At 50.9% G+C, this 57,671-nt stretch carries 54 protein-coding genes and 1 riboswitch (1 of these 55 only partly in view); of the genes, 45 read left to right on the top strand and 9 right to left on the bottom strand.

Going from position 1 to position 57,671, the window contains the following annotated elements:
* Positions 1-46 precede the first annotated feature (46 nt).
* Both fabF and ACLIN2_RS22340 read left to right on the top strand, forming a co-directional pair.
* On the top strand, positions 47-1,288 hold the full coding sequence (fabF, locus tag ACLIN2_RS22345) for a beta-ketoacyl-ACP synthase II (protein ID WP_411502164.1): 1,242 nt from the start codon (positions 47-49) through the stop codon (positions 1,286-1,288).
* A 134-nt stretch (positions 1,289-1,422) separates the two neighbouring features.
* Positions 1,423-2,919 (top strand): DHA2 family efflux MFS transporter permease subunit, encoded by a 1,497-nt coding sequence (locus ACLIN2_RS22340; protein ID WP_411502163.1) that lies wholly within the window; start codon positions 1,423-1,425, stop codon positions 2,917-2,919.
* 111 nt (positions 2,920-3,030) lie between these two features.
* Here ACLIN2_RS22340 and ACLIN2_RS22335 read toward each other — a convergent pair whose 3' ends face one another.
* Positions 3,031-3,261, bottom strand: coding sequence for a DUF1128 domain-containing protein (locus ACLIN2_RS22335; protein WP_092268467.1), 231 nt, complete (start codon positions 3,259-3,261; stop codon positions 3,031-3,033).
* 29 nt (positions 3,262-3,290) lie between these two features.
* Positions 3,291-5,783, bottom strand: coding sequence for a DUF3656 domain-containing U32 family peptidase (locus tag ACLIN2_RS22330; RefSeq protein ID WP_327932767.1), 2,493 nt, complete (start codon positions 5,781-5,783; stop codon positions 3,291-3,293).
* Between the two features lie 182 nt (positions 5,784-5,965).
* Here ACLIN2_RS22330 and ACLIN2_RS22325 point away from each other — a divergent pair, with 182 nt between their 5' ends.
* From ACLIN2_RS22325 to ACLIN2_RS22315, 3 genes are read left to right on the top strand one after another with little or no spacing between them, the layout of a single operon-like run.
* Positions 5,966-7,234, top strand: a complete 1,269-nt coding sequence (locus ACLIN2_RS22325; RefSeq protein ID WP_411502162.1) for an ATP-binding protein — start codon at positions 5,966-5,968, stop codon at positions 7,232-7,234.
* Between the two features lie 18 nt (positions 7,235-7,252).
* Positions 7,253-7,426, top strand: a complete 174-nt coding sequence (locus tag ACLIN2_RS22320) for a hypothetical protein (RefSeq protein ID WP_170184387.1) — start codon at positions 7,253-7,255, stop codon at positions 7,424-7,426.
* Between the two features lie 2 nt (positions 7,427-7,428).
* Positions 7,429-9,120 (top strand): peptide ABC transporter substrate-binding protein, encoded by a 1,692-nt coding sequence (locus ACLIN2_RS22315; RefSeq protein ID WP_411502161.1) that lies wholly within the window; start codon positions 7,429-7,431, stop codon positions 9,118-9,120.
* Between the two features lie 32 nt (positions 9,121-9,152).
* Here the strand turns inward: ACLIN2_RS22315 and ACLIN2_RS22310 are convergent, their stop codons facing one another.
* Entirely contained in the window at positions 9,153-9,752 is a 600-nt protein-coding gene (locus tag ACLIN2_RS22310) for a TetR/AcrR family transcriptional regulator (protein ID WP_092268469.1), read from the bottom strand.
* A 199-nt stretch (positions 9,753-9,951) separates the two neighbouring features.
* Here ACLIN2_RS22310 and ACLIN2_RS22305 point away from each other — a divergent pair, with 199 nt between their 5' ends.
* From ACLIN2_RS22305 to ACLIN2_RS22270, 8 genes are all read left to right on the top strand, one after another.
* Entirely contained in the window at positions 9,952-10,422 is a 471-nt protein-coding gene (locus ACLIN2_RS22305; protein WP_122960578.1) for an N-acetyltransferase, read from the top strand.
* A gap of 111 nt (positions 10,423-10,533) precedes the next feature.
* The gene (locus ACLIN2_RS22300) at positions 10,534-12,612 is read left to right on the top strand and encodes a methyl-accepting chemotaxis protein (protein WP_411502160.1); all 2,079 of its coding nucleotides are present in this window, start codon (positions 10,534-10,536) and stop codon (positions 12,610-12,612) included.
* Between the two features lie 124 nt (positions 12,613-12,736).
* Positions 12,737-13,468, top strand: a complete 732-nt coding sequence (locus tag ACLIN2_RS22295) for a GTP pyrophosphokinase (protein WP_092268472.1) — start codon at positions 12,737-12,739, stop codon at positions 13,466-13,468.
* Positions 13,455-14,891 (top strand): dipeptidase PepV, encoded by a 1,437-nt coding sequence (gene pepV / locus ACLIN2_RS22290; protein ID WP_411502159.1) that lies wholly within the window; start codon positions 13,455-13,457, stop codon positions 14,889-14,891. The genes ACLIN2_RS22295 and pepV overlap by 14 nt, the downstream gene beginning before the upstream one ends.
* Positions 14,892-15,271: 380 nt before the next feature.
* Positions 15,272-16,765 carry a DEAD/DEAH box helicase gene (locus ACLIN2_RS22285; protein ID WP_400585663.1) on the top strand — a complete coding sequence of 498 codons (1,494 nt, stop codon included), beginning with the start codon at positions 15,272-15,274 and terminating at the stop codon, positions 16,763-16,765.
* 224 nt (positions 16,766-16,989) lie between these two features.
* Positions 16,990-17,424 (top strand): Lrp/AsnC family transcriptional regulator, encoded by a 435-nt coding sequence (locus tag ACLIN2_RS22280; protein WP_092268475.1) that lies wholly within the window; start codon positions 16,990-16,992, stop codon positions 17,422-17,424.
* Position 17,425: 1 nt separating this feature from the next.
* On the top strand, positions 17,426-18,094 hold the full coding sequence (locus ACLIN2_RS22275; RefSeq protein ID WP_411502158.1) for a LysE family transporter: 669 nt from the start codon (positions 17,426-17,428) through the stop codon (positions 18,092-18,094).
* Between the two features lie 107 nt (positions 18,095-18,201).
* Positions 18,202-18,441 carry a hypothetical protein gene (locus ACLIN2_RS22270; RefSeq protein WP_092268477.1) on the top strand — a complete coding sequence of 80 codons (240 nt, stop codon included), beginning with the start codon at positions 18,202-18,204 and terminating at the stop codon, positions 18,439-18,441.
* 93 nt (positions 18,442-18,534) lie between these two features.
* Here the strand turns inward: ACLIN2_RS22270 and ACLIN2_RS22265 are convergent, their stop codons facing one another.
* Positions 18,535-19,947, bottom strand: a complete 1,413-nt coding sequence (locus ACLIN2_RS22265; protein WP_411502157.1) for an RsmF rRNA methyltransferase first C-terminal domain-containing protein — start codon at positions 19,945-19,947, stop codon at positions 18,535-18,537.
* An 84-nt stretch (positions 19,948-20,031) separates the two neighbouring features.
* On the opposite strand from ACLIN2_RS22265, the gene ACLIN2_RS22260 reads away from it, so the two are divergent.
* The 5 genes from ACLIN2_RS22260 (at position 20,032) to ACLIN2_RS22240 (ending at position 26,066) form a co-directional block, all read left to right on the top strand.
* Positions 20,032-20,784: a hypothetical protein gene (locus ACLIN2_RS22260; RefSeq protein WP_092268479.1), complete on the top strand. Its 753-nt coding sequence runs from the start codon at positions 20,032-20,034 to the stop codon at positions 20,782-20,784.
* 30 nt (positions 20,785-20,814) lie between these two features.
* Positions 20,815-21,753, top strand: a complete 939-nt coding sequence (locus tag ACLIN2_RS22255) for a methyl-accepting chemotaxis protein (protein WP_411502156.1) — start codon at positions 20,815-20,817, stop codon at positions 21,751-21,753.
* 117 nt (positions 21,754-21,870) lie between these two features.
* Positions 21,871-21,954, top strand: a riboswitch (cyclic di-GMP riboswitch).
* 84 nt (positions 21,955-22,038) lie between these two features.
* The gene (locus tag ACLIN2_RS22250; protein ID WP_400585427.1) at positions 22,039-23,496 is read left to right on the top strand and encodes an aldehyde dehydrogenase family protein; all 1,458 of its coding nucleotides are present in this window, start codon (positions 22,039-22,041) and stop codon (positions 23,494-23,496) included.
* 144 nt (positions 23,497-23,640) lie between these two features.
* Entirely contained in the window at positions 23,641-24,447 is an 807-nt protein-coding gene (locus tag ACLIN2_RS22245) for a methyl-accepting chemotaxis protein (RefSeq protein ID WP_246070925.1), read from the top strand.
* 188 nt (positions 24,448-24,635) lie between these two features.
* Positions 24,636-26,066, top strand: a complete 1,431-nt coding sequence (locus tag ACLIN2_RS22240; RefSeq protein WP_411502155.1) for a hypothetical protein — start codon at positions 24,636-24,638, stop codon at positions 26,064-26,066.
* A gap of 63 nt (positions 26,067-26,129) precedes the next feature.
* Here the strand turns inward: ACLIN2_RS22240 and ACLIN2_RS22235 are convergent, their stop codons facing one another.
* Both ACLIN2_RS22235 and yjcZ read right to left on the bottom strand, forming a co-directional pair.
* A complete protein-coding gene (locus tag ACLIN2_RS22235) occupies positions 26,130-26,819 on the bottom strand; it encodes a class I SAM-dependent methyltransferase (RefSeq protein WP_122960585.1) in 690 nt (229 codons plus the stop codon).
* A gap of 204 nt (positions 26,820-27,023) precedes the next feature.
* Positions 27,024-27,110, bottom strand: coding sequence for a sporulation protein YjcZ (yjcZ, locus tag ACLIN2_RS22230; RefSeq protein ID WP_092268485.1), 87 nt, complete (start codon positions 27,108-27,110; stop codon positions 27,024-27,026).
* A gap of 300 nt (positions 27,111-27,410) precedes the next feature.
* Here yjcZ and hppD point away from each other — a divergent pair, with 300 nt between their 5' ends.
* From hppD to ACLIN2_RS22215, 3 genes are all read left to right on the top strand, one after another.
* Positions 27,411-28,502: a 4-hydroxyphenylpyruvate dioxygenase gene (hppD, locus tag ACLIN2_RS22225; RefSeq protein ID WP_411502154.1), complete on the top strand. Its 1,092-nt coding sequence runs from the start codon at positions 27,411-27,413 to the stop codon at positions 28,500-28,502.
* A gap of 219 nt (positions 28,503-28,721) precedes the next feature.
* Complete coding sequence (locus ACLIN2_RS22220) at positions 28,722-30,449, top strand: ECF transporter S component (RefSeq protein WP_411502153.1); 1,728 nt, start codon at positions 28,722-28,724, stop codon at positions 30,447-30,449.
* Entirely contained in the window at positions 30,418-31,206 is a 789-nt protein-coding gene (locus ACLIN2_RS22215; protein ID WP_258957701.1) for a LytR/AlgR family response regulator transcription factor, read from the top strand. Before ACLIN2_RS22220 ends, ACLIN2_RS22215 begins: the two co-directional genes overlap by 32 nt.
* Positions 31,207-31,300: 94 nt before the next feature.
* Here ACLIN2_RS22215 and ACLIN2_RS22210 read toward each other — a convergent pair whose 3' ends face one another.
* Entirely contained in the window at positions 31,301-31,561 is a 261-nt protein-coding gene (locus ACLIN2_RS22210) for a DUF2573 family protein (RefSeq protein ID WP_310228472.1), read from the bottom strand.
* 158 nt (positions 31,562-31,719) lie between these two features.
* On the opposite strand from ACLIN2_RS22210, the gene ACLIN2_RS22205 reads away from it, so the two are divergent.
* The 13 genes from ACLIN2_RS22205 (at position 31,720) to ACLIN2_RS22145 (ending at position 42,611) form a co-directional block, all read left to right on the top strand.
* Positions 31,720-32,655 carry a hypothetical protein gene (locus ACLIN2_RS22205; RefSeq protein ID WP_411502152.1) on the top strand — a complete coding sequence of 312 codons (936 nt, stop codon included), beginning with the start codon at positions 31,720-31,722 and terminating at the stop codon, positions 32,653-32,655.
* Positions 32,656-32,994: 339 nt separating this feature from the next.
* Positions 32,995-33,294: a DUF2642 domain-containing protein gene (locus ACLIN2_RS22200; RefSeq protein ID WP_122960590.1), complete on the top strand. Its 300-nt coding sequence runs from the start codon at positions 32,995-32,997 to the stop codon at positions 33,292-33,294.
* A 13-nt stretch (positions 33,295-33,307) separates the two neighbouring features.
* Positions 33,308-33,505, top strand: a complete 198-nt coding sequence (locus ACLIN2_RS22195; RefSeq protein WP_092268492.1) for a hypothetical protein — start codon at positions 33,308-33,310, stop codon at positions 33,503-33,505.
* Positions 33,506-33,508: 3 nt separating this feature from the next.
* Positions 33,509-35,080 carry a glycosyltransferase family 2 protein gene (locus tag ACLIN2_RS22190; RefSeq protein WP_411502151.1) on the top strand — a complete coding sequence of 524 codons (1,572 nt, stop codon included), beginning with the start codon at positions 33,509-33,511 and terminating at the stop codon, positions 35,078-35,080.
* Entirely contained in the window at positions 35,050-35,760 is a 711-nt protein-coding gene (locus tag ACLIN2_RS22185) for a glycosyltransferase family 2 protein (RefSeq protein WP_411502150.1), read from the top strand. The genes ACLIN2_RS22190 and ACLIN2_RS22185 overlap by 31 nt, the downstream gene beginning before the upstream one ends.
* Entirely contained in the window at positions 35,757-36,881 is a 1,125-nt protein-coding gene (locus tag ACLIN2_RS22180; protein WP_411502149.1) for a glycosyltransferase, read from the top strand. Before ACLIN2_RS22185 ends, ACLIN2_RS22180 begins: the two co-directional genes overlap by 4 nt.
* Positions 36,882-36,889: 8 nt before the next feature.
* A complete protein-coding gene (locus ACLIN2_RS22175; RefSeq protein ID WP_411502148.1) occupies positions 36,890-37,954 on the top strand; it encodes a polysaccharide pyruvyl transferase family protein in 1,065 nt (354 codons plus the stop codon).
* Between the two features lie 94 nt (positions 37,955-38,048).
* Complete coding sequence (locus tag ACLIN2_RS22170; protein ID WP_092268494.1) at positions 38,049-38,264, top strand: alpha/beta-type small acid-soluble spore protein; 216 nt, start codon at positions 38,049-38,051, stop codon at positions 38,262-38,264.
* 607 nt (positions 38,265-38,871) lie between these two features.
* The gene (gene ltrA, locus ACLIN2_RS22165) at positions 38,872-40,134 is read left to right on the top strand and encodes a group II intron reverse transcriptase/maturase (protein ID WP_411501590.1); all 1,263 of its coding nucleotides are present in this window, start codon (positions 38,872-38,874) and stop codon (positions 40,132-40,134) included.
* A 141-nt stretch (positions 40,135-40,275) separates the two neighbouring features.
* On the top strand, positions 40,276-41,781 hold the full coding sequence (locus ACLIN2_RS22160) for a DUF6138 family protein (RefSeq protein ID WP_411502147.1): 1,506 nt from the start codon (positions 40,276-40,278) through the stop codon (positions 41,779-41,781).
* Positions 41,735-41,893 carry an SMI1/KNR4 family protein gene (locus tag ACLIN2_RS22155; protein ID WP_411502146.1) on the top strand — a complete coding sequence of 53 codons (159 nt, stop codon included), beginning with the start codon at positions 41,735-41,737 and terminating at the stop codon, positions 41,891-41,893. Before ACLIN2_RS22160 ends, ACLIN2_RS22155 begins: the two co-directional genes overlap by 47 nt.
* A 2-nt stretch (positions 41,894-41,895) precedes the next feature.
* A complete protein-coding gene (locus ACLIN2_RS22150) occupies positions 41,896-42,102 on the top strand; it encodes an SMI1/KNR4 family protein (protein WP_400585406.1) in 207 nt (68 codons plus the stop codon).
* 5 nt (positions 42,103-42,107) lie between these two features.
* Positions 42,108-42,611 carry a hypothetical protein gene (locus ACLIN2_RS22145; protein WP_411502145.1) on the top strand — a complete coding sequence of 168 codons (504 nt, stop codon included), beginning with the start codon at positions 42,108-42,110 and terminating at the stop codon, positions 42,609-42,611.
* A 133-nt stretch (positions 42,612-42,744) separates the two neighbouring features.
* On the opposite strand, the gene ACLIN2_RS22140 is transcribed toward ACLIN2_RS22145, so the two are convergent.
* The gene (locus ACLIN2_RS22140; RefSeq protein ID WP_411502144.1) at positions 42,745-43,182 is read right to left on the bottom strand and encodes a hypothetical protein; all 438 of its coding nucleotides are present in this window, start codon (positions 43,180-43,182) and stop codon (positions 42,745-42,747) included.
* A 347-nt stretch (positions 43,183-43,529) separates the two neighbouring features.
* On the opposite strand from ACLIN2_RS22140, the gene ACLIN2_RS22135 reads away from it, so the two are divergent.
* The 11 genes from ACLIN2_RS22135 (at position 43,530) to ACLIN2_RS22085 (ending at position 56,791) form a co-directional block, all read left to right on the top strand.
* Complete coding sequence (locus tag ACLIN2_RS22135; RefSeq protein WP_411502143.1) at positions 43,530-43,946, top strand: response regulator; 417 nt, start codon at positions 43,530-43,532, stop codon at positions 43,944-43,946.
* 15 nt (positions 43,947-43,961) lie between these two features.
* Positions 43,962-46,172, top strand: a complete 2,211-nt coding sequence (locus ACLIN2_RS22130; protein WP_411502142.1) for an NAD-dependent epimerase/dehydratase family protein — start codon at positions 43,962-43,964, stop codon at positions 46,170-46,172.
* Positions 46,165-47,148, top strand: a complete 984-nt coding sequence (locus ACLIN2_RS22125) for a hypothetical protein (protein ID WP_400585395.1) — start codon at positions 46,165-46,167, stop codon at positions 47,146-47,148. The genes ACLIN2_RS22130 and ACLIN2_RS22125 overlap by 8 nt, the downstream gene beginning before the upstream one ends.
* Positions 47,145-48,989, top strand: coding sequence for a DUF2194 domain-containing protein (locus ACLIN2_RS22120; RefSeq protein WP_411502141.1), 1,845 nt, complete (start codon positions 47,145-47,147; stop codon positions 48,987-48,989). The genes ACLIN2_RS22125 and ACLIN2_RS22120 overlap by 4 nt, the downstream gene beginning before the upstream one ends.
* Before the next feature lie 3 nt (positions 48,990-48,992).
* The gene (gene pelF / locus ACLIN2_RS22115) at positions 48,993-50,432 is read left to right on the top strand and encodes a GT4 family glycosyltransferase PelF (protein WP_411502140.1); all 1,440 of its coding nucleotides are present in this window, start codon (positions 48,993-48,995) and stop codon (positions 50,430-50,432) included.
* Positions 50,408-51,802 (top strand): exopolysaccharide Pel transporter PelG, encoded by a 1,395-nt coding sequence (gene pelG, locus ACLIN2_RS22110; RefSeq protein ID WP_411502139.1) that lies wholly within the window; start codon positions 50,408-50,410, stop codon positions 51,800-51,802. Before pelF ends, pelG begins: the two co-directional genes overlap by 25 nt.
* Positions 51,803-51,804: 2 nt before the next feature.
* Positions 51,805-53,523, top strand: coding sequence for a CotH kinase family protein (locus ACLIN2_RS22105; RefSeq protein ID WP_411502138.1), 1,719 nt, complete (start codon positions 51,805-51,807; stop codon positions 53,521-53,523).
* Positions 53,524-53,535: 12 nt separating this feature from the next.
* Positions 53,536-54,246 carry a polyphosphate polymerase domain-containing protein gene (locus ACLIN2_RS22100; protein ID WP_411502137.1) on the top strand — a complete coding sequence of 237 codons (711 nt, stop codon included), beginning with the start codon at positions 53,536-53,538 and terminating at the stop codon, positions 54,244-54,246.
* A gap of 20 nt (positions 54,247-54,266) precedes the next feature.
* Entirely contained in the window at positions 54,267-54,947 is a 681-nt protein-coding gene (locus ACLIN2_RS22095) for a DUF4956 domain-containing protein (RefSeq protein ID WP_400585380.1), read from the top strand.
* Positions 54,948-55,025: 78 nt separating this feature from the next.
* Positions 55,026-55,316, top strand: coding sequence for an ArsR/SmtB family transcription factor (locus tag ACLIN2_RS22090; RefSeq protein WP_400585378.1), 291 nt, complete (start codon positions 55,026-55,028; stop codon positions 55,314-55,316).
* A gap of 155 nt (positions 55,317-55,471) precedes the next feature.
* On the top strand, positions 55,472-56,791 hold the full coding sequence (locus ACLIN2_RS22085) for an MFS transporter (RefSeq protein ID WP_411502136.1): 1,320 nt from the start codon (positions 55,472-55,474) through the stop codon (positions 56,789-56,791).
* 45 nt (positions 56,792-56,836) lie between these two features.
* On the opposite strand, the gene ACLIN2_RS22080 is transcribed toward ACLIN2_RS22085, so the two are convergent.
* Positions 56,837-57,671: the 3' portion of a DUF4832 domain-containing protein gene (locus ACLIN2_RS22080; RefSeq protein ID WP_411502135.1), read on the bottom strand. Its footprint extends 545 nt past the window's final position; the window shows 835 of its 1,380 coding nt (coding positions 546-1,380); its start codon lies off the right edge, out of view; it ends in the stop codon at positions 56,837-56,839.

Below are 57,671 nucleotides of genomic sequence, written 5' to 3'. Positions count from 1 at the left end.
ATCGCTGTGCAAAGATGGGATTATCAGGAGAACAAGGAGGATCACCATGGAAAAAGTTGTTATTACAGGACTAGGTGTTATTTCGCCACTGGGCAATTCGGTCGATCCGTTTTGGGATGGTTTGACCAAAGGCAAATCAGGTATTAGGTTGATTGATACATTTGATACAGCGAAACAGAAAGCAAAAATTGCGGGACTGATCCGCGATTTTGATGGGGAAGGGCGTTTTGGACGCAAGGAAGTGAGGCGAATGGATCGCTTTGTTCAGTTTGCCATAGCAGCCGCTGATCAGGCATGGGAGGATGCTGGACTGCAAAATGCGCAGGTGGATCGTGAACGTCTCGGGGTCTATGTCGGCTCCGGTATCGGGGGCGTGCAGACGCTGCTGGAGCAACATGCCGTCCTGGAGCAAAGAGGTCCAGACCGCGTCAGCCCTTTGCTGGCACCGATGATGATTCCCAATATGGCGGCAGCGATGATCAGTATCAAATACGGCGCGCATGGACCGACGATGGCGCCTGTGACCGCGTGCTCCATCGGAAATACGTCGATTGGTGAAGCCTTTCGTCTGATTAAAATGGGCGGAGCAGATGTCATGATCGCGGGCGGAGCAGAGGCTGCGATCACCGAGGTGTCCCTCGCAGGCTTTGGCAATTCCACGGCGCTGTCCACAAGAAATGAGGAGCCGCAAAGGGCGAGTCGTCCTTTTGATGCGAATCGGGATGGCTTTGTCATGGCGGAAGGGGCCGGAGTCGTGATTCTCGAATCGCTCTCCCATGCATTGCGTCGGGGGGCACGTATTTATGCCGAGGTCATCGGGTATGGGGCGAGCTCAGATGCCTATCATATGGTAGCTACGCATCCAGAAGGGTATGGGCCGTATCTCGCGATGAAGTGGGCACTGCAGGAAGCAGGGATTCAGCCTGAACAGGTCGATGTCATCAGTGCACATGCGACGAGTACAGAGATTGGCGATCGTTCTGAGACCATTGCCATCAAGCGTTTGTTTGGTGAAGCGGCCACTCGGATTCCTGTTACCGCAAACAAGTCGATGATGGGTCATTTGCTGGGTGCTTCTGGTGGGGTGGAAGCGGTAGCCCTCGTAAAAAGCTTGCAGGAAGGGCTCATCCCCCCTACGATCAACCAGGAGGAGTCTGATCCGGAGTGCGATCTGGACTATGTGCCAAATGTCGCACGGAAAAAAGCACTGCAGATTGGGATCTCTAATTCCTTCGGCTTTGGTGGACACAATGCCGTCATTGCCGTAAAAAAATATGAACAGGCATAAGGAATGCCTGTTGGAAAACCTTCCGGATGACGGAAGGTTTTTTTCTCCTCGAATGGTAAGAACCGCTGGGTCACATACTAACGAGGCATGACTCGATTCATCCCTATACCGAGTTAGTGAAGGAGTCTAGGCCAATGGTTAACGAAAAACAACCGGAGAAAACAGAGGTGCGTCGAGGAACCATTCTCGGGGTCATTATTGCTGGGGCAATCGCAGCTTTACTGAATCAGACGCTTTTGAATGTGGCGTTGCCCAAACTGATGAACGATTTTCATATAAATACAACGACTGCGCAATGGCTCATCACCATTTACATGCTGGTGAACGGTGTGCTGATTCCAACGACTGCCTTTCTGATGGAGAAATTTACGACTAGGCAGCTGTTTATTGCGTCGATGAGCTTGTTTTCCGTAGGTACGCTTGTCTGTGGGCTGGCACCTGCTTTTTCCGTCATGCTGATCGGACGGGTGATTCAGGCGGCGGGAGCCGGTATCGTCATGCCGCTCATGACAAACGTGATCTTCAACATGTTTCCTAGGGAAAAACGAGGGTCAGCCATGGGCATCGTAGGAATCGCGATGGTGTTTGCACCAGCAATTGGTCCTACGCTGTCAGGCTGGGTCGTCGAGCACTACTCGTGGCGTGTGCTGTTTTTCATCGTGCTGCCGATCGCTCTTATCGTACTGATCGCGTCGACGTTTTTACTGAGAAATGTCACGGAAACAGGGAACCCCAAGCTCGATGTCTGGGGCGTCATCTTTTCGACAGTGGGCTTCGGTGGACTGCTCTACGGCTTTAGTACTGCTGGAGCAAAAGGGTGGGGCAGTCTGGAGGTCATCCTCATGCTGCTGATCGGCTGTATCAGCTTGATTGTGTTTGTCCGAAGGCAGCTGAGCATTGATCATGCGATGCTGGAGTTTCGTATTTTCAGGACACCTGCCTATACGCTGGCGATTCTGATCAGCCTGATGGTCAATATGACACTCTATTCGGGGATGATTTTGCTCCCTGTCTACGTGCAGAACATCCTGCATTTTACCCCTGTCCAATCCGGGCTGCTGATGCTCCCCGGCAGTATTCTTATGGGAATTATGTCGCCGATTACGGGCAGGCTCTTTGATAAGTTTGGAGCGCGCTATCTCGCCATTACAGGGCTTGCTATCACGATTGTCACGACGTTTGGTTTCACCAAACTGAGCCTGTACACGAGCTACGGCTATCTGATCACGCTCTATACGGTGCGAATGCTAGGCTTGTCCATGCTCATGATGCCGGTCATGACATCGGGTCTTAACGCCCTGCCGCTGCGTCTGAATCCGCATGGAACGGCGATGTCCAATACGGTGAACGCCATCGGGGGAGCACTGGGAACGTCGCTTTTTGTGACAATCATGACGACCAAAAGTGCTGCCCATACGGCTGATATTATTCGCGGGAGTCAGATCGATCCAGCAGACCAGGCTCAGGTAGGACTGGCCACGATGCAAGGCATGGCGATGGGAACCAACGACGCCTTCATGATTGCGACTCTTTTTGCCATCACAGCATTGATTCTTGCCCTGTTCCTGCGCAACCCGCGTCAGCGAGAGGATGAAGTACGGGAGAAAAAAGGAGCAGCCCAGCCTTCGTAGGAGGGCCGCTCATCCGTGATCGATAGTGCGAAATCAAAGCAAAAAGCGCCGTCCCCTGGAGGAACGACGCTTTTTTTGCACCTTACTTTGCGGGCGGCTGGCAAAAGAGCGTTAGCCTTGCTTGCGCATAGCCCCCAGCTCTTCGACGATCGCCGTCATTTCATTGATGCCGAATGCGGTTTTCTTTTGCACCATGTTGTACAGATACAGCAGATCTTCGTAATGCGCGAGGTCAAAATCTTCCGGGCGCATGACAGCCGTATTGGCCATATTCAGTTTGGATTTGATGCCTTCAATCAGAACAGCAAGATTCTCGACAGTCGGTTGGTTCAAATCAGCCATTGCTTGGATCTCCCCTCGTCAGTTGTTCTTTATTTGGTCAGTTGACCGCGCGTGACGCCCAACTGGTTGGTAGCTTTCAACGTGCGCCAAACTTGGGTGCCGCTTACTTCACCACGCAAGGCCTTGCGATACAGGCTGATGACTTCCTTGACACGCTCAGGCTCTTCTTCGAGGAATTCGATGCGATAACTGCCTACGTTCAGGGAGCGGAATTCCTTCAAATACTCGGCACCGGACTGGTCGATTGCATTGTAGACCGTGTTTCTGCAGCCCGTATCGACGCGGACCGGATGGGAGAAGCCTACGCGGTCCTTCAAAGAGACACGAGACGTTTCGCATGGAGTACCGCAGTTCGTATGGTCGGTCCCTTCGCTGAGGAAAGTGCAGTACACGCAGTGCTCGGTATGGAACATCGGCATGTGCTGATGGATGACCAGCTCCATGTCGGATGCTTGGGAGCGGCTGAGCAAGTCAACCATCTGCTGGATGTTCAAATCATAGGACGGGGTCACTCGGGACAGCCCGGCATCGAGGAACAGCTCTACTGCTTTATGGTTGGCTACGTTGAGAGAGAAGTCCCCGATCAACGGAATCTTGATTTCATCACGGCGCGACAGGAAATAGTACAGAGCGCCGGTATTGCGGATCAGGATGGCATCTGGATTGCTTTTGGCGATCAACGCGAGCACGCCATTTTCATCCGGCATATGGATGCGCATGGTGGCGATCCCGATCTTTTTGCCGTACTTGTGTGCCAGCTTGACGCCTTCTGGGTATTGCTTGACGAATTCGAAGTCCGCGTACAGGAAGTCCACATCTGTTTGCGCGGCTGCCTCCAGCTGCGCAAGCGAACGGCACAGAGCCGTCAGCATTGGCTTTTCTACCGCTTGCTTGGCAGGTACATCCGCATAAACGTTGACGTCCTGATGGCGGTACACCGGCGGCTTGGAGCGCAGGAACACGAGCTGCTCCACGGCATCGCGGCGCATTCTGTTCAATTCACTGACGGGTACAATCAGCTCGCCGTCCAAATCGACAGTCAAATCGGCTGCTTCCAGACGGAAAATGCTGCCGCCCAGTCTGCTCAGCTGATCGTGCAGCAGCTCCGCAGTCAGGGGGCGTTTCATTGCCTGCTCCAGATTCATCTCCGAGGTGATATGAACGGCATGGGAGGCAAGCTTGTCGACCCACGTCACACTCAGCTTCTCACCGAGCTTGCCGCTCACATGAACAGCCAGAGGGAAGGTATGGTACGGCTTTTCCGTCTCAAAGGTTTTGCGCAGACGTCTGTCCAGCTCAGGATCGCTGGTCTTCCATACGCGGTCACCCACGTGCAGACGCTTGAGGTTGACGTCGTTTCGGCCCATCACGATTTCGTAGAGGCCTTTCGATACTTCACCCTCGACCTTTTTGCTGCGGGAGAGGATGTCGTAGATGCGTCCGCCTTCTTCTTTTTGCGTCGGGTCCCCAGCGTCGAATACGATGCCGTCTCCGCGCTTGACAGGTGCTGTAATCTCTACGAGCACGGCGCTAGGCAGCAATTTTTTTACTGTGCCGAGATACACGCCGCGGCTTTTCGGGAAGGAGCCGTCTACCAGCTGCTTGTTGTTCGTACCTTCCAAAAAGCCATGCGTGAAGCCACGCGAGAAGCTCTGCTGAAGCTCGCGAATCTCCGTCTCGGATGGCGATATGTCTCGACCGTCAAAGTAGCGGTCGATCGCTGCGCGGTATTTGCTGACGACGTTTGCTACGTACTCCGGCGATTTCAGACGACCTTCGATTTTAAAGGAAGTAACGCCTGCCTCGATCAGCTCAGGTACCAGCTCGAGCGCCGCCAAATCTTTCGGGGACAGGACGTAGGCGATGTTGCCCATATCCTTTTGAACGCCATCCACCATCAAGTCGTAAGGAAGGCGGCAAGCCTGTGCACATTCTCCGCGGTTTGCTGAGCGTCCGCCCCACATTTCCGAGGTCAGGCATTGGCCCGAATAAGAAACGCAAAGAGCACCGTGGACGAATACCTCCATCGGCAGCTTGGCTTTTTCTCCGATTTTTTTGATCTCCTTCAAAGAGTTTTCCCGGCCGAGCACGACGCGTTCAATATCAAACGGCTTGGTGAACTCAACGGCTTCCGGCGAGGTAATCGTCATTTGGGTAGATCCGTGGATCGGGAAGTCGGGGGAGATTTCCCGAATCAGCTTCACGAGTCCGAGGTCCTGAACGATCACAGCGTCGACCCCGGCGTGGATACAGGCGTCAATCAGCTCACGCGCATCCTCCAGCTCGTTTTCAAATACCAGAATGTTAAAGGTCAAAAACCCTTTTACTCCATACATGTGCAAATACGACATAATCTCTGGCAAATCTGCCATATGGAAGTTCTCCGCTCGAGCACGGGCGTTGAACTTTTCGACTCCAAAAAAGATGGCATTGGCTCCATTGGCAACAGCGGCTTTCAAGCAATCCCAGTTGCCGGCAGGAGCCAACAGCTCAATATCTTCACGTTTGATACCATTTCGCATGGGTTTCTCATTACCTCCAAGGTCTTCAAACAAGCTATCTACATCATAGGGAAATGTAGAGGCCATCGCAAGGAAAACATCAGTACTGGCAGATGTTGAAAAAGCGCCTTCCATTCAGAATAAAGGAAATGGTATTCTGTAAGAAAAGTCCAAATATTCTATCCCAAAACCGAGGAACTGACATGCTCATCATCAAAGACATTTTGCTTCAACTGTTATTTATTATCGTCCCTGTCTTGTTGTACAAAAATGTCTGGTTGGATCAGAAGAAAGCAAAAAAAGTCGGCATCAAGTCATCGCTGGTCATGCTCCTGAGTTCACTGAGCGTTATTTTTTGCATGAGTTTTCCTATTCATATGGATAGCGGAATGCGGTTTGACTTGCGTTCCATCCCACTCATCATCACGATTCTTTACGGTGGAGCGATCCCTGGTATTTTCGCGGCAGCTGTGATGCTCGGGTACCGCCTCTATCTGGGGGGAGACGGCTTCGTAGTAGCCGCGATCTCCTTTTGCTTGTACGGGATCCTCCCCTTTCTTCTGATAAAGCGCTGGTACGGCTTTTCTTTTCCGAAGAAGCTGCTATTGACCCTCGTTATGGGCTTCATCAAAGAGTTTGTAGCGGTCAACATTGCAACCATCCTGTTTTTGATGCAGGGGTTGTCTCTCGAGACGATTTACATCCACTTGATGCCGATTGTGACGGTTTCCTTCCTCTACCTTTTGACGCTCTTGGGGACAGTCTACTTGGTGGAGTTTATCAGGGAGTCATATATGATTCGGCTCCAAATCGAACGATCGGAAAAGCTGAATCTCATCAGCGAGCTGGCCGCGAGTGTGGCGCATGAGGTGCGCAATCCGCTCACGGTAGTCCGTGGCTTTATCCAGCTGCTGCGCGAGGAGACCAATCCGAAAAACAGAGAGTACATCAAGCTGGTTCTAAACGAGCTGGATCGAGCGGAATTCATCATCTCGGATTATTTGAATCTGGCCAAGCCTCAGGCAGATGTCATGGAGCGGATCGAGCTGTCGCAAATCGTCGTAGAGGTGACGGCATTGATGTCTTCCTACGCCCTGATGAGCGGGGTAGAGGTAGTAATGCAATCCAAAGGACAAGCCCATGTTATTAGCAATTCCAGCAAGCTCAAGCAGGCGCTGATGAACGTCATGAAAAACGGCGTTGAAGCCATGCCGCGAGGGGGCAGTCTGTACGTTTCAGTCGGGATGGATGGAAACTTGGCAGTAGTGAGGGTCCATGATCAAGGCGAGGGAATGCTTCCCGAGCAGATCGAGCAGATCGGTCTGCCCTTTTACTCAACAAAAGAGAAAGGGACCGGACTGGGACTGATGGTGACTTGCCGAATTATTGAAGCACTGAATGGCAGGATTTTGTTTGAAAGTGAAAGGGGCAAGGGAACGCAGGTCATTATCCATTTACCTGCAGAGCCTTGATGCCGAAAGGAGGCGAGCATGGAAAAGGATCAGGAAATGTGGGAAAAGCTCTTTCACGAACTGGCTTGCATCAAAAGTGAGATGAAGGCATTCAAGCTGGAAACGCGAGCAGAGCTCTATCAAATCAAGGCTGAGCTGAAAGAATGGCAGCGACAGAACCAGCAGCAAGAGCTCCCTTCGAAAGGGGAATAAGAATGATACATATGCAGAAGAAGTGGTGGAATCGCGCGTGGAAGACCGTCTTGGCAGCAGGCTTGTCCGTTTCGCTGGCAGCATGTGCCCAAAACCAGGAGGCTGCGAAACCGAGTGAATCGACCCAGCCTGCACCGGCAGCCCAACCCGCTCCCTCTAAACCGCAGCCGGAGCAAGCAGAGCAGGTGCTGCGCCTGAACAACTTTACGGAGCCGCTGTCTCTGCACCCTGGACTGATCACAGATGTGTGGTCGTCGAACGTCATTTTCCAAACGTTTGAAGGGCTGACCCGCATCGATAAAGACGGTGTGCCGCAGCCGGCCATCGCCGAGACCATTCAAGCTTCCGACGATCTGTTGACCTATACCTTCAAGCTTCGGGACAATGCCAAATGGTCCAATGGCGATCTGGTAACGGCACAGGATTTTGAGTACGCCTGGAAATGGGCGCTGGATGCAAAAAATGGTTCCGAGTACGCGTATCAGTTGTTCTATGTAAAAAATGCAGAAGCAGCGTTCAATGGCAAAGCGAAGCCCGAAGAGATCGGCGTAAAGGCACAGGACGACAAAACGCTGGTCGTCCAGCTGGAAAACCCGACACCCTTCTTTCTCGAGCTGACGGCCTTCTACACCTACTTCCCTTTGAATGCCAAAGTCGTGAAGGAGCATCCGGACTGGGCGAAGGAAGCAGGGCAAGACTACATCTCCAACGGTCCATTCAAGCTGACAGCTTGGGAGCACAAGACCAAGCTCGTGCTGGAAAAGAATGAAAACTACTGGGATGCACAGTCTGTAAAGCTGGCGAAAATCGAGATGAACATGATCAACGACGCCAATACAGAACTGTCGATGCTGGAAAACGGCGACCTTGATTGGGCGGGAGCACCGACAGGCAACCTGCCGCTCGACGCGATGGAGTCACTCAAAGAAAAGGGCCTACTGGAGATCGCACCAAAAGCAGGGACCTACTGGTACGAATTCAACACGCTGCAAAAGCCGTTCAACAATAAAAAGATTCGCCAGGCCTTCGCCTATGCGATCAACCGCAAAGATTTGATCGACAACGTGACGCAGGGAGGCGAGCTGGTCGCGACTGCGATCGTACCTCCTACGATGTTTGCGGAGAACGAAAAAGGACTGTTTACCGACAATGATGTGGAAGTGGCCAAACAGCTTCTAGCGGAAGGAATGAAGGAGGAGGGCTACGCAAGCGTAGATAAGCTGCCGCCAATCATCCTTTCCTACAATACAGAGGAGGCGCAGGCGAAAATCGCACAGGCCGTGCAGGACATGTGGCAAAAGAATCTCGGTGTACACGTGAAGCTGGAAAATCAAGAGTGGAATGTGTACTACGAAAATGTGAAGAATGGCAAGTATCAGGTCGCACGGATGGGGTGGACGGGTGATTTCAACGACCCGATCAACTTCCTCGAGATTTTCCGGACCAAGGAAGGAAACAACCATACCAATTGGGAGAAAAAAGAATTCGCCGATCTTTTGGCTGCCTCTTCAAAGGAAAAGGACGCACAGAAGCGCAAAGCGATCCTGCAGGACGCGGAAAAGATCCTGGTTGATGAGATGCCGGTCATTCCGTTCTACTTCAAATCCACGGTCTATGCGAAAAATCCAAATTTGAAGGATGTCGTCATCTCCGGTCTGGGGAATGTGCAGTACAAGTGGGCACATTTTGAATAAGCATTTTTGAAACAAAAAAGATGGGCGAATCGTTAGGAGGTTTCCTCGATCAGCCCATCAAATACAATGGATACCTTTTCTTCCATGATTTCTTCCAAGGCCCAGGCACCTTCACTGCGTACCCAGTCATACAGCGCATTGTAATAGATGTTTTCCAGCATGTTGGCAGCCACGAGCGGATTGAATTTGCTCTTGAGCTGCTTTTTTTCTTGTGCTTCCTCGATCAGGTCTGCAAACAGCTGCCGCAGCTCGAAGTACACGTTTTTTTCATTTTCGAGCACTTTGCGATGCTTCATGGAGGATTCCACAACGACCTTTATAAAATCAAAGTTGGTGATCGTCACTTCGTTCATGATTTTGTAAATCCTCAGCACCTTCGCCTTGCAGTTGTCATCGTAGTCCCATTCCTCACGACGCTCCTCGATTTGCTGCAGCCGTTCGTAGCCCCAGTTGGCGAGGATGGCCTCTTTGGAGGTGAAGTGCAGAAAGATCGTTCCGCGAGCGACATCCGCCTCTTCGGAAATCATGTCAATAGTAGTGCCTTCAAAGCCGTGCGTTTTGAACAGCTTGATCGCGGCATTAAAGATTTTCTCGCGGGTTTCCCGCTTTTTTCGTTCGCGTCGAGTCGTCAAAAAGGCGACACCTCCTCATCTGATAAGCTTGATTATAGCATAATCATTACCTGCACAAGAATTTTATCCTTTCGAACAGGTGGAAAGGCATCGAAAAAAGGGATAGACTTCTGATAAAGTCGATTGTATATTTATATATCATAATGAATAATTATTATATCGTACCAAGCCGAAAGAGCATGGGGTGGAGGAGTGTAAAATGAGTGTAGCAAAAGCGTTGACCGTGCGTCAGGCCACTACGAAAGACGTCGATGCCATGTTGGAAATCGTTAATGAATATGCACAACAAGGTCTGATGCTGCCGAGGACAAAGCTATCGTTTCTGGAGCATTTGCAGTCCTTTATCGTCGCGCATGACGGAGATACCGTCGTAGGTGTGGCTGGCCTGCATATTCTCTGGGAGGATTTGGCGGAGATTCGTTCGCTGGCCATTTCGGAAAAGGCAAAAGGCATGGGCGTAGGCAAGCACCTGGTGCTCCATCTGGTCGATGAATGCCGCAATCTCGGAATCAAACGTGTGCTTGCTTTGACCTACCAACAAGAATTCTTTGAAAAATGCGGTTTCTGGATCGTCGCAAAAGAGACGTTGCCACAAAAAACGTGGAAAGACTGTATCAACTGCTCCAAATTGCCTATGTGCGACGAAATTGCGATGATTTTTGAAACGTAATCATACTTTGGTATAGCCTTCCTTTTTTCTTTTCTGGTACTATATTCATATGAATAATAGAAATATAGTGAATGTTCTACCAGAGACAGAATGAGATTTGGGGGGCTTGCCATGAAGCTAGGAGCGCGAGTGTTGATTGTGCTGCTGTTGGCGGGAATCGTGCCATTGACGGCAGCGGGCGTGTTTGCTTACAGCGAATCCAAACAGGAGCTGCTGAGCAGTAGTAAGGCTACCTTGGAGGCATTGCGCAACAGCAACAAGGAGCAGGTGGAAAATTACTTTCGCGAACGGTCCCGCAATCTGGATACGTTAGCAGCATCGAGCACGATCATTTCAGCATTATCCGAGTTTCGTGGGGTGTGGGAGCAAGGCAGAGAATCTCCGGCGTATCAGGAGGTCGAGTTTACCCGGACCAAGGAATTGAAAATGGAAGTGGCGCGTTACGGCTTTGCCAACGCTTACCTGGTCAATGACAAGGGTGAGATCGTCTACGAGACCAAACCGCAAAAGGACTTGGGGACCAGCCTTTTGATGGGGCAATACGCGGATTCCGTATTGGGGCAGACCGTTCAGCTGGCACTGAAAGGGCAGACGACGGAAATGTCCGATCTGAGCTACTACGAGCCGTCTGGCAGCAATCCTGGCGTATTTATGGCTACACCGATATTTGAAAATGGCTTTATCATTGGAGAGCTGGCAGTGGAAGTCTCTCTCGACTATGTGTCACGTCAGCTCAATCGACGGGAGGGGCTCGGAGAAACGGGGAAGGTCTATCTGGTTGGAGCGGACAAATTGATGCGCTCCCAGCTGGGGGATGCAGAAGAGACGCGGCTCAAGCAGCAGGTAAACACGCCGATTGTCGATCAGATCCTTCTGACGCAGCAATTTCAAGGAACGACTGTCGGACAAGATTACCGGGGGCAAGAGGTACTCGTCTCCTACGATCAAGTAAAAGTAGGCAAAAGAACGTGGGCAATTCTGGCTGAGATGGATATGACGGAAATCTTGAGCGGGGCCAATCGAATCATGAATGCGATGATCGTTTTCAACGGTGTCGTTCTCTTGATCATAGTGGGGATTTCGTTGTATACAGCGAACTGGCTTCGTCGCTCGTTTCGCGGATTGCTCAAGGCGGCTTCGCAAATTGGTCAAGGCGATTTTTCCAGCCAAATTCCTGCGTGGCTCCTAAGGCGCAAAGACGAGCTGGGAGAGCTGGCGCGGTCGCTTGATTCTATGCGCGTACAACTGCTCAGCATCCTGCAGCAGGTAAGAGACGCCTCTTCCTCTGTTTCCGAGGCGGTTAAAGAGATTCATAGCAATACGAGCGAGATCGCCGCTTCCAGCGGTCAAATCGCGCAGGTCGTAGATGCGGTAGCCGCTTCCGCCGATAATCAAATGGACAAGATGGGACATACCTTGAAGCTCGCGGTAGACTTGACCAATGATGTGGCTGGAGTGACGGAAAATGTGGAGCAGGTTTCACTCTCTTCCCAGGAGATGAAGCGGCACACCGAAGCGGGCAGAAAAGCCGTGACGGCAGTCGTAGACAGTATGGAGGAAATCAACCGCTCTGTCGTTTCTGCTAGAGAAGTCATTTACGCTCTGGAGAAAAAATCGCAGGATATTTCGCGGATTAGTTCCGTTATCTCTGAAATTGCCCGTCAGACGAATTTGCTGGCGCTCAATGCCGCGATCGAGGCAGCACGCGCGGGTGAGCAGGGAAAAGGCTTTGCTGTCGTCGCAGGTGAGGTTCGCAAGCTCTCGGAGGGGACGAATGAAGCTGCTCTGCAAATCGCACAAATGATCGGCGATGTGCAAAAGGATACAGCAGCCGCGGTTGCCCGTATGGCGGAAGGCTCGGAAACAACTGCACATGGACTGGTGACGGCACGGCAATCCGGCGAAATGTTCCAGCTGATCGAGCAAAACATCCTGCGGGTCACACAGGAAATGGAAAGCGTCAGGGAAGCGTTCAATCGGATGGCGCCCGATGCACGACAGGTTGTAGCGGTTGCCGAGGAAGTGTCCGATGCCTCCTCCCAGGCAGCAGCAGGAGTGCAGAGCATCTCGGCCGCCGTCGAAGAAGAGAGCGCTGCTATGGAGCTGATTGTTCAATCGGCTGATCAGCTGGCAAAGCTCGCAGAAGACTTGCGTAGGTCACTCGCACGGTTTGTATTAACTGAAAATTGAGACGAGAAGAGACTGGCAGAAAAGCTGGTCTCTCCTTGTCTCTTTTTCCATTTTGGGAGGATAACTCTCATAGAATGTTGAATGATAAGTACGATGGAGAGTTTTTGGCCGGAGGGACGTAAGCGTGCACAAACTAGATTGGGAACTATATCTGCTGCCGTTCGAGCAAGCTGTGGAAGAAATTAAAGTTAAAATTAAAAACATCCGAAATGAGCTGCGCAAGCGCAAAGAGCATTCTCCTATTGAGTTTGCCATGGGCAGGGTCAAATCGATTCCAAGCATTTACAACAAGGCCAACCGCCTTCAATTTCCGATTGATGAAAACATCTGCTGGGAGATTCGGGACATCGCGGGAGTGCGTGTCATCTGCCAGTTTATCGAAGACATTCCCGCTGTCGTGGAGATGATCCGCAAGCGTGGCGATATGCGAGTCTATCTGGAAAAGGATTATGTATCGACACCGAAAGAGAGTGGGTATCGCGGCTACCATTTGGCGGTCGAATATCCGATCATGATGGCGGGCGGACAAGTAACGATTCCCGTTGAAATCCAGATTCGTACGCTGGGGATGAACTTTTGGGCGACGATTGAGCATTCCCTGAATTACAAATACGAAGGGATCATTCCGTCCAATATACGTCAGCGCTTGTTCGAAGCGGCGAAGGCATCGTATAAGCTGGACAGCGAAATGAACAACATCCGGGATGAGATCAAAGAGGCGCAGGCAGAATTCACGAAAAAGGAAGTGCCGATGGATTCCTTGCTTTCGCTGGTTGAGCTGGACCTGGACATCGATGCCGGGTTGGAAAACATGAGCGCAAACGAAGGAGAAGAGCAAAACGATGACAACCATTAATTGGCTGGAAGAAACACGCAAGCGTCAAGAAGCACTGATTGCGACCACGCAGTCCTTCTTGCAGATCAAGAGTGTGCTCGATCCGGCAACCGCAAAAGAAGGAGCACCATTTGGAGAGGGGATTCGCAAGGCGCTGGATTTTGCCCTCGAAGTGTGTTCCGAGGCTGGCATGACTATCAAGGATGTGCGTGGATACGCGGCGCATGCTGAGTTCGGACAGGGAGAAGAGCTGATCGGGATTCTTAGCCACGTAGACGTCGTTCCAGAGGGCGATGGCTGGAGCACGCCACCGTATGCAGCTGAGATCGTGGACGGCAAGATCGTGGCGCGTGGGGCGATCGATGACAAAGGCCCAACGATGGCTGCCATTTTTGCCGCCAAGATCGTGATGGAGCTGGGGCTACCACTGTCCAAGCGGGTGCGCTTTATTTTTGGAACCGACGAAGAATCCAGCTGGAAATGTGTGAATACATACTTTGAAACCGAAGAAATGCCAACGATGGGATTCACGCCGGATGCAGATTTTCCTCTGATTTATGCCGAGAAGGGTCTCACGGACCTGACCCTGTGTCAGACGAAGGAAGCTTTCGAAGCAAAGGCAGAGAAAGGCGCTGTCGATGTACAGGCCCAGCTCGTATCGCTGCAATCTGGCCTGCGAATGAACATGGTGCCGGATAAAGCTGAAGCTGTGCTATCTCCGAAGGCTTTGGATGCCCAGTCGCTCATTGCGAAGTACCGCCAGCATCTGGAAGCAAATGATTTGAAGGGCTCCGTAGAAGAAAAGGGTGGCACCGTCGTACTGCACATGGAAGGCGTATCTGTACACGGCATGGATCCAGGAAAAGGTGTGAATGCAGGTACTGAGCTGACGCACTTTTTGAGCGGCCTTACGCTGGATGCGCGTGCGGCGGGCTACGTGCGCTTTGCAGATCGTTACTTGCATAAACAGCATCATGGCGAATCGCTGGGGATTGCGCACAACGACGAAGAGATGGGGCCGTTGAGCCTAAATACAGGCGTGCTGGAGTACGAGGCACAGGGAGACGCGATTTTCCGTTTGAATATCCGCTACCCGCATTCGGTCTCTTTTGATCAATGGTCAGCTGTATTGGCGAAGCATGGGGCTGAGGAAGCTTTTGAGCTGGAAGTGGTCGAGCATTTGACTCCACACCGCGTAGATCCCAGCCATCCGCTGGTCACGACACTGCAGCGAGTCTATACGGAGCAAACAGGCGAGGAGGCGGGAATCATCGCCATCGGCGGAGCCACCTACGGCCGTTCCCTGAATGTAGGCGTCGCTTTTGGCCCCTTGTTCCCTGGCCGCCCAGACAGTGCCCATCAGCGGGATGAGCACATTTTGATCGACGACTTGGTAAAAGCGACAGCCATCTATGCCCAAGCCATCTATGAGCTGGCGAAGTAATAAAAAGCAAGCGGGATTGTACCGAATGGGTACGCCCGCTTTTTTGATGTTTGAATGAGTACATTGCGGAAGGGCAAGCTGAGAGAAAAAGGATTGCGGTGTTGATTTTGATCGACTTTGAACGACTCTTTCAAAGCTAGGATGCCCCCATGCAAGTGGCCCTACTAACGGAGCGTCTTCCCCTTTTTCCTCCCCCGATGCAATGGCCCGTGGTTGTAATTTCAGTTCGACTCATTTAGTATAGGTAGGATAGGAATTCAGGCGTCGTGGAACAAACGCCTCTAGGAATATGAGTGAAGCTAGCCGGTTTTATTGCACCCCACTGTCCATGCAGTCTTTGGTGTGGCGAATCGGGTCGCTTGTGAAAGGAAGTGGAAATGATGGCAAAATCGTTTGCGTCTTTTGGCTTTCGACCGGAGCTGATGCAAGGGATTCAAGACCTGTACTATAAAGAACCAACCGCTATTCAGGAAGAAGCGATTCCGCTGATTCTGGAGGGCAAGGATGTGATCGGACAAGCGCAGACGGGAACGGGGAAAACAGCGGCGTTCATGCTGCCCATTCTCAACGGCTTGGAGGAAGGGAAACGGGATATCCAAGCCTTGATCCTGACGCCGACCCGCGAGCTGTCCATCCAGATCGCAAAGGAAGTCGAAAAGCTGGGTAAGCATCTGAATATCAATGTTTTGTCGCTCCACGGTGGTACGGATATCGACAAACAGCTCAACAAACTCAAAGATACCGTTCATATCGTCGTAGGTACGCCAGGACGTGTATTGGATCATATGAAACGCGGATCGCTGCACTTCGGCCGCATCTCTACGCTCGTATTGGACGAAGCCGATAAAATGATGGAGATGGGCTTTTTGGAGGATGTCGAGCAAGTCATCGTCCATACTCCGAATCAACGTCAGGTACTGCTGTTCTCGGCGACGATGCCGGACACAGTGAAAAAGCTGGCGCATCGCTTTATGAAGCAGCCGCCGCACATCAAGATCGAAGGAAAACAAAAAACAGTAGAACGCATCGAGCAATATTACTACGTCGTGAACCAAAGCGACAAGACAGACGCGCTCGTCGACCTGCTGGAGCAGGAGCAGCCTTTCCTGACTATCGTTTTCGCCAACACGCAGGTACGCGTGCAGCAGCTGACGGCTCGCCTGCAGGAAAATGGTCTGTCGGCACAGGCACTGTACGGTGATTTGTCACAAAACAAACGGGAGCAGCTGATGAAGCAGTTCCGTGATATCCGCTTCCAATACTTGATCGCCACCGATATTGCGGCGCGCGGCTTGGACGTGGAAGGCGTTACGCACGTGATCAACTACGATCTGCCGAACGACGTAGAGAGCTATATTCACCGCGTCGGCCGTACAGGTCGGGCAGGGCAAAAAGGAAAAGCGATCTCGCTGATCTCTCCGCGTCAGAAAAACCTGATGGGACGCTTTGCCAAAACGACAAAAGCAACAATCGAGGAAAGAATTTTGCAAGCAGGACGCCATCTGGATGCTGGCCGTCGTGAACGTGCCGAAGAGCGGGAAGCCCACTTCGTTGAACTGCGCGAGCAGCAGCAGAAGGAACAGAAGAAGGAAAAAGATAAAGAGTTTGCTCCGATTCGCGAGGCGATCAAGAAGAAGACAAAGGTCAAGCCTGGCTACAAGAAAAAACTGGCGCGTGAGCTGGACGAACTCCAAACGAAGTACGAGCAGAATCGGAAACGTGCGGAAGCAATCGCCGCGCGAAAAGCAGGCAAGACCGCTAAACCAGCTAGTGCTGGAAAGCCAGCGAAGGGTGGAGCAAGCAGATCTGGAGACAAGAGCCAGGGAGGAAGGCCGTTCCGTCCATCCGCAGGAAAAGGCAAATCAAGAGGGTAAAAGAAAGATGACAAGCTGTCCGGATCTGGTAAGGGTCCGGGCAGTTTTTTTGTATGGCCATGCTGGATGCAGCCTTACTTTTTCAGGAGAAGGGGCTCCGATGGGGAGAAACACGAAAATAATGAAGGTAAAAGGAGCGATATCCAGAAAAATTCCTGTTATTTTCGTGAATGCTCCTAATAATTGAAAGTCTTGGTATAATCGAAAAAAAGGAGGCGGTACGGATGGATCACATAGATCAGGAAATTTTGCAGCTGCTTAAAAACAATGGCAGGATGACGAGCTCGGAGATCAGCAGGCAGGTGCATTTGTCCGTACCTGCCGTATCGGAGCGCATCCGCAAGCTAGAGGAGTCAGCCGTCATTGATCGCTTTACGGTAAAGCTCAATCGCGAGCAGCTCGGCCAGCAGCTCCTTGCCTTCATCATGGTGCAGTTGGAAAAGCCCGAGCATGTGGAGGAATTTCGCAAGGTCATTTTGCAGGCGGACAGTGTATTGGAATGCCACCATATGGCGGGTGCCTACGATTATATGCTCAAGGTAGCGCTTTCAGGCACGAAAGAGTTGGAGCGGCTTATTTCAGACACGATTAAGCAGGTGCCGGGTGTCGTCAAGACGAACACGATGATTGTGCTCTCTTCCATGAAGGAGGAGATGTGAGATGACGGCTGTGTGGAACGGCTTGCTTTTTGGCATGCTGCTGCAGCTGTCGGTGGGGCCGGTTTGTCTGGCTGTTTTGCAACGATCCATCTCCCTCGGCTTTCGGCAAGCGTGGTGGATGATTGTTGGGGTAGCGCTAGTAGATGCCGCATACATGGCAGGAGCGATTGGCGGGCTTGCGCTGCTTTTGCAAATAAACATGGTCAAGCAGTTGGTTGTTATCGGCGGTGCAGTCACCCTTATTTGGTTTGGGATGGGAAGTATGCGGGCAAAAGTCACGGATACTGGTGTCGTGCAGGCAGCTGCTTCGGGTACTGCTGACAATGCCCCGTTGTCCATGCCTGCGGCGGAGCGAAAAGAGAGGGAAATCGGCAAGGGGAGAAGCTTTCTCTACGGAGTTGGCTTGACGCTGACGAATCCGCTGACCATTCTTTTTTGGGCGGGCGTATTTGGCTCGCTGATGTCGTCTCAAACGACGTTGGCTGGTGGCCAGCTGTTTGGCTTCGCAGTGGGGTGTGTTCTCTCTACGCTGCTGTTTCTTACAGGGATCGCCAGGCTCGGTACCTATGCGGCAAAAATGCTGCGCCCTGTATGGCTGAAACGATTTAACCTCCTGGTAGGTCTATTCCTCATTGGCTTTGCTATTGTTCTTTTCTTTCAAAATCATTGATCCTTTTGAAATAGTGTTTTCCACCTAACGCAATGGGGTAGAATATAGGTAGATAGGACCCTTTGTGCAGACCGCAACAAAGTACGGGGTGTGAGGAGAGGCACGCGATGAAGGATTTTTGCATGAAATGTGGTAGCGAGATGAGCCCAGGGGAATACACCTGCAAGGTATGTGGGCAGAACGACATGGATGAATATCGGCTGATTCGAAATTACGTCAGGAGCTTCCCGAATTCGAATGCCATTCAGATTGCCAATGCAACCGGCATCTCGGTATCAAAAATCTTGCGCTATATCAGGGATGGCTCACTTACCGTCGTGGACAGTCATACCCGTCGAGGAAGATAAATCGAAAGAAAAACAAGCCCACCGCAAAAGCAAGCGTGCTTTTTAGGCAGTGGGCTTATTTGGCGTTTCTGCATTTTGGGATAATAGGAAGAGCTAGAGCCAACGCAATCCTTTGGGATAATGGTTTTTCAGCTGACCGTCCACATGTTTTCCCCATCCTAGTGAAAATCCGTTTACGGTAATCAGTGTCCAGCCGTTGCTGCCTTCCCGGCTGAGCGCTTCTCCCTTCAAATAGCGAAGCAGATCGGGATCTTCCGCGGTGAAATCAGCAACGCGTGCAGCCTCCTGCGCAGAGAGGGCAAGTGCCAGCGCATGGCTAGGTTCGAGTCGATTCTTTTTCACCGTTCCGAGGTGCAGTCCGACACGCAATACTTTGATGCCGTCCCAATCCAGCTCGGGTGCAGGTGAGTAGAAGAGCTGCTCACCAAACAGCAGGAAGGCGCGATCATCCCCCAGATGATGCGATAGGTGGGGAAGCGCGTCTGCTGCAAAGGAGCGCCAAGCAGCGATGGCTTCCTTGCGTCCTGCAGGAGCTGATTTGGCTCGTTTTTCTTTCCGCTTTTTGGGGACCTCTGCCGGCTGATCGGCATCAGCGCTTTTGTGCAGCTTGGCGAGGTAGTGCCCCTCGCCGCTGAGCAAATGCGGCCAAAGCCTTGCCGTTTGCGCCAGCTCATCGGAGACTGGCGTTGCCCACTCGGGGTGCCCAGAGGAAAAATGCTCGGGATGCGGGAGTGGTATGATCGAGAACTCCGGGTGGCGCTCGAGGAAGATCGCCATCGATTGCTCGTTTTCCAGAGGGGCGAACGTACAAGTCGAGTACACCAGTGTCCCCCCTGGCTTTAGCATGGCAGCAGCCGCATCGAGAATATCGATTTGCATCCGGTGGCATTCGAGCACTTTATTCGGAGACCATTCGTCGATCGCTTCCGGGAGCTTGCGAAACATGCCTTCTCCTGAGCAAGGCGCATCTACGAGAATCCGGTCGAAAAATTGAGGGAATCGTTCCATGAGCCGCTCTGGAGTTTCGTTGGTGACGACCGCGTTTGGCACGCCGCAGCGCTCCAGATTTTCCGAGAGGATACGTGCGCGCACCGGATGAATTTCGTTTGCGATTAGAAGACCTTCACCCAGTAGAGCAGCAGCGAGCTGCGTCGACTTTCCGCCGGGTGCTGCACACAAATCCAGGATGGTTTCGCCAGGCTGTGCCTCCAGACATTCTGCAGCTGACATGGCGCTTGGCTCCTGCAAATAGTACAAGCCGGCGGAATGATACGGATGCTTGCCCGGTCTCATCCCTTCTTGATAGCGAAAGCCGTTGGCACACCACGCAACCGGCTCCACAGGAAAAGGTGTGAGGGCGAGAAAGCGTTCGCGAGCGATTTTCAGAGGGTTCACGCGCAAACCGTGAAAGAGGGGTTGTTCGTATGAAGCGGCGAATGCATCGTACTCGTCCTGCATCAGGGTCCGCATCCGTTCTGTAAAAGCAGTAGGTAAAGATTGTGTCATAGAAGCCTCCGTTGTCAGAATTTGGCCGATGGGTAGAGGAAAAGATAGAATCATGGCGAATCTTAGAGAATGAGGTGAGAGCATATGAAAGGATCCCGTGCGGAACGCTACCGCTCCCGGCGGAGGAACGACTCGGAAGTCAGCCGGTTTTGGATCATGGGGTTGCTTTTCTCACTGCTGGTGCTTGCTTTTGAATTTTTGATCGAGATTCCCGCCGACGCAGATTGGCTGCAGGAGATGGAGATGGCGCTGTTTTCCGCCAGCTTTACCTTGCTTGCCTTTTATCTGTTAGGGCTTACGTTTGTATTTTCTCGCGGGCAAAGGGTTGGGAAGATCAATCACCAGGTCATTATCTACGTATGGCTGGGAGCGATTCTGTTTCACTTGTTCCTGCTCATCAGCAACTTGTCCAATCAGCATGTCTACAAAGCAGGGATCATCTTATTTTTAGGCCCATTGTTCTTGACTGTCTACCATTTTATCACGTACTTGTCCGCATTGCGCGAGGAGCGTGCGGAACAGGAAGCGGCTACGGGTGCTTCGATGGAGCGCGTCGCCTATCAGATGATTTTAGAAGGCAGCAGGGTGTACAGTGAAATCAATCGATTGAAGACGGAGTACCCCGAAATCGAACAAATGCTACGTGCCAACGACTTCCACAACAAGCTGGAACGCTATGCTCTGGAAATGCAGCAGTATTTGCAGGTCAAGCAATTCGAGCGCAAGGACGTGGAATTATTGGAGGGCCATTATTATTTTCTGGAAAACCTGCTGACATTGGCAAAGCAGCATCCAGGGATTATCGAATCCCGTCATTTTGCTCGTCGTGAAGACTAATGGTTTGATGGCAAAGGAGAGAGTAGAAACATGTTCTGGAAGAAGGAAAAAGGTCAGGCAGAAGCACAGACAGCAGTAGCGATTGCAACAGAGGAAACGCAAAGTCAAGACGTGTGGAGAAATGAGCTGCAAGCCCTTTATGAACAGATGGGAGAAGCTCTTTCGCAAAATGGGGAAGTAAATGCCCAGCATGGGAAACTCATACAACTGGTTGCCCAAATGAAAGGCGTCATCGAAACGATCAAGGCGATTAACGAAAGTGATGACGAATCAGCGGGTCAGCTGCATGTTCGAGGGGAACGACTGACCGCCATCAGCGAGCAATCCATGCAGCGTGCAGAAGCGGGGAAATCCGCGATGACGGAAGTAGTCGAAGTGATGAGTCTCTTGGAGGCAGAGTCTGTCAATACGGCGCGCTCCATGAGCCGGCTCGAGGACCGTTCGTCGGAGATCACCAGCATCGTCAAGGTGATCAGCGACATCGCCAACCAAACCAATTTGCTGGCACTGAATGCAGCGATTGAGGCTGCACGCGCTGGTGAGCAGGGTCGAGGCTTTGCCGTGGTAGCAGATGAAGTGCGCAAGCTGGCTGAAATGACAGCGAATTCGACTAAAACAATCGCCGAGTTGATCGGAAAAATTCAGGAAGAGACAAAAGAAGCGCTGATGAACAGCGAAAAGAACAGCTCAGCGATCAAAAACGGCCTGTCCATCAGCCGAGATGCCTCCGGCAAGATGGAGGGAATCGTACAGGCTTTCCACGAGGTAAGCGTAGAAGTTTCCGGTGTCATGCAAATCATCGAGCATCAAAAACAATTTGCGGATGAAGTAGCCAAGCAGGTGGGGGAAGCCGTTCAGCTGCTGGGTGATTTAAATCAAGACCTGACTTTGCACGTGAGCAGAGCGAAGGAAGTGGAACAGCTCCTGCAAGTGAGTGTAGAGGATGGAAAGCGCGTACTCTCCGAATAGCTTTCTAAAGTATGACTGCCTTACATATTTTTTATTTGACTATTCAATCGAGAAGTCTATAATCGAAAGTGGACTAACCAAAAAATTCCTGTAACTTGACAATTCGACAAAACATTCGCTATGAATGGGCAAACCCATTGAAAGGTGGGGACGCAAAGCCACGGGCCTACGGATCTTCTCTATGGCAGCCGGGTTGCCAACTAGCAGGTTTTTTCATGCTGTCTAACGGCTCCCTTCTGGCGATGGGGGCCGTTATTTTTTTGGACAAGGGAGAGGAGAAGGGATATGTCGATTCTACAAGCTTTGAACAAGCAATTCATCAATGGGGAGTGGAGGGACGGACTCGCTTCACGGAAGCTGCCGGATCTCAATCCGTACAACGGTGAAGTCATTACAGAATTCCAAATGGCCAGCTTGCAGGATATCGACGAGGCCTATCAAGCCGCTGCTCGTGCAAAAAAGGAATGGGATGAAGTGAATCCCTACGTCAAGTCGCGGATATTGGGGCGTGCGGTGGACTACATCGATGCTCACGAAGAAGAAATCATCGACATCATTATCAAAGAGCTCGGTGGGACACGCCTCAAAGCGTTTTTTGAAATCGGTCTGGTGAAGGACATCATCCGGGAAGCGGCGACATTCCCCGTGCGTATGGAAGGCAAAATTCTCCCATCTCCTGTCGACGGAAAAGAAAACAGGCTGTATCGCATTCCAGCAGGAGTAGTAGGGGTCATCAGCCCCTTCAACTTCCCGTTCTATCTGTCCATGAAATCCGTAGCTCCGGCTCTGGGGGCAGGGAACGGCGTTGTGCTGAAGCCGCATGAGCATACACCGATCATGGGTGGTACGCTCATCGGAAAAATCTTTGAAGAGGCTGGACTTCCCAAAGGCTTGGTCAACGTGATCGTAACGGACATCTCGGAAATCGGAGATGGATTTGTGGAGCATCCGATTCCGCGCATTCTCTCTTTCACAGGCTCCAGCCAGGTAGGCAGCCATATCGCGCAGGTCGCTGCCAAGCATTTTAAAAAGGCGATTCTGGAGCTGGGCGGAAACAGTGCGCTTATCGTACTGGAGGATGCGGATATCGAGTACGCTGTTAACGCAGCAGTGTTTAGCCGTTTTACCCACCAAGGCCAAATTTGCATGTCAGCGAACCGTGTGCTCGTCCATCAAGACGTATACGATCAGTTCCTCGATCAATACGTGAAGAAAGTGTCCTCGCTGAAAGTGGGAGACCCGTACGATCCGGACACCGTCATCGGTCCTTTGATCAATGATCGTCAGGTGAAGAGCCTGATGAGTACCATTGAGGAAGCGATCGGGGAGGGAGCGACTCCGATCTTGAAGGGCGAGGTAACCGGAAACGTCGTAGCTCCCATCATTTTGACGGATGTCACAACCGATATGGCCATCGCCTCCAAGGAGCTGTTTGGACCCGCGGTATGCATTTTCAAATTTGCATCCGAAGAGGAAGCGGTTCAGATGGCAAACGAAACGCCATTTGGACTCTCAGGAGCGATTCACACGCGCGATCTCGAGCGTGGAGCACAGATGGCGAAGCGAATCGAGACCGGGATGATCCATATCAACGACGGTACGATTAACGACGAGCCGATTGTCGCGTTTGGCGGAGAAAAGCATTCCGGTTTGGGACGTTTGAATGGGCAGTGGAGCCTGGAAGAGTTTTCGACGCTCAAGTGGATCTCCGTTCAGCATAAGCCTCGTCAATTTCCTTATTAATCATGTAGAGTTAGGTGGTCAGCGATGAAGACAGTGGGAGAATGGGAACAAACAGATCAGGAACAAACGTGGGAAGCGGCGGACAGCACTCAACCGACAGAACCGTCCGAATCCGCAGAAACGGCAGAATTGCTAGAGGCTTTTATGAAAGTGGCTCCGTATCTGAACGACTTGATTTCCGATGACGTTACGGTGGGCGTCTATGATACAGAGAAGCTGCTGATGAACATTCCGGGGAAGACATTTGCTCTGCAGGTGACACCTGGCGATCCTTTGCAAGAGGGAGATATCATTACGACTGCCATCCGTACGAATACGCATCAATCGATGATCGTACCCAAGGAGCTGTTCGGGTTTCCCCTGATCGCCCGTGCTGTTCCGCTTCATGACAAGCAAGGGCGTGTAGTCGGGGGCGTCGGCATCGGTTCCAGCATGGAGCGGGCAAATGTTCTGTACGAGATTACGGCCAATCTCTCCAGTGTCGTGGAACAGGTAAGTGCGACGACAAATAGCATGGCGTCCGAAATCAGCAAATTAAACGAGCAGATGCGCGGCATCTCCGTTCAAGCCAAAGACGTCAGCGACAGTACAGGGGAGATCGAGCAGATCGCGCTGGCTGTGAAAAAGATTGCGGACCAAAGCAACATTCTGGGGCTTAATGCGAGTATCGAAGCAGCGCGGGTAGGGGAGGCGGGGCGTGGTTTTGCCGTCGTGGCCAACGAAGTGCGCAACATGGCGAGCAACTCCCGCGAGAATGCAGAGAAAATCAAACATACGACCGATTCCATCCGAGAGCTGATCGTGCATCTGCAGACATCCATCGAGCTGATCAATCAGACGATGGAAAGTCAAGCATCGGCTACTCAGCAGATTTCCGCGACGATGATAGAGGTCAGCGACAATACGCAAAAGCTGGCTGACTTGGCCGAAGAAGCATTCCAATCCAAATAAAAAAGCTTGTTTCATGTAACGAAACGTCCTTCCCTTGTGTCATACAGGAGAGGGACGTTTTTTGGTACAGTAAGAATTTATAAGATTCTTAGCCAGTATAAGTGCAACTAAGGCTCCGCCACAAAGCTTGGTGCCAAGTTTTCTAATTGCATCCGACTTTTCGATTAATGGATGGATAGGGGGATATCATGATCAAGCGCGTAAGTATGCTTCTCGTAATAGCTACGCTCCTAACGTCATTCATGTTCGCTCCAGACGAGACCAGTGCCGACGATGGACCTCGCCCTTGGACAAAGCCGGTAGAAAAGGAAACGAGCGAAGCGATCAAAGGTGGAACACATAAAAAGCAGGAAATCAAATTTGGCGATGGCGGCCTGTACTGGATTCACCAGCTGACCGCTCAGCAAAATCAGCAGCCGTATGTCGTGAAGATCCCGGTTCGCGGTGATCAGGCGACGTTTCGTTACCGTGCGATCGCGGAGAACATGCAGCCTTACTGGGCTATCGCGCCATTGCGTGATCTTCATACACTCCCGCTCGCCTCAGGTTTCATCGAAACAGAGGGCAAGTCGATCTGGGTGGGAGCGCCGATCGTGTATGCGCCCATGGGCAACGGGACGATCAACGAAAAAAAGGATAGGGCACTTCCCATTACCGTACGGAAATCCGCAGGGGGCTATGTACTAGAGGCCAGCTTGCCGATACGAGCCGGTCACGTGAGCGAAATGTGGGCATTGGAATCTCCCGAGCCGCTGGTCGTATGGGGCCAAGAAAAGCTGGACAGCATCTGGCTCAACCTAGATGTGACAGATAATGCCAAATGGCTGTATGACGGATACTATTACAAGAGTCCTTCGACTTATGTGCCGTATACGGATACTTCCTACTGGCGTATACCTGAAAACTATGTGCTGCACTCCTTCATGTACACGGGCGGAAGCAAGGCAGCGCGAGAGATGGGATACGTGATGCTAAAAGCGAGTCTCAAACAGCAGGATCAGCTAGGCTACTGGAAGTCCCTTCCTCGCTCGGAGTGGCTGCGGGAGGATTACGGCATAACGGAAGGCTTCTACGATACTCGCTTTAATACGGGAGCGGCTAGTTTAATGCTCCAGGGATGCACCCAATATCAAGAAGCAGAATTTTGTGAATCTACACAAAGATACGCGCTCTTTTTCCAACAGCATGCGGTAGGGAATCATTATGTAATCGAAGGCGTTCGCCCAGGCTGGCTGGTAGCCGACTACGCGTTAGTAGGGAAACCGTCTGATACGCATGTTTCACTCAACCATCAGCTGGCGGAGATTAACTTCTTGTACAGAAGCTATTTGCAATTTGGCAATCCTACGGACAAAGATCTGGCCGATATCATGCTTGGCGGCGTGGTCAATCTCGGATCCAAATGGATTGTCCAAAATGGCGATCTCCATTACGCTTATTATCCGAACGGTTCCTTTGGTCGCGTCGACTACCCGTATCTGACGTACAACGACCTTTTGGAAACGCAGCAGCTTTACAGCCAGCTGCATGGCATGGAGGATGCGACGCTTGCGAAGCTGATCGAAAGCAAACTGGCTTGGATGAAGCAAAATAATGTGGCCTATGTCTCCACGAAGTGATAGAAAGGCAGCCTTATCGTCAGCGTTAGACGGGAAGGCTGCCTTTATTCATGGAAAAATGATTTAGTCGAGAGTTTTTTCGAGAGCAAACAGTGTCAGAAAACTGACGGCTTCACGCAGCTCAACGCTTAAGCGTCCCGCAATATCAGGCGTAATTCCTTCTTTATAGACAGGCTCTTCGTCTTTTCGGACAAAACCATTCTCAGAAGCCAGCTTTTTGGCCTCCCATGGCATCATCGTATTTTGAATGGTGGCTTCTTCATACAACCGGCGATAGCTATGGGCGCGAGGGCCAGCTGTTGGACCTAAGATCCCGAGCACGAGGGTGCCGCCAGGCTTTAAAACACGTCGCAGCTCGAGGAGTGCTTTCAAAGGGGAAGGGGTAAATTCCACGACGTTGATAGACAAGGCGCCAGCGAAGGTATTGTCTGCAAAAGGGAGCTGGCTGATATCACCTGTTTGAAAAGGGAGCGACAAGCCTGCTCTTTTTGCCCGGTCATTGGCGAGACGAATCATTTCCCCGGCAATGTCGATACCCTCGACTGCGTAACCAATCGATGCCAGCTTGCAGCTCGCATAGCCGTCTGCACAGCCTGCATCGAGGATAGGACCATCGCTGATCGATACGTATTTTTGCAAGAAAGGCAGGATCGTACGGCGACTGCCGTTTTCCCACATGTTGTCGCTGTTTGCATGCCAGTCTGCAGCAAATTGGTCCCACTTTTCGGCTGCAAGGGTGCTCCATTCGCTCATAAATTTATTTGCCCCTTTCTGCTTGCTACTTTATCTACTTTTGCCCATATTGTATCAAGCAAACGGGTGGCTGCGTATCTTTTTTGCAACCGAAGAAATCGGCGAAAACCAGCAAAGGCTGCCAGAAATCTCTGGCAGCCTCGCTTTGAATCATGCAGTTTCACAGGGTGATTCAATAGAAGAAGGGTAAGCTTTGGAATGAAATTAGCAGCCGTCGCAGCTACAAGCAACAATTGTTAATAATACGAAAAGAACCAATACCAATGCAAAATTGTCGTCGAAGAAACTCATTGATATCACCCCTAATTGAGATTGAGGAAAAACCCCAAGATCAAGGTATGCAAATCGAGGAACAATGTAAGGGCTTTAAACGGGGAGATGATAATTTGGGTGTGATTCGTTTTTGGCTTCCAGGTGTATCAAGAAAACGACTAATCGCGTACTTTAATCAATAAAAGCGGTTGAGCGTTTTCGCGTTATTTCGCGTTCTTGCATAAGCAAGCGCTTCCCATGTACGCTCGAGATAACGACTAAATAATCCCAATTATCAAATAACCATAACGAATGAATGAAAATAGTGGAGGGGTAGCGATGGCGAACACCGACTTTTTTCCTATTCAGGACTGGGACTATCTGGAGTTTTATGTAGGAAATGCAAAACAGACGATGCATTATTTCACGAAATCGTTTGGCTTTGAAACGGTGGCGTACGCAGGGCTGGAGACAGGCTCTAGGGAAAAGGTTTCGTATGTACTCAAGCAAAACCACATGACCTTTGTCATTTCAGGGGCGCTCACACCCGATCACCCTATCGCCGCATTTGTGAAAAAGCACGGCGATGGAGTCAAGGACGTGGCTCTTCGGGTAGAAGACTGTGAGCAGGCGTATCGTGAGGCGGTTTCCCGTGGAGCGATCGCGATCATGGAGCCTACCGAATATACGGACGAACATGGAACGGTGAAGAAAGCGATCATCGGGACGTATGGCGAAAATATTCATACCTTCATCGAGCGAAAAAATTACAAGGGCCCATTTTTGCCAGGCTACAAAGCGTTCCAAGCGCCAGTAAAAGGAGAAGGCTCAGGACTAATTGGCATCGACCACGTCGTCGGAAATGTAGAAGTCATGGACGAATGGGTTTCCTATTATCAGAAAGTCATGGGCTTCACGGCTGTACAAAATTTCAGTGAAGACGACATATCCACCGAGTATTCTGCGTTGATGTCCAAAGTGATGCAGAGCGGTACCGGACGGATTAAATTCCCGATCAACGAGCCAGCCGAAGGCCGTCGCAAATCGCAGATTCAAGAGTTCCTCGAATTTTACAAAGGACCTGGTGTCCAGCACATCGCAATCTTGACGAATGACATTATCAGCACGGTTAGCAAACTGCAGGCCAATGGCGTCGATTTCCTTTCCGTCCCTGATACGTACTACGAGGATCTGAAGGAGCGCGTGGGAGAAATCGACGAGGATCTGGAGTCGCTGCGAAAGCTGGGGGTTTTGGTGGATCGGGATGACGAAGGGTACCTGCTGCAGCTGTTCAGCAAGCCCATCGTTGACCGTCCGACGCTGTTTATCGAAATCATTCAGCGAAAAGGGGCACGCGGGTTTGGGAACGGCAACTTCAAAGCGCTGTTCGAAGCACTGGAGCGCGAGCAAGAGCTCCGGGGCAACCTGTAAGAAAAAAGTTACGGGACATTGGGGCATCCTCTGGTCAGAGCGAAAGGCAGGGGTGCCCTGTTTTCCGTTTTTCATGGTAAGCATCAGGGAAGGTCGGTTTGCAGACTCGCCGGGCAGTTTTCAGCCTTGTCAGACAATTGTCTTGACCGTACAGCCGTGCGCTATGGATAATGAGTATATCCTTTTTGGCAAGCGCACAGTTGGATAGGAGCTGATCATATGAACCTGGCCTTGATGATGCCATTAGCTGAGCGGACGGCCGTTCTCATCGTTGCTGCTTTGCTGTTTACTCGCGTCCGTGCTTTTCGAAGTATTTTGAATCAGCAGGCGACCTGGAAAGAAAAAGCCGTCATGGTGATGATCTTCTCCGCCATTTCCATACTCGGAACCTATAACGGCATTTGGTATCAGGATGCGATCGCCAATTCCCGCGTCATCGGTACGGTTGTGGCGGGCCTGCTGGCTGGTCCATGGGTAGGGCTTATGACTGGCCTGATTGCTGGCATACATCGTTACTCTCTCGGGGGCTTTACGGACTTGGCTTGTGCCATTTCTACAATTAGTGAAGGCTTGATCGCGGGCTTGATCTATCAATTCCGCCGCAATCGTCAGCAGGAAATCGGCTGGACAACGGCCTTGATCGTGGGGTTTCTTGCGGAGTGGATGCAGATGGGGATTATCCTGTTAGTGGCTCGTCCCTATGAGGCTGCCTTATCCTTGATCCAGATTATCAGCATTCCGATGTCAGTCGTCAACTCACTAGGGATTGCCATTCTCGTAATCATTATTGATCTGGTAAAAAAAGAAGAAGATCGCATCGGCGCTTTGCAGGCGCAGCGGACGATGCAGGTAGCAGACAAGACGCTTTCGTACTTGCGGGAAGGACTGACATTTGAGTCGGCGAGAAAGGTAGCCGAAGAGATTTTGCGTACGACTCGGGTAGCTGCGGTGGCGATTACAGATCGGGAGACGGTGCTCGCCCATGTCGGCGCTGGCTCTTCTCATCACGTGGTGGGAGAGGGCATTTCCACAAAGGCAACCCAAGAGGTGCTGGATACAAAGGAAGTCATGATTGCCCATAGCAAACAGGAAATCGGCTGTAAGGAAGCCAATTGTCCACTGCGGTACGCTATTCTCGTACCGTTGATGCGCCGAAGAGAGGTGGCTGGGGTCCTCAAGCTGTACCAGGACCGCTCCCGCAAGCTATCTGCGGTCGATTTGGAGCTTGTGCGAGGCTTGGGCAACCTGATTTCTACACAGCTGGAGCTGGCTGAGCTGGAAAAGCAGTCCCGCTTGCTCGCTGACGCCGAAATCAAAGCGCTGCATGCGCAGATCAATCCGCATTTTTTGTTCAATGCCTTAAATACGATCGTTTCCTTCATTCGCTTCCGCCCAGAGCAGGCGCGTGAGCTGTTGATCCATCTGGGAGAGTACTTTCGCAGAAACCTGCATGACTCCGGGGGATTTGTCAGCTTGGCAGAGGAATTCGAGCACATCGAAGCGTATTTAGCCATTGAACGAGCCAGGTTTGGGGAGAAGCTGCGCGTCGAGTATGACATCGAGGCGGGGGTAGAAGGCTTTATTGTCCCGGGACTCATCCTGCAGCCTTTGGTTGAAAACGCTGTCAAGCACGGCTTGTTGCCTAAGCGAGATGGGGGAACGGTCAAGATCAAAGCACGCCGGACCGACAGCCATACGCTGGAGCTGACAGTTGCAGACGACGGTGTAGGTATAGGGGCAGACCCTTTTGTCCAGCCGCACATGCAAAAGGATGGAAAACGTCGACTGTCCGGGATCGGGTTGTCCAATGTCAAAGGCAGGCTGCAGTCTATTTACGGACAGCCTTATGGAATCGTCATCGAGAGTGCACCCGGCGAAGGAACGGTTTGCGTGATTACTTTACCAGTAGGGGTGAATGCCAGTGCTAAAAGTGTTCATCGTGGATGATGAAGCACCCGCTCGCTTAGAGCTTCGATACCTGCTGGAGCAATTTCCTGAGGTTTCTGTCATCGGAGAAGCGAGCAGCGGGGAAGAAGCGATCGATTCTGTCCTGCAGATTGAGCCCGATGCTGTTTTTTTAGATATTCATCTGCAGGATCGGGATGGCGTGGACGTAGGACAGGAGCTCTTGGAATCGATGGTCAATCCGCCGGTCATCATCTTTGCCAGTGCCTATGAGATTCATGCCGTACGCGCGTTTGAAACGGATGCGATCGACTACATCGTGAAGCCCTTTAGCGAGCTTCGGCTGGAGAAGACGATGAATCGCGTGCGAAAGATGCTTCGAGCGAATGAGGCTCCTGTGGCGACTGCTCCCCAACTGGAGGAACAGCTGCAAACGATTTTACAAAATGTGCTGGCTGACCAGCAGCCCCGGCGCGTACCGGTAGAGAAGCAGGGGAAAATCATGCTGATCGATCCGAACGACATCGTGTACGCGACCTTGGAAGGACGCTATGCCAGTATTTATACGGGGAACGAGCAGTACGCGACGTCTTTTTCCTTGCAGGAGCTGGAAAGCCGATTGTCACCCAAGCAGTTTTTTCGCACGCATCGGGCGTATATCGTCAATCTTTCCAAGACGGCTGAGCTCGTGCCCTGGTTCAAAGGGTCCATCCATTTAATCATGCAGGACTGTCGACGCACGGAGATTCCGGTCAGCCGAAACGTGGTAAAAGAGCTGAAAAAGCGGCTCGGTTTTTAAAGCAGGCCACAAGGTTGGACGGGTTCCCTTGCTAGCCGTCAGCTCTTGATCAAGGAAAAAGGACTGCCACATGCTGCAGTCCTTTTTTCGTCTATCAATGCTTTTGATTTTTCGTCTGATTCCACTGTTTGATTTGCTCGATGATCTCGCGGATCTGGTTGCGTGCCTCGAAATGCTCGGGCTCGCTCGCCCAGTGCTGAATGAGGGGAGGCATCGCCTTGCTCATGTGCGTGTACAGGCACCATATCTTTACCATTTCCACACGCTCAGGTGTCGCTTCTCCTGTCAGCAGCTCCGTAAATTTATACAAAAGATCCTCGAGTTCAGGGACCAATGGTTCTTTTTTCTCTGACACTGCTATTCCCTCCCTTTCCAAAACGTTATGGATGACCACTTCATTCATTGTACGAAAAACAGCTCCCAAGGGAAAGGCGGAGTTGGAAACGCTTGGGCAAAAGGAGCCAGAGCATGATAAAGTGAATAAAAAAGAACGGTAACGACAAAGGAGAGCCTATGAGAGAAGAGGACATGTACGAGCCGATCAAGGCCTGGATGGGAGAGAGGGGTTTCACGTCGTACCCGGAGGTCGAATGCAAGCATCTCGGTGGGCGAGCGGATATCGTCGTGACGAGCGGGCAGCTGGTAGGCGTCGTGGAAATGAAGCAGTCTCTCAGCTTGGATTTGATCGAGCAGGCGCTGCGGTGGCGCGGCTTTGCCCATTATATTTGGATTGCCATTCCCTATCAGCCAAAGTCGTTTAAGAAATTTGTATCGATGGTTTTGCGAGATTACGGGATTGGGGTGCTCACGATCAGCAAGTTCGGGAGTGTCTGGCCCGCTCATATGCCAAAGCTTGCGCGCCGGACGCTGCCTGACCTCAAAGAGGCATTGACAGAGCATCATCGAACGGCAGAAGTAAAGGGAGGGCAAAGCGGAGGCGGGTACATCACTCCCTATCGGATAACGATGAAGCAGGTTCGGCATTACTTGACCAAAGAAAACCAGTGGAGAACACTCAAAGACATACTCGATCATTGTGAGACTCACTACGCCAGTCCGCGGGCATCCTTGGCAAAAGCGCTTTGGCAATTCGAGGCGGCATGGTGCGAGCGGAAAAAAGAGGGCGGCAAGCTCTATTTTCGAGCCCGCCTCCTGGAAGGCTCTGAAATGGCGAAGAAGAAAGCTTTGCGAATGCTGCCCGAAAAGCAGGTAAATGTTCTGCTGGCGTTATCGGCAAAGGAATGGAGAACACCAACTGTGATAGCAGGGATGCTGCCAGGAGGGAATGTGGAGAAGGCACGCCGCTTTGACTCCCTGTACGTCAATTCGCCTCTCAAAGCGTTGATCAAAAAGGGGTGGGTCGAAAAGAATCCGGTTGGACGCGGGCAATATCGTTTGACGGAAGCAGGACAGGCGTTGATGAAGGACGGAGCAGGAGGAGAATCATGAGGCGAGAGCCGTTCTGATCGACCTTTTCTATGATGAATATGTAAAAGCTATCATGTGAACTTTACATTTCTTTCATCCACGTTCTGTGCGATTGACTCTTGTTTTTCCACAGCAGTTCGAACGGATCATAGCATGCCTCAGATCAAAAACAGAAAATTGGACGTCCTATAGCTCGGCAATGGCCGGGTTTTTTTCATTTTCGGGACAGAAGGGCTGCAAGAAATGAACGAATCTCTTGAAAATACGCTAGTGACCCATAACCATTTTGGCGATGCTTGTATACCTTGTAAAAGTGGGATCATCCACGAGGATAGGACTTAGAGAAGGAGAGTGACAAGCATGTGGCTCAGCGTCAATGAGAAAGAGCTGAAAGCATTTTTTGAGGGCTTAAAAAAGCTCGTGTGGAACAATGAAGGACCGAAACCAGCGGAGGAACATCGACGGTCTTGTCCGGTGGAACCGGAAATTCGTCAGGTTTTGCTCCGTTACTTGAATCAGGACGTTGAAATCGGAACGGAAGCAGGCAGCATCGCAGGCGTTCTTCAAGCGGTTGGTGCCGATTACGTTCAGCTTTTGGAGGCTGGCGGCTCGGTTGTCATCCTATCGTTTACGCAGATCAATTTTGTGCAATCGGTGTAAAGGAGGAATTCAAATGGATTTTCAAGATAAATTGCAATCGCTCTTGGGCGAAACGGTAGAAGTTATTACAGGCATACAAGTGACCACTGGGGTATTGATTCGAGTGACTGACAGCACCGCGACCGTATTGACTTCCGGTGCATCCGGGTACGGAAACGCACAGAACGTGGTCTTTCAACTGGATCGTATCACGTATGTGAGGCTGGTTTAAGTAATGGGGACGCGCAGGCTGACAGGCGAAGAGAAAACACTGTCTGTCATCCTTACCGCTATTTATTCGATCCAGCATGTGCAGCGACAGATGGAGGCCAGTCTGAAACTGGCCCCTCTGGAAATCATTCTGGTCTCGGCTGCGCATTTGCTTGGCGAGCTTCCCGACTCTATTGCGGTATGTTGTAGCGTGCACGGAGTCGATCAGTTAGAGAGTCCTTTTTCGGCAAGAGCCATCGGAGCTGCCCAGGCGAGGGGGGACATCCTGCTGTTTCTTGGTGAAGACCGATTTTACCCCGTATCCAGCTTGCAGCGATTTCTCTTTCCTCTTCGCTATCAGCAAGTCGACTTGATGCTTTCCGAGGAAGTCGTCAGAGAGCGTGGCAGGCAACGGGCAGAGCCCGTCCGAGGTATCAGTCAGCTGCTCAATGAAGCGTACGGTCATCCGGAATGGCGGGAAGCGTGCCTGGTAAATACGCCGCATGCCTTTGCCAAAAAAGTCTTGAGCAAGATTCCTGCAGAAGAGCTTGCCCATCCAGCACAAGCCTTTCGCAAGCTGCTTCCGAGCGGGATTCTCATACGAACAATGCCTTTGGAATCTTTACAGGAGTGGGTGCCCTTCCAGCCAGAGCTGCTGGGGGCATGCCTGTCAGAGCTATCCGTCTGGGAGCAGGCTGTCATCGAGGAACAGGTAGCTGCGTTTTCCTGTCTGCCCTTCCGAGGGGGGCTCGAGGATGGTCAAAGAAAAAGAGAAGTAGCTGAGCAGTACGCACAGCAGAGGGGCCAGACACCGCATCACCAAGTAAGGCAATGGGGAAAATGGCCCTTGCGATCGACGAAGCGCTACGGGGAAGACCGGCTTTCCGTCATTATCCCCGCGTGCAACGAAGAGCGGACGATCGGGAATGTCCTGCGGGAAGTGCTGCAGCTTGCTCCGGCTGAAATCATTGTGGTCGTAAATGGATCCAGTGATCAGACGGCAAGAATCGCGCGGGAGCATGGTGTCACGACCGTAGAAATAGCAGAGCCTTTGGGAGTAGATACGGGTCGAGCAGTGGGAGCCAGTCTCGCCCGAGGAGACATTTTGTTGTTCGTGGATGCAGATTTCGTCATCCCGGCCATGGATCTGTATCCGTTTGTACGTGCTTGCCAGCATCGTGTCGAGGTAGCCCTCAATGATCAACGGCGGTTCCTTTCAGGTGTCTCTTCGCGGGATGGAGTGCTGGCAGCCAGGCAAGCGTTGAATGCAGCGATCAATCGCAAAGGGCTGGGGCCAGGCTCCATGCTGGTCGTACCGTTTGCCTTGCGCCGCGAGTCTTTTGCTCCGATCGGTTGGCAGTTGTTGGTCTGTCCACCTAAAGCGCAGGCAGCGGCAGCCTTAGCCGGTTTGGACATAAGGCTGGTGCACGAAGTAGACAGCTTTGCCCGCAATCGGATTCGCCCGGACAAAAACCTCGCCACTTCCCGGAGGTCTTTGGCATTTCAACAGATTTTGGGTGATCATATCGAGGCTTTTCAACTATTAGCAGAAAGTGGTGCGAAAATATGGAAACAGAGCGTGAAAGCGGGCTGGTGAGCGTAGTCATCACGAATTATAACCGTGGCGACTACGTGCTAGAGTGCCTGAACAGCATTCTTTCGCAGACCTATCAAAAGTGGGAAATGATCTTTATCGACGATGCTTCCACAGATGATTCTGTCGCCATCGTTTACGAGTGGCTGCAGCGGAATGAAGCGTCACTCCGGGATCATCAGGTCGTGATTCAACAACTGCCGCGCAACATCGGTTTTGCAGGTGCAATCAACATGGGGTTCTATTTTGCAAAAGGAGAATACATCGCGGTTCAGGATTCGGATGATTACTCCCACCCTTTGCGCTTGGAGCGGCAGGTTACGTTTTTGCAGGAGCATCCGGAAGTGGAGCTGGTAGGGACCAATTATTATGCGTTCCCGTCAGAGACCCCGAACAAAAGGGAGCTGTCCACCTGGATCAAGTATGGAGACGATATTCGAAAGGTGTACGGAGCGGGAGGGCATTGCGTTTGCCATGGAACGATTCTGTTTCGCGGGCGATTGTTTGATCAAATCGGCGGACCTACGCGACGGATCAATGGTGCAGAGGATTACGAATTTATCGCCAAAAGCTTGAATGCCCGAGCGAATATCGAGAATCTTCCGGAGGCGCTCTATTACTATCGGCTTCATGCCCATCAACGTTCGACCAAGTACTATCGGAGAAAGGAGAGCAAAGGATGAGCAGCCGTGTATTGATGGTTCTGGACAGTATGGGAACAGGTGGAACGGAAACGTACGCCCAAAGTCTCGGCAAACCATTTGTAGAAAAGGGAGTACGCTTGCATTATGCGGGAGCAGACGGTCCGTTCCATCAGGAGTTTATCCGTGCGGGTTACCAAGTTCATCTGGTGGCGTCGGACCTACAGCCGCTGACGGAGAGGAAAAAAGTGCTGAAGCAAGCCTACCAGAAGGTCATGGAGCAGGAGCAAATCTCTATCGTACACGTGCATCAGACGCCCTCGGGAATCCTCGCCGCAAATGCAGCCAATGAACTGGGAATTCCCGTCGTCTTCACGATGCACGGGACGTATTATCCGCACGAGGAAGCCATCGAGCTTGCTCAACTATGTGACGCCATAATCAGTGTAAGCAAACCGGTCCAACGCTATTGGCTTGCCAAAGGAATTACATCGACGGTCATTTCCAACGGTGTCGATCTGGAAAGGTTTCACCCAGAGGCAAGTGATCGTGCTCGCGGAACCTTTTTGCCAAATGTCCCGGAAGATGCGACCGTCGTGACCTATGTGAGCAGATTGGCCTGGCAAAAAGCTTCGGTGTGCAACATGGTACTGCGTTCGACCAAAACGTGGCCAGCCGAATGGAACAAGGTTCACATCGTGGTTGTAGGGACAGGAGCACAAGTCCATCACGTGAAAGAGCTGGCGAGAAATTTGAATAAACTGCGTGGCGAGGTCTACATCCATCTCGTAGGGGAACAAACGGACGTTTTGCCTTATTACGAGAGCAGCGATCTGGTGATTGGCACGGGACGAGTGGCGCTGGAGGCGATGGCCTGCGGCAAGCCAGTGCTCGCCATAGGCAATCACGGCTATGTGGGACTCGTTACACCCAAGTTATATGAGCTGGCGTGGGACTATTATTTCGGCGATCATGATTCGATAGAAAAGCCTTCCCCGCATCTTATTTCCAAAGCTTTGCAAGAAGCGCTGGGGAATCGAGAAAAGCTGAAGCAGATCGGAATGATGGGGAGAGCGTGGGTATCATCCGTGTTTCCTATCCAACAAAAAGGAGAAGAAATGTTAGCGCTGTATGAACGGGTCAGAAAAGGCGAGAGAGGGTGAGCGGTTCGATGAGAAAAGTGTTGTACGTTGGCTGGATTGGTTTTAACAACCTAGGAGACGAGCTCATGTGGAAAGCGTTTGAGCAGCTGGCACATGAGCTGCTCGATCCACAAAAGGTGCAGATCATCCCTTCTTTGCCCGGTGTTGATCTCCAGGATCTGAGTCCGTATGATACCGTCGTCATCGGTGGCGGATCGCTGCTTGTGCCCGGGTATGTCGATGTGGCGTACCGGGCTGTGCAGCAAAAGAAACAGCTGCTGATCTGGGGCAGTGGCTATGATACGCAAGAGCCTGTTCGCTTGGATGCTGCAGGGAGATTGGACCATGCGCAGATGGGGGAAAGTGATCGCATGCGTGAGATGCTGCGGGAAATCGGGCAGCACGCTTCTTTCTTTGGCGTACGAGGACCGCTGACCTACCAATATTTGCAGGCATCTGGTGTAGGGGGTCACCTCCATATTAGTGGTGACCCGGGAATGCTGCTCATGCCGCCAAGTACACCAAGCCCCGAGCAGGTAGACTCAAAGCAGAATCGACCAGTCATCGGCATCAACTGGGGAACCTCCTACAATCGGATCTACGGAAAACACGAAGCTGAGGTAGAGGATGCCCTGGCGTACGCAGGCCGCAAATTAATCGAGGAAGGGTACGATTTGTATCTGTACACCATGTGGGGGCCAGATGGGAACGCGAACAAGCGGCTCTACCAAAAGATCGCGTGTCCTGAACGGACGACGCTTGATCTGGTCGTTCACGATCATACAGAGATGATGCGACGTATCCAAGCATGGGAGGCGACCATCAACTTCAAGCTGCACGCCAATGTGCTGAGCGCAGCCTGCGGGATTCCCTTTGTATGCTTGGCGTATCGTTTCAAATGCGTGGACTTTATCCATTCCTTGGACGTGGCGGAACTTGCCGTCACTACAGATGAACAAGATCTGGCGCAACGAATCCTGTCTCGCGCCAAATACGCGATTTCATACAAGGACACGATTCGCAGCAGTATTGCCAGCAAGCAGCAGCAAATGATCGACAATCTGCGCGCTCCATTTGTAAATGATTGGCTCTGAAATTGGTAAGTTAAGGGATCTGTATTCGGCGTAAATATTGCCACCGCCACTAGCGCATAATAAGCCCACAACACCGATTGGAGGGAAATACATCATGTTAAGTGGAAGTGGCAATTCAAATCAAAAGCTGGTCCCGCAAGCATCGCAAGCCCTTGACCAAATGAAGTTTGAAATCGCAGCAGAATTCGGGGTCATTCTCGGCCCAGACACTTCTTCTCGTCAGAATGGCTCAGTTGGTGGAGAAATTACGAAGCGCCTGGTAAGCTTTGCCGAACAACAACTCTCTGGCGGCGGTGCTTTCCGCATCTAGGTACATGCAAGACAAAAGGCCAGCCCTCTCTTACAAAGAGGCTGGCCTTTTTTGGTGCGCCCAGCATGGGCGATAGCTCTAGGGTGTAAGTCCCGAACGGGGGTTGGCTGTACCAACCGTTAGCCCAAGGCAAGGGTGTCCACCGCGAGGTGGAATCTGAAGGAAGCCGGCGGCAAAGTCCCGACCTGAGGTACACGAACCCAATTTGAGGCTGTTGTATTCGGGTGAGTCTGCCAAACAAGACGAAGCCCCATACAGCCAAGGAATACAGCAGTAAACTTGGGCAGGTACATGGGATGAAAGTTATCGCTCTTACCTGGGGAGGTCTGCATGAAGTGCCTTCAAATGTTGGTAACCGTCTTCGTAAGGAGACGCTGAACATGCAGAAGTCAGCAGAAGCCATAGTACCCAAGTAAAGGACGCTTGAACGGGGAAGGGCTGAACATTAAGTCAACACATCCGCTAATCACTTTCGTGATAATACTGTGAAGCAGAATTCTGTAAGGAACTACTCTTGGAGAAAATGGGTGAAGCCCTGAGGGTACAAGAGAGGGCTGAGTATTGTCCGGCAAGACTAGAAGGATGCGTGCGGAGGAAGGGTATCGTCATGGAGCTGTTGGAGAAAGTCCTGTCACGAGAAAATCTATTAGTGGCACTCGAAAGAGTGGAAAGAAACAAAGGATCGGCGGGAATCGACGGTGTTTCAACCGAACAACTGCGCGATTATATCCGTGAACACTGGTTGACCACTAAAAAGCAGATTATGAAAGGGACCTACAAACCTTCCCCTGTCCGCAGAGTCGAAATCCCGAAATCTGACGGAGGAGTAAGGTTATTAGGTATTCCTACCGTGATAGATCGCTTTATTCAACAAGCCATCCTCCAAGTTCTTACTCCTATATTTGACCCCCACTTCTCAGAATCCAGTTTCGGATTCCGACCGAACCGTGGTGCGCATGACGCCATGAGACAAGCACAATTTTATATTTCCGAAGGATATCGCTTTGTCGTGGATATGGACTTAGAGAAATTCTTCGACCGGGTTAATCACGATATTTTAATGAGTCGGGTTGCTCGAAAAGTAAAAGATAAAGCTTTGTTGAAACTTGTTCGCGCATATCTACAAGCAGGCATCATGGTCAATGGCATCTGCCTTTCGGCAGTAGAGGGCACACCACAAGGTGGTCCACTTAGTCCGTTATTGGCGAACATCTTGCTCGACGATTTGGATAAAGAACTGGAAAAGAGGGGACATCGCTTTTGTCGATACGCAGACGATAGCAATATCTACGTGAGAACAAAGCGGGCGGGAGAACGGGTAAAAGAAAGTATCCAAAGCTACTTGGAGAAGGTACTTAAGCTTAAAGTAAATGAGCAGAAGAGCGCAGTGGATCGACCTTGGAAGCGTAAGTTCCTCGGTTTCGGTTTCACTAATGCAAAACAAGCAAGGATTCGGCTTCATCCAAAATCACTTCTGAAGTTGAAAGAGAAAATCCGCTTCATCACTAATCCGGTATGGAGCATCTCTATGGATGAAAGGATTCGGAAGCTAAACCAGTACCTCATGGGTTGGATCGGATATTTTGCCCTTGCGGATGCAAAGAAAATCCTTCAATCTATCGACGAATGGATACGACGTAGACTTCGACTTTGCTTGTGGTCTCAGTGGAAGCGAGTACGAACCCGATATCGAGAACTTCGCTCTCTGGGTTTATCGCACGTCCAAGCAATAGAAATTGCAAACACCAGAAAGGGTGCATGGCGTACCACAAAGACTCCTCAAATGCACAAAGCCCTCGGAGTTGCATATTGGCAACAACAAGGGCTGAAAAGCTTATTACAACGATATTCTGTCATTCGTCAAGCTTGATGAACCGCCGTATACCGAACGGTACGTACGGTGGTGTGAGAGGACGGGAGTTAGTCGCTCCCTCCTACTCGATTATGGGCAGCTGGTCGAATAGGTATTTGGATATATTTACAAGTATTTTGCTTGATAGGGGACGCGTATTTGGATGATCTCGACTTTGAGCGGGATGCTCGCGGCAGTAACCATCCATCTACGGGGAGCATTCCGGAAGAGTCGATCAGAGGAATCGTCGTGCCAAAGCTTGCCTTCTATATGCAAGAGAAGCTGGACAACCTCCCGCAGGCAGCGCTGATTGACTACAGCTTTTCGTTTTGGGGAAAGTTTCAAACGGAAAACGGGAAAATCAACGTGCTGATTTTAAAGCAGATCGACCAAGCCAAAAAGGAGCTACTGCTTGAACGTGTACAGGCCTATCTGGAGAGGCTCGAAGCTCAGCCAGCAAGTGCCACTGATCCACTGGAGACGTTTTTCTTGGCAAGGCATCTTTTAGATCGAGACCTGTTTCCAAAGCTTGATACCCGCAAAATCATTTCCACTTTTGAGCAGATTCTGGATCTGAATAAAGGAAATCAGCCGCAGCTCAGAGAGCATCGCCATACGATCGTACATGCTCTGCGGGATTGGGGTGAGCAGGACTGGCTCCTGCAGCACTTTGAGAGAAAGGAGCTGCAATGGGGGCAAAAGGTCTACACGAAAAAAGCTGTGCAGCACCTGGGGAGCATCGACCAGGGAGAAATGGAGCTTTTTCTTTATACGGCGGTGGCGATTCTCAAATACGAGCCCTCCTACGCAAGAGATACTGGTAGTGAGTTTTTGGAGAGGGCAAAAGAGCTGGGTAGCGAGCTCGCTGCTCAGATTTTGCTGGAAGGCAGCGGAAGCATCGCTCGTGAAGATAGGCAAATGGCAAACGAGGTTGTCGAGTGCAAGGCAAACGACGTATTTGCAACGGTCACGATAACGGTGAAGCAGGAAGGGGAAGAGTGCTATGCACAGGCGATCCGCTTTTTGTGCCAGCTGCTCCGGGCAGGCTTTCCCAAAAGCTATCAGATCAAGCTGACATCCAAGGAGAAGCAATTTCTGCCGATCAAAGGTCTGGCGAAGTCGGCAACCCATCGTTTTTTTGCCAACGCACTGGCCTACCCAAGCTTGCATCCATTGCTGGAGGAGTATGCACGCGAGGCGATTTGCGAGTATGAATGGTACACAGACACAGAAGGTGAAAAGAACTGCATGCCGGGAACCTATGCTGTATTTGGACTAGGGCTTGCGGATGAGCGCAATTTTCCTTTGGTCGAGCACTACATGAAGCAGGTAGATGAAGAGCATCAGTCCGTACAAAACTACTTTACGGCTGCGTTTGTCGATAAACACGGGGTGAATGCCAAGACGATTCCTACGCTGACGATTTGTTTGCTGCACGGGACAGATTCCATGAAGCCCAAGCTCAAGGAGCAGGTCGAAGAGGAAGCAAATCTAGCAGTTCTGCTGGAAAGCATTCGTCTGTGCGAATCGTATCAGGTGGAGCATCTGGTCTACATCGTATGGGGCGGGGTGGCGAAGCTAAAGTCGACGGCAGCCAAAGCAAAAGGTGAGAAGGCACATGATCAAGCCATTCGTTACCGAAATCATAGAGCTGCTGCGATCTGAATTTCGTGAAGGGGAAGAAGCGTTTCACCCGCCAGCGACTGAGCAGCAGCTTCAAGAAGCAGAGGCTGAGCTTGGGTTTGCCCTGCCTGCGGATTTGAGAGAGCTGTATTAGGTTTGGAACGAAACCGCTACTGGCTGCCGATCAGCAAAGATTGGGGAGGAAATCATCTCGGCCTCGATCTGGATCCCGATGAGCAGGGACGCATGGGGCAGGTCATTAATTTTGGCCGTGACGAAGAGGTCAAGTATGTCGTTGCCCTCAGCCTGCGCTTCATCCGATTCGCATGGATCATGGGCTGCAAGATACGTCTGCGTGGTTGAACGGCTTGGAGGAGAGCTGGCAGGAGCGGATCCTGTCGGCCAGCGGCTCACCCGATGTATTTCTGCGAGAAAAGCAGCTCCGTTTTATCGGTGAGGGAATCACGGATATCACACCTTTGGCGCATTGCAGGGAGGTCCGTGAGCTGATCCTGTCGGCAAACGAGTTGGAATCGATTGAAGCCTTGCGCGATTGTCCCCAGCTAAAGCAGGCAAAGAGCTTGAAGGAGCTGGAGGTCAGCGGGCTGGATAGGGAGCAGCTCTGCAGTCTGGCCGAGCTAGCCTCACTCGAGAAGCTGACACTAGTCGGGCTGGCTTCAGGAGCCGAAGAGTCGGTGGAATTGTTGGGGCAGCTCGTGAACTTGCGAACGCTGGAGCTGGAAGAGGTATCGCTATCGAATCTGGAGTTTTTGCGCAATTGCCCAAACCTTCAAAGGGTTAAGCTAAAGGATTCGTCGATCCAAGATGCTTCTGCTTTGGCAAAGACTGCCACTGCTTTTTTTACTTCGTAGGCTGAGCGGATAGTCCGGCGATATCTCTGGAGCCGAAAAATAGCATCGCAAGAAGAATGACAAGTAGGATGGATTCCGAAAAAGCCTCTCCATTAAAAGAATTCATGATACATTCCCCCTTTTAGGTTCCTGATCAGCTATTCATTTTCTTTTTGAGCGCCTGGAAAATTTCATCTACCGTTACATTCCCATTCTCGTTCAAAAAATTCACCATGCTATCTACATTATTGTTGCTATTGTTCAAGTCGTCGAGCGTAATGTACTTTCCTGTTAAGCCGACAATCATCGTAGCTTGTCTAAACAATTGAACAGAGTCTACTCGCAGCTTGCCGGTTAAAAGGAGACTAGCCACGATAAGCTCCAAGCTAGTGCCTGGGAAGCAAGGGAGAGCAGTGGATTGATTATTGGTCTGGTTCTTTTGGGCATCCTTTGACGAAGAATTGGCGGACTTCTTCTTTTTTCCATTGCCCGATGAAGAATTGGTGGCTTGCTTCTTTTCGGCGCGATTTGCAGAAGACCTCGATGACTGTTTCTTTTGCGGTTGATTGGATGAATTTGGGGATGAATCCATTCCTACTTCCTCCCACCTAACAAGGTTTGTGCTCTTTTAGATCGGTGTGAGGCGAGACTGTTACCCACAATTTCCGACGTGTCACCCGTAGACGTACAAACAAACGTATTCATTCATATTCCCCGGGCAGATTCATGGTGCTTGGTTAATTCGCCCAATAGTCAAGCAAAGAGCTGAGAGCAGCTCCTTTTTGCGAGGCTCGGCATTCCCGTAAACCAAATGTCCTAGTCCAAATTGTTCAGAAATTGTTGAGGCGCCTCTTGTAGAATGATGCCGATTGATGAAAGGGAAAAAGGGTAGATGGGTGATTGCCTTTACTAGGTAGGATGGGAGAACGTTATGTGGGAATGAACAGCATTATGATTGTCGACGTCGCTGCTTTCGCGCGGCTTATGCTGCGGAACATGTTCGAGTCGTTAGGATTTGAAGTCATTGCGGAAGCGGATTCTGGGGAAGAGGCAGTCCGAAACTACCGTCTGTATCGTCCAGACATTGTCTTGCTGGACATCTCCATGCCGGGGATGGACGGGCTTAGGGCCTCACGGAAAATCATTGAATTGGATCGCAATGCCAACATCATCATATGCTCGGCTCTCGTCTATCGCGATACCGTCATCCAGGCGATTCGTGCAGGAGCAAAAGACTTCATAGCCAAGCCATTGCAAAAAGAGCGAGTCGAGCTGTCCATACGAAAAGTATTGGGAGAAGCTTCATGGGTGACGGCAGATCACCAAATAGGCGAGATTCGTTCAGCTTTCAAATAGAGTTGGGGTGTGAGTATGAAAGTATTGGTTACAGGCGGTTATGGATTCATCGGCTCGTTTGTTGCCGAAAGGTTTTACAAAGAAGGCTATCAGGTGTACATCCTCGACAACCTCTCGTCAGGGGATCGGAACAACGTCGATTTTAAGCACAAATCCTTTCTTTTTTCCGTAGAGGATAAAAAATGCGAGGAAGTCTTTCGCAGTAACAAATTTGATGTCGTTGTTCACCTGGCGGCACAAATCAATGTCCAGACATCCATGGAAGACCCTCTGCTAGATTCAACCTCCAACATTCTAGGGCTTGTCAATATGCTTCGTTTGTCGAGCAAGCATCGCGTGGAGAAGTTCATCTTTGCCTCATCAGCAGCGGTTTACGGACGAAACGAGCATATGCCTTTGTCAGAGGCGGACGAGTGCGATCCGATTTCCATTTACGGGATGAACAAGCTGATTGGCGAGCAATACTGCCACAAGTGGAAGGAATTTTACGGTCTAGACACGCTCTGCTTTCGATTTGCCAATGTGTATGGCCCAAGGCAGGGCTCAATCGGGGAGGGAGGAGTGATCTCTACCTTTCTGGAACGCCTGCATACGGACCAGGAGATCGATCTGCATGGAGACGGAAGCCAAACGAGAGATTTCATCTACGTCGAGGACGTAGCGGATGCGATCTATCGGGCAGGGACAACGGATTATAGCGGGGTTCTGAATCTGTCAACAAACAAGCAAAGCAGCATTAACGAGCTGATCGGGCTGCTGGGGGAAGAAAAAACGCTCAAAGGAATCAATCACTCTCCCAAAAGAAAGGGAGATATTGATGTATCCTTACTGGACAATACACGGGTAAAACGAAGACTGGATTGGGTACCGATGTATTCCTTGCGAGAGGGCCTGGCGAAAACTTCCCGCTGGTTTGCCGCTGGTGGGCTGCAGCGGGAAAACGAAAAAAGGGCAAGGACAGCAGAACCGGATACAGCCCGGCCTTCCTTCGTTGCAGACATTCGGCCCTATGTAGAAAACCTGCTAGCCTTCCTGGTTGTACTGGCATTATCCGTTTATACGACGCAGAGCGGCATGTTTGACCTGAAGCTGATCTATATTGTGCTGATTAGCGCGATTTATGGCACCAAGCAGTCTATTCTCTCTGTCATTCTCTCCTGCGGTCTGTTTATTGGCGAGAGTCTGCACAACGGACGGGAAATTGTCTCCCTGCTGTACGATGCCAGTGTTCTGTTCCATATCGCGATCTACTTTATCATCGGGATTGCTGTGGGATACTCGATGGACAAAAGGAGCAAGGAAGTTGTATCTACTCAATTTAAGAAGCAAGCAGTGGAAGAGAAGTACGATTTTTTGAAGGAAATGTACAATGACAACCTCCAAGTAAAGGACGAGCTGCAGCAGCAAATCGTCAACTCCGAGGACAGCTTTGGAAAAATGTATGCCATCACCAAGGAATTGGACACCCTTGAGCCGGAGCGTGTACTGCAAAGTGCGGTGCACGTTTTGGAAAAGATCATGAAGTCAGATGAAATCTCCATTTACACCATGAATCAGAACAACACCTTCCTTCGTCTGGTAGCCAAATCGAACAAGACGGGCTTTGACCTTCCCCGTTCCTTGAAGGTGTCTGATCACAGCTATCTCACCCAGCTCATGCATACACAGAAGATCTATGTCGAAGCGCATATGCGCGAGGATCGCCCCATTCTCGCTGCTCCTATTTTGGATAATGGCAAAATGGTAGCCATGGTAGCGATCCAACACCTAGGCTTCGAGCACTTTACCTTGTATACGCAAAATCTTTTTCAGGTAGCCGTGCAGCTGATTTCGGCAGCGCTGTCACGCTCGCTGCGCCACATGAATTCGACCTACAAAGACCGCTACGTAGGGGAGACAGCGATCCTGCGCCCACCATATTTCTACGAGATCGTAAAGAGCAAGCGGGAAGCAAAGCAAAGGCTGAACACCGACTTCACGATCCTTTCCGTAGATCGTGGGGGAGTAGAGTACGAAGCGATTTCGCCGAAGATTGCAGGCTCTTTGCGTGAGGCTGATTATATCGGGATCGACGAGGCAGGGGAGCTTTTCATCATCCTTTCCAACTCGAACGAGCTGGAAGCGGCTTTCGTCGTAGAGCGCCTGAAACGAAAAGGCATTGCCGCATGGATCGTGGCAGAGAGAGACCGCCCGATCCTGACGTTGAAGGATGGCGCCTATGTATAATCTGGCCCTGCTTCATATTCTGGTATCGCTGCTCTACGGTTTACTCGGCAGGCGCCGGGGTCAGCAGGAAATGCTGGTACGGTTCCTCGTCGTCTTGTTTCTCCCAGGTGCCGGGCTGTTCCTGATGGTGATGACAAATGCCTACAAGCGCACAGCAGAGCAAAATGAAAATCAGCTCAAGCTGGAGAGCGAGGCGTTGATGCTGGGAGAGGAAGCGAGGATTTTCCGCAGGCCAGATTTGGCAAAAGAGATGAACGTCGTTTCCGCAGAGGAAATCCTTTTGGTCAATGACACGAGTACAAGGCGAAAAATGCTCATTGACGCACTGAAGGAGCAAACGATTTGGCAAATTCGCACGCTGGAAATCGCCCTGCAGAACGAGGATACTGAGACGGTACACTACGCGGCCGCGGCATTGACCCAAATGCGTGGCAAGCTCCAGCTGCAGCTGCAGGATCTTTCGGTGAAATACGAGGCCAACAAGCAGGACATCGATGTTTTGAAGGCCTATGCAAACGTACTTAAGACATATTTGAACAGCTCGCTGCTGGATGAGCGGACCTATTTGAAGTATACCTACACCTATTCGTTCGTATTGGAATCGTTACTTGCGGTTTACACGGCCGAAGAGATGTACTACGTGGACAAGATCAACTGCGATCTGACGAACAAAGCCTATGAAAAGGCCCGGGAATACTGCGACAAATTCCAGCTGGCGCACCCAGACAGCGATGTGCCTTATGTAATGAGCCTGAAGATTTCGTACACGCTGCGCAAATATGACGAGTTTACCGCCGAGATGGAGCGACTGAAGAGCTCCTCTGTACGTGTTTCTCATTCGACCTTGATGCTGATTCGCCATTGGAGCAGGCTCGGGTCGACGATGCACGAGGAAATCGATTTGGCTTTCAAACAAGCAGCAGCAGGATCGACAGCCGAAAGTAGTTCAATAGAGATGGGCGAATGGAAAAAATGAACAAAGACATTGTCGTCAAAAAAAATATTTACATCATCTTGGCCATCGTACTTCTGCTGGGAATCGTGATCGAGGCCACCCGCTCCCAGTTTATTTTGCAGGTGAGCAGTCATGAGGCAAATGGGAGAAGTGCGAAGGCAGCCGTCCCCAAGCAAAACGGAATCAGCCCACAGGAGCTGGCAAGACTGACACGCGAGAAGTTCCTGATCGTCACGGACCCTGAAGATAGTGGAAGCGGTGAAATCACGCGGAACGTTAAACAAGTCCTCGACTACATGAAAAAGGAGTACGAAACAACCGAGGTCACCAAGCTGACGAAACCGAGCGTATCCTATAGGACGATTCTGGTGACCGTGGAGAACCTGGGCAAGTTCCCCGACCTGGATGCACTCTTGCGTTATGCAGAGGACGGTGGTCGTGTGTTTTTTACGCGCACACCGGAATACAACGACGGCTTTTACCGCATCTATCGCAAGCTGGGTGTCAACGCAATGGGCGGACCCGTGGTGACCAAAGGAATACAGATGACGTCCAACCTGCTCATCCAAGGTCAGGAGGCAAAAATCAGTGAAAAACTGATTTTCAATACCTCGATACCTGTCGAGCTCGAGGAGCGTAGCAAAGTGTATGCCATCGCGATCGAAGACCGGGTGCCGTTGCTCTGGGACGTCGATTACGGCAAAGGCAAATTCATGGTGTACAACGGAACCAACCTGCAGTCCTCCATGAACAGGGGCCTGATTGCGGGTGCTGTCAGTGTTTTAAATCCTGACTTCCTGTATCCGATCATGAATATGAAGATCATGTACATCGATGACTTTCCCTCCCCCTTTCGTCAAGGGTACGATCTGGATATTTACCGAGCGTACAAAAAGGATATCCCCGATTTCTACCACGACATCTGGTGGCCGGATATGATCAGACTGGCAGCGGACTATGATGTCACCTATACCGGAGCTTTGATCCAAACGTACAACGATCGGGTAGAGCCGCCTTTTACAGACCTGGAGGGCTCTGATAAAACCAATTTGATCACGTATGGGCGGGATTTGCTGAAGCTGGGTGGAGAGCTCGGGATTCACGGCTACAATCACCAGTCGCTTGTCACGGATCAGTCGCGAGTAGACGAGCTGGGCTATCGGGCATGGCCTAGTGAAGCGAGCATGACCCAATCCTTGCAAGAGCTGGATGCTTATATCAAACGCATTTTTTCTCAGTATGCCATTCGGGTCTATGTTCCACCGTCCAATGTGATGGCGGAAGAAGGGCGTCAAGCGCTGAAAAACACGCTTCCACAGGTGAATATCATCGCCTCGCTGTATGCAGAATCGGCAAACAATCTGGAATACATTCAGGAGTTTTCGGTTGCCGGAGACGGGATCGTGGAGATGCCTCGCATTACATCGGGTTATGCCGATACGGACATCAACGATTGGTATATCGCCAATGCTATGACATCACTCGGTGTGTTTTCCCACTTCGTCCACCCGGATGACATTTTGGACAAAGCGAGAAGCAAAGAAAAGACCTGGCCGAGCCTGTCCAAGGAAATCCGTTCGATGATGAAAAAACTGTACGAGCGCTACCCCTGGATGCGCAGCATGACGGCTTCAGAGGGAGGAAGCGAGCTTACCGATTATCTCCAGACCAGGGTCTACGTGGAGCACAGCGAAGACAAGATCACCGGGTACATGAACAACTTCAGCGAAGAGATGTTCTTCGTGCTGAGGACGGACAAGAAAATGACGTCTACCCAAGGCTGTTCCGTTGAATGGATTGACGAAGGCGTCTACCTCGTCCATGCGACCAAAGCCAAATTCGAGATCGGATTGAAAGGATAAGCGATGAAGATTTGTCTGATTGCGGAGGGTTCTTATCCGTACATCACGGGAGGCGTGTCCAGCTGGATTCATTCCTTGATCAAAGGAATGCCCGAGCATGAATTCGTCCTGTATGCGATTGGAGCCCAGGAGAAAAACAAAGGAAGCTTTGTATACGAGCTGCCGGAAAACGTCGTGGCGATCAAGGAAGTGTTTCTGGACACCTACTTTCGCGAAGAGGCTGTCCCGGGTAAGCGGTTGGCTTTGAAGGAAGAAGAGCAAAAGGCGCTTCTCTCTCTGCTGGATGGAAGCGAAGTTAGCTGGGCTGCTTTCTTCGACCTGCTGGTTAGAGGAAGGCTGCCCTCCGTAGGAGATTTCCTCACCAGCCGCGACTTCTTTGACATCGTGCAGAAGCTGTGCGAACAAAAGTATCCCCAAATCCCATTCACCGAAATGATTTGGATGATTCGTTCGATGATTCTTCCTCTATGTCTGATCATTGAGGGGGGAATGCCGGAAGCGGATTTGTACCATAGCGTGTGTACAGGCTATGGCGGCATTACAGGAGCATTGGGAAAGTATCTTTACAACCGACCGTTTCTATTGACAGAGCATGGCATTTACACCCGGGAGCGCGAAGAGGAGATTATTAAAGCTGGCTGGATCAAAGGCCATTTCAAAGACATCTGGATCGATTACTTCCTCAACCTCTCAAAGTGCGCGTACGGGTATTCCGATCGAGTCATCACGTTGTTTGGCAGGAACAAAGAGATTCAGATCGAGCTTGGATGCGACGAAGGCAAAATCGCCATCATTCCGAACGGCGTAGAAGTGGAGGAGTACCAAAGCTTGCCCGGGAAAGAGCTTGACGAAGACGGAGCGATCTATATCGGTGCCTTGGTACGAGTGGTGCCGATCAAGGATATCAAGACGCTAATCCAAAGCTTTGCACTTGTCCATGAGCGAATCCCGCATGCCTATTTGATCATCATGGGACCGACGAATGAAGATCCGGAGTACTTTGAAGAGTGCAGGCAGCTGGTGGCGAGCCTGCAGCTGTCTCGTGTGAGTTTTACAGGAACGGTCAATGCCAAAGAGTACCTCGGAAAAATGGACATGCTCGTTTTGACCAGCATCAGCGAAGGGCAACCCCTCGTCATTTTGGAAGGAATGGCATGTGCGAAGCCATTTGTCACGACGGATGTGGGGAGCTGCCGGGAGCTCTTGTACGGGAATGGGGATGAGTTTCAGGACGCGGGGATCGTGGTGCCGGTCATGCATGCCGGTCAGATTGCCCAGGCGATGATCACTCTTTGTGAAGAAGAAGAGCTGCGAAGGCAAATGGGGCAAAACGGACTACAGCGGGTAACCGCTTTGTACACGAAGAGCCAATTTTTAGAGGCGTATCGGAATTTGTATCGGGAAATGGAGGTGCAGCCATGGCAGGTATCGGGTTTGAGCTGAAAAAGATGTTCCGGGGGCGCGGCTACCTGTCCGGGATGAAAGCTTACGCATACTCCTCACTCGTGACGGTAGGACCGATGGCGTTGTGCATGCTGATGGTCACACTCTTGCAGCAGCTGCTGATTTACCTAGACGTTTCCTATTTGGAGCGGATGACGTTTTTGGCGGCAGTCGTGTATGCGTTTGTCTTTTCCCTGCTGGTGACATGCGGATTTATCATGGTGATTTCCCGCTATATCGCGGACAAGATTTACTTGCGCGAGTACGACGAGATTATCGCATCGCTCTACGGTGTCATTGCCACCTGCTTGGGGCTGGGAGGAGTGGCTGGCGCCGTATTCTATTATTTTTCCCCTCTTGATGCAGTGTTTAAAATATCCGCATATCTACTCTATGTGGAGCTGATTGTCGTTTGGCTGCAATCTGCCTACATGTCCGCCCTGAAAGATTACATGCGGATTATTCGCGGGTATGCGGCTGCGGTAATCGTGACGTGCCTCTCTGCTCTTCTCATGGTCTATGCAGCTGGCATGCACACGGGACTGGCCATGCTGTTCTCTATGAATATCGGCTTTTTCGTGATGATCGCTCTGTCCTTTCTTCATCTGGAAAGCTATTTTCGCCAAAAGGCAAGCAAATACTTCGCTTTCCTGCAGTATGTCAAAAAGTACCCAAGCCTGCTGGCAACTGGGCTGTTTTGCTCGCTCGGCTTTTATATTCACAACTTTATTTACTGGCTGATGAGCCCGCTGCAGGAAAATATCGCGGATACGTACTGGATCGCTTCGTCCTACGACGTGCCTGCGTTCTATGCGTCGCTGAGCTTTTTGCCGACGATGGTCATGTTCGTCGTGTCTGTGGAGACCGCGTTTTACGAGAAGTACCGTCAATACTACGGGACGATTCTGGGTACGGGATCTGTGCAAGACATCAAACGCGCCAAAAAGGATATGATCCAGACCTTGATGCAGGAGCTCGGCTTCATGATGGAAATCCAGCTGTTTTTTACCTTTGTCTCGCTGGCGCTGGGCATCACGCTATTGCCGCACATCGGCTTTTCGACGGAGCAGATCGAGCGTTTCAACATCTTGGTCGTCGCTGGCTTTTTGTACGCCGTGATGTTTGTTCTGATGCTGTTGCTGCTTTATTTTGATGACCGGAGAGGGGCAGCTGTGGTGACGGCGTTGTTCGTAACTAGTACGGCGGTCATCACGCTGGCTATGCTTCCGCTTGAGAACTACGGATTTTCCTTTTTTCTGTCTTCGTTTTTGGCGGTAGCAGCAGCCTTGGGGCGTCTCCTCTACTACTTGAAAAACATTGACTACTACACCTACTGTTCACAGCCGCTAATTGCGAGGGAGGAGAGATAAGAGTGACGACTAGCGCATGCAGATGGATGCTCGTGGCGGCCTTGGCAGCTTTGGCTGGCTGTGCCAAAGACACGCCGAATCTGGCGGAGGGAAGCCAGCCGTCCGCGGCCCCCGTAGAACAGGTACAGGCTCCACAAGAAGGCTTGCATGAAAAGAAAGACGTCTATGCACAGGATGAGGATGGAAGTGTCGTGCATTTCTATGTCACCGTGGTGAAAGAAGAGAACGCAGAGCTTCCGACAACGACATTTTCCGAGCTGAACCGCTCGCTAGATGGCAAAGATGCCGAAGGGAATGATCTTACGGCGAAAATCATCTTTCAGGAAGGTGACGAGAAAGGTCCTACATCCGGCTATTTTGGCTACGGCGAGTCGAGAACGAACGGAACGATTGAGGTGCGCGGGGAATCCAGCCGCAGCTCCCAGCAAAAGTCCTACAAAATCCGCTTGCTGGACACGGCTGGCTATTGGAGGGAGCAGAGAAACCTCAACCTGAACAAGCACCGGCCAGACGTCACCCGGGTCCGGCAAAAGCTCAGCTTCGATTACTTTGAGCAGATGCCAAACATCTCCAGTCTGCGGACGCAATTCGTGCACCTCATGATCAAAGACATGACAGGCCCGAATCCAGACACGCAATTCGTAGACTACGGGCTCTTTACGCAGATCGAACAGCCAAACAAGACCTTTTTGCAAGCCCATGGACTGGATCGGAACGGCAATCTGTACAAGGCGATCAATTTTGAATTTCACCGCGATGCGGACAAAATCAAGCTGGCCAACGATCCGACCTATGACAAAGCCGCATTTGAAAGCCTTCTGGAGGTCAAAGGGAGCGAAAATCACGAGAAGCTGATCGCCATGCTGGACGATCTGAAAAACCACTCGATCCCGATCAAGGAAGTACTGGACAACTATTTCGACCGCGAAAACTACTTCACGTGGCTTGCCGCAAATATTTTGATGGGGAATGCAGATACGGCCGCGCACAATTTTTTGTTGTACAGCCCATCGGACTCGGAAAAATGGTACTTCCTGCCTTGGGATTACGATCTGTCGTGGGGCTTCTTTGAAGAAGAGGCGAAGCGCATGCCGCAGGTCACCCTCGGGAAGTGGGAGTTTGGGATCTCCAACTACTGGGTGTCTGACTTGCACAGTCGTGTGTTCAAAGACCCTGAGAATGTAAAAGCGCTCAATGAAAAGATCGAGGAGCTCAGTAAGTTTATCACGACAGAGAAAACCGAGGCTCTCCTGAAAAGCTATTACCCGATCGCAAGCCAATACGTGAAAAAAAAGCCCGACTTGTACCATCTGCCACAGGAAGTGGACAAGTTTGACTATGAATACAACATCATCGCGGGACAGCCCGCACGCAACAAAGTGAGGTATTACGAGGGTCAGGAATTCCCCATGCCGTTTTACATGGACGAGCCGAAAGAGGAGAAGGGGCAGACTACCTTTACCTGGGATCATTCCTACGATCTGCAGGGTGACGATTTGACCTATGATTTTGCCATCAGCTACGATCCCGGGTTTACCAAGAAGTACGTGGAGGCAAAAGGTGTGACGGGTACGAGCTACGAGCTTCCGAAAATGGCAAAAGGCCGGTACTTCTGGCGCGTCAGTGTAAAGGACAGCAAAGGGCATGAGCAGACATCCTTTGACCGCATCGAAGTGGATAATATTCGTTACCACGGCGTGAAGGAGTTTGTTGTGAAGTAAGGAGGGACTCACATGCAGTTTGGCAACAAGAAGCTGAGAAATGAGTGGAAGTATTACATCCGTTTTTACGATTATCTGGCCCTGAAAAGCAGACTGCGCTTGATCACACAGCTCGATCCAAACTCAACCGATTCGGAAGGCTATCAGATACGCAGTCTATATTTTGACGATACCTACGACACTTCCTTATACGAGAAAAACTACGGCGTATACAAGAGAAAGAAGTACCGGATACGCATCTACAATCACTCGGATGACGTGATCAAGCTGGAGCGCAAGAGCAAGTACGATGGCTACATTTGTAAGGAAGCGGCATCTCTTAGCAGGGCGGAATACGAGAGCATCATGGCGGGGGAGACGGACTTTCTGCTGGCGCGAAAGGAGAGTCTGCTGCATGACTTTTATCTCGACAGCAAAAATCATCTGTTTCAGCCGAGAGTCGTCACTGATTACATCCGGGAAGCCTATTTGATGGAGATCGGCAATGTACGTGTGACTTTTGACAAGCAATTGATAACCAACGTGAATACGCTCGACATCTTTGATCCAAACATGAAAACGGTAAACGTCATTCACGAGCCAAAAATGATCATGGAAGTAAAGTTTGACAACTTCCTGCCGACAAACATTCGTTCTTTGCTCCGGTATTTCAGCAGCCAGCGATCTGCTATCTCCAAATATCTCATTTGCAGAGAGGAGAGCAAAGCGTACTACAAACTTTAGCGTGAGGGGAAATCCGTTTCATGGACCATACAATCAATTTTCAGGACATCATCAAAAAAAGTGTGCTGAAGATGGAGCAATTCGCCAGCATCTCGGTATGGGATACGGTCATCGGGCTCATCCTATCCGGGCTGATCGGACTCTTCATCTATTACATCTATAAACAATCCTTTCGTGGTGTGGTGTACAGCCATTCTTTCAATATCACACTCGTCGTGATGGCGATGCTGACCTGCCTGATCATCATGACCATCAGCACCAATATCGTCCTGTCTCTGGGGATGGTAGGTGCACTCTCCATCGTGCGTTTTCGGACCGCGATCAAGGATCCTTTGGACATCGTCTTTATGTTTTGGTCGATTGCAGTTGGTATCGCGACAGGGGCGGGTGCGTTTCCCGTATCCATCATCGGATCGCTTGTAGTGGCAGCGACGATTCTCCTGCTTTCCCGAAAACAGCTGAAGGACATGGCTTATCTTCTCGTGATTCATTACCGGGATCACGCAAGCGACGAGGTCCGATTTCAACTAAACAAGCTCAAGTATGCGCTCAAGTCAAAGACGATCAACAAAGACGTGATAGAGCTGGTCGTAGAAATCAAGCTCAAAAGCGACAATACTGCTTTTGTTCAGGACATTTCCATGATTGAAGGGGTAAAGGATGTCTCACTGGTAAGCTATAACGGCGACTATGCTCCATAAGAGTCCGGAAGAGTTGCTTTGCACAAGCCGTTCTGCCAGCAGCTTGACAAGCTTTGCATCTAGTTTTACTATAGTTCCATGACTATCAAACTAACCAATGATGACGAGAAGCGTGTCAAGATCTTTAAGGCTCTAGCAGATGTCAAGCGAATTGAGATCATCCGCTATCTCTACCATGGCCAAAAAAATATTACGTGTGGAGATATTGGAGCAGCCAATGGCTTGAACAAGTCGAATGCCTCGTATCATCTCAAGATTTTGCAAGAGGCGGATTTGATCGATGTGGAACGGGAAGGACAATTTAAAATCATTACGTTAAGAGAGGAAACGTTTCAAGAATTCTTACCGGGTTATTTGGCTACCCTCTAGTTGCCAGATAACCTGTTTTTCACAGCAATAGTTCAAAGGATCTAAAACTATCGAACAGACTGAAAGACCATTCATAGAAAGCATAGTGTATGCACGGTGATTTCTGCATTTTAGTTTGAAAGTTTTAAGACTATAAGAATATAGGGGTGGACATCTTGAAGCAGAATGCACCTGGTAATTCCAAATGGCTGATTTTCACGTTGAGCTTCATCGTTTTGCTCGCCGTGATGAATGCCTTGCTATTTAACGTAGCGCTTGCCGATATTTCAGCAGATTTATCGATCGGCCCGTCTCAAGTGAGCTGGATCCTCATAGGCTACTCTATGATTATTGCGATCGGTTCCATGACTTATGGCAAATTGGCTGACCACTTCAGTGTGAAAAGGCTGCTCCTCTTCGCACTCGGATTGTTTATCATCGGTTCACTGGTTGGTTTTAGCAAGCCATCATATACTGTCATCATTCTGGGGCGCATAATCCAAGCGAGTGGCGGATCCGCCTTTATTTCACTGGCCATGGTGACAGTCGTCCGTATCATTCAGCCAGACCGGCGTCCCGCGGCTTTGGCTATGATCAGTGCAGCTATCGCACTGGCTGCGGGTGTTGGCCCCTTGGTTGGCGGAGTGATCACGAATGCGTTTGGCTGGCCGTATTTATTTCTGCTCATGGTGATTGCTGTCGTGGGAATTGGACTTGTCCTAGCGGTTGTGCCAAAAGACGCAGGCAGCTCTTCGCCGTTTCATTTTGATTTTTGGGGAGCGGGTCTCCTGTTCGGGGTGATCGCGTCCATCCTGCTGGCTGTCACCAGCAATAAGCTGCTTTTCCTGCTCGCCATTACTCTCGCAGTCTTGTTAAAGGGCTGGCTGGCAAAAGCAAGGCATCCATTTATCGATACGGAGCTTTTTGCGAATAAAACGTTTTTGCGCGTATCTTCCGTCGGTTTTCTGATCAATGTAGGGATTATGGCCAATGCCTTTCTGTTTCCATTGCTCTTAAGCCACAAGAATGGTCTTTCGCCTTTTTACATCGGTATGTTGATGTTCATCGGCGGCTCATCTGGTATTTTATCTAGCTTTACAGCAGGTAAACTCCTTCCCGTATTCGGTGGGCAGAGGGTGATTTACTTGGCTGCCGTTACGATGATAGCGGGCTTTCTCATGCTGGGGCTGCTGCCACAATCAAACGTGTTTGCGGCTACCATAGCGCTGGTGCTGATTGCGATGAGCTACTCCGCGATTCAAGTATCCCTGAACAACCTGATCCCGCAAACATTGCGTCCCGAGAAGCTTGGTGTAGGGCTTGGCTTTTACAACCTGCTGAATTTTGTAGGAATGGCTTTCGGACCCGCTGTAGCAAGCCGCATTTTGGAGTCCACGAACAGCTACAGTCTGATTTATATCGGGGCAGCGATCTTGGTCAGCTTGCCTTTTGTATTGCTGCAAAAGCCGTCAACAGTACAGCAGAAGGCAGCGTAAATGGTTCGCAAAAAAGGCCGTCAGCAATTGCTGGCGACCTTTTTTCTACTTCGTTTGAACCTCTACACGCCCAAGCGAATATCGCAAATCCTCCCGTTTTCCTTCCATCGCCCATTCAATAGCTGGCTCGCCGTTCTGAGGATCCAGGATCGCGATGCATACCGTGTACGAGCCAGCTGGAAGCTCATCTGGGATCGGCAAAGCGTAAGCGGTCGTCACTTTTCCAGGCAGCCATTTGCGGATGTCTGCTGAAGTTTCTGCCTTGGCGACGATCTCGCCGTTGGCATCCGCCAGCGACAGCTCGAGCACCCACGGAAAGTAAAAGGGAGCTACGCCTTGATTCTCCAGGTCCAGCTTGATGTTCAGGTCGGAACCAGGGGCAACAGACGCTTCATGAATTTCCTTGTGAACGAAAAAACGATAGCCGATCGTATTCAGCAGCTGATTCAAATATTTTTGCTGCGTCCCGTTTGCCGCAAAAGTCGCAGGAGTATTCGGACCGAGCCAGCTAATATGGGTGGACTTTGCCTGTGCGATGGTATCGTTGATAGAGGCTGCGCTGAAATACCTTTTTAACGATTTGGAGGGAGAAAATTCGCCCCCGCTCGGCGCGTATTTCCAATAATCAGGCATCGCTGGCATTTTCTCGAGGGTAAGCCAGGAGGTGTACCCCTTGTCTGCCCAGGATTTGTATTCCTCCGTCTGATCTCTATTGCCAAATACATCGTTGAAGAGACCGAGCTTAAATTTCCTGGCAATCGGATGAGGTCTGCGCATGAGCAGGATCGAGTCCGGGAATTGATCCAGATAGGGCTGGACGTACTGATCTGTCACTACCAGCTTGGGAAAGGGGCGAGAGGTATTCGTATGCCATTCTCCC

The organism is Brevibacillus centrosporus (assembly GCF_046622605.1).
Lineage (GTDB): Bacteria > Bacillota > Bacilli > Brevibacillales > Brevibacillaceae > Brevibacillus > Brevibacillus centrosporus.
The sequence above is the reverse complement of the archived record's forward strand: the minus strand, read 5'-3'. Positions and strand labels throughout refer to the sequence as shown.

Excerpts from the sequence above, each read along its gene's own strand:
- hppD (WP_411502154.1), top strand. The coding sequence starts at position 27,411 with ATGGCGAACACCGACTTTTTTCCTATTCAGGACTGGGACTATCTGGAG.
- ACLIN2_RS22155 (WP_411502146.1), top strand. The coding sequence starts at position 41,735 with ATGATCAAGCCATTCGTTACCGAAATCATAGAGCTGCTGCGATCTGAA.
- ACLIN2_RS22135 (WP_411502143.1), top strand. The coding sequence starts at position 43,530 with ATGAACAGCATTATGATTGTCGACGTCGCTGCTTTCGCGCGGCTTATG.
- ACLIN2_RS22325 (WP_411502162.1), top strand. The coding sequence starts at position 5,966 with ATGCTCATCATCAAAGACATTTTGCTTCAACTGTTATTTATTATCGTC.
- ACLIN2_RS22315 (WP_411502161.1), top strand. The coding sequence starts at position 7,429 with ATGATACATATGCAGAAGAAGTGGTGGAATCGCGCGTGGAAGACCGTC.
- ACLIN2_RS22220 (WP_411502153.1), top strand. The coding sequence starts at position 28,722 with ATGAACCTGGCCTTGATGATGCCATTAGCTGAGCGGACGGCCGTTCTC.
- ACLIN2_RS22240 (WP_411502155.1), top strand. The coding sequence starts at position 24,636 with ATGATCAAGCGCGTAAGTATGCTTCTCGTAATAGCTACGCTCCTAACG.
- ACLIN2_RS22235 (WP_122960585.1), bottom strand. The coding sequence starts at position 26,819 with ATGAGCGAATGGAGCACCCTTGCAGCCGAAAAGTGGGACCAATTTGCT.
- pelG (WP_411502139.1), top strand. The coding sequence starts at position 50,408 with ATGGCAGGTATCGGGTTTGAGCTGAAAAAGATGTTCCGGGGGCGCGGC.
- ACLIN2_RS22265 (WP_411502157.1), bottom strand. The coding sequence starts at position 19,947 with ATGACACAATCTTTACCTACTGCTTTTACAGAACGGATGCGGACCCTG.
- ACLIN2_RS22250 (WP_400585427.1), top strand. The coding sequence starts at position 22,039 with ATGTCGATTCTACAAGCTTTGAACAAGCAATTCATCAATGGGGAGTGG.
- ACLIN2_RS22140 (WP_411502144.1), bottom strand. The coding sequence starts at position 43,182 with ATGGATTCATCCCCAAATTCATCCAATCAACCGCAAAAGAAACAGTCA.
- ACLIN2_RS22185 (WP_411502150.1), top strand. The coding sequence starts at position 35,050 with ATGGAAACAGAGCGTGAAAGCGGGCTGGTGAGCGTAGTCATCACGAAT.
- ACLIN2_RS22255 (WP_411502156.1), top strand. The coding sequence starts at position 20,815 with ATGTTCTGGAAGAAGGAAAAAGGTCAGGCAGAAGCACAGACAGCAGTA.
- ACLIN2_RS22215 (WP_258957701.1), top strand. The coding sequence starts at position 30,418 with ATGCCAGTGCTAAAAGTGTTCATCGTGGATGATGAAGCACCCGCTCGC.
- ACLIN2_RS22195 (WP_092268492.1), top strand. The coding sequence starts at position 33,308 with ATGGATTTTCAAGATAAATTGCAATCGCTCTTGGGCGAAACGGTAGAA.
- ACLIN2_RS22285 (WP_400585663.1), top strand. The coding sequence starts at position 15,272 with ATGGCAAAATCGTTTGCGTCTTTTGGCTTTCGACCGGAGCTGATGCAA.
- ltrA (WP_411501590.1), top strand. The coding sequence starts at position 38,872 with ATGGAGCTGTTGGAGAAAGTCCTGTCACGAGAAAATCTATTAGTGGCA.
- ACLIN2_RS22180 (WP_411502149.1), top strand. The coding sequence starts at position 35,757 with ATGAGCAGCCGTGTATTGATGGTTCTGGACAGTATGGGAACAGGTGGA.
- ACLIN2_RS22190 (WP_411502151.1), top strand. The coding sequence starts at position 33,509 with ATGGGGACGCGCAGGCTGACAGGCGAAGAGAAAACACTGTCTGTCATC.
- ACLIN2_RS22175 (WP_411502148.1), top strand. The coding sequence starts at position 36,890 with ATGAGAAAAGTGTTGTACGTTGGCTGGATTGGTTTTAACAACCTAGGA.
- ACLIN2_RS22300 (WP_411502160.1), top strand. The coding sequence starts at position 10,534 with ATGAAGCTAGGAGCGCGAGTGTTGATTGTGCTGCTGTTGGCGGGAATC.
- fabF (WP_411502164.1), top strand. The coding sequence starts at position 47 with ATGGAAAAAGTTGTTATTACAGGACTAGGTGTTATTTCGCCACTGGGC.
- ACLIN2_RS22320 (WP_170184387.1), top strand. The coding sequence starts at position 7,253 with ATGGAAAAGGATCAGGAAATGTGGGAAAAGCTCTTTCACGAACTGGCT.
- ACLIN2_RS22200 (WP_122960590.1), top strand. The coding sequence starts at position 32,995 with ATGTGGCTCAGCGTCAATGAGAAAGAGCTGAAAGCATTTTTTGAGGGC.
- ACLIN2_RS22100 (WP_411502137.1), top strand. The coding sequence starts at position 53,536 with ATGCAGTTTGGCAACAAGAAGCTGAGAAATGAGTGGAAGTATTACATC.
- ACLIN2_RS22330 (WP_327932767.1), bottom strand. The coding sequence starts at position 5,783 with ATGCGAAATGGTATCAAACGTGAAGATATTGAGCTGTTGGCTCCTGCC.
- pepV (WP_411502159.1), top strand. The coding sequence starts at position 13,455 with ATGACAACCATTAATTGGCTGGAAGAAACACGCAAGCGTCAAGAAGCA.
- ACLIN2_RS22125 (WP_400585395.1), top strand. The coding sequence starts at position 46,165 with ATGTATAATCTGGCCCTGCTTCATATTCTGGTATCGCTGCTCTACGGT.
- ACLIN2_RS22280 (WP_092268475.1), top strand. The coding sequence starts at position 16,990 with ATGGATCACATAGATCAGGAAATTTTGCAGCTGCTTAAAAACAATGGC.
- ACLIN2_RS22090 (WP_400585378.1), top strand. The coding sequence starts at position 55,026 with ATGACTATCAAACTAACCAATGATGACGAGAAGCGTGTCAAGATCTTT.
- ACLIN2_RS22260 (WP_092268479.1), top strand. The coding sequence starts at position 20,032 with ATGAAAGGATCCCGTGCGGAACGCTACCGCTCCCGGCGGAGGAACGAC.
- ACLIN2_RS22095 (WP_400585380.1), top strand. The coding sequence starts at position 54,267 with ATGGACCATACAATCAATTTTCAGGACATCATCAAAAAAAGTGTGCTG.
- ACLIN2_RS22275 (WP_411502158.1), top strand. The coding sequence starts at position 17,426 with ATGACGGCTGTGTGGAACGGCTTGCTTTTTGGCATGCTGCTGCAGCTG.
- ACLIN2_RS22340 (WP_411502163.1), top strand. The coding sequence starts at position 1,423 with ATGGTTAACGAAAAACAACCGGAGAAAACAGAGGTGCGTCGAGGAACC.
- ACLIN2_RS22270 (WP_092268477.1), top strand. The coding sequence starts at position 18,202 with ATGAAGGATTTTTGCATGAAATGTGGTAGCGAGATGAGCCCAGGGGAA.
- pelF (WP_411502140.1), top strand. The coding sequence starts at position 48,993 with ATGAAGATTTGTCTGATTGCGGAGGGTTCTTATCCGTACATCACGGGA.
- ACLIN2_RS22205 (WP_411502152.1), top strand. The coding sequence starts at position 31,720 with ATGAGAGAAGAGGACATGTACGAGCCGATCAAGGCCTGGATGGGAGAG.
- yjcZ (WP_092268485.1), bottom strand. The coding sequence starts at position 27,110 with ATGAGTTTCTTCGACGACAATTTTGCATTGGTATTGGTTCTTTTCGTA.
- ACLIN2_RS22335 (WP_092268467.1), bottom strand. The coding sequence starts at position 3,261 with ATGGCTGATTTGAACCAACCGACTGTCGAGAATCTTGCTGTTCTGATT.
- ACLIN2_RS22120 (WP_411502141.1), top strand. The coding sequence starts at position 47,145 with ATGAACAAAGACATTGTCGTCAAAAAAAATATTTACATCATCTTGGCC.
- ACLIN2_RS22245 (WP_246070925.1), top strand. The coding sequence starts at position 23,641 with ATGAAAGTGGCTCCGTATCTGAACGACTTGATTTCCGATGACGTTACG.
- ACLIN2_RS22130 (WP_411502142.1), top strand. The coding sequence starts at position 43,962 with ATGAAAGTATTGGTTACAGGCGGTTATGGATTCATCGGCTCGTTTGTT.
- ACLIN2_RS22305 (WP_122960578.1), top strand. The coding sequence starts at position 9,952 with ATGAGTGTAGCAAAAGCGTTGACCGTGCGTCAGGCCACTACGAAAGAC.
- ACLIN2_RS22170 (WP_092268494.1), top strand. The coding sequence starts at position 38,049 with ATGTTAAGTGGAAGTGGCAATTCAAATCAAAAGCTGGTCCCGCAAGCA.